Origin of the sequence: Psychrobacter sp. P11G5, assembly GCF_001593305.1 — a bacterium.
Lineage (GTDB): Bacteria > Pseudomonadota > Gammaproteobacteria > Pseudomonadales > Moraxellaceae > Psychrobacter.
The window spans coordinates 1,557,131-1,614,801 of record NZ_CP012533.1; the positions used below are offsets into that span (position 1 = coordinate 1,557,131).

The following is a 57,671-nucleotide window of genomic DNA, read 5'->3' on the forward strand; positions in this document are numbered from 1 at the left end:
TTGGGAAAGTCGAACGATCTCTTGCCAGACGTTTTTGCGCAGTTATTCACTTAATCAAACGTTGACGCGTCAGCAGATAGATGACCTTATTCAGGATTATACTTTAGATGATAACTATCAGCTTGGTGATGAAACAACAGTGATGAGAGGTCTGCGCAATCTGCGAAATCTATTAATGATGCGCTGGATTTGGCAAGATGCATTGGGAATGATTGAGCTTGAGCAGTTGACTGATGAGCTTTCTGAGCTTGCTGACGGCTGTATTTTATTTGCCAAGGATTATACTTATCAGCATCTAGTCGCCCAATATGGTCAACCGACTTTTATTGATGCAAAAGGTGTAAAGCACATGGACGATATGGCAATTATGGCCATGGGTAAGCTTGGTGCGCATGAGCTGAATTTATCGAGCGATATTGATTTAATATTCGTCCATCAAGCACGTGGCGAGACTGATGGAGATAAGGCACAGGGCACGCGAAGTATTGATAATAAGCGCTTTATGACCCGTCTTGGTCAAGGCATTATTAAGCTCTTGGATAATTGTACGGCAGATGGTTTTGTGTTCCGAGTAGATATGCGTTTGCGTCCATGGGGTGATGGTAGTGATTTGGCTATTCATCTGTCAGCATTACAAAAGTATTTCGCCAATCATGGTCGGGCATGGGAACGTTTTGCTTGGCTAAAAGCACGCGTAGTTGGTCAGATTACGCCACCGTTTTATGACGAGCTACAATCGCTCATCAAGCCATTCGTTTTTCGGTATTACGTTGATTATAGTGCCTTTTCAGCGCTGCGTGAGATGAAGTCGCTCATTCAAAACCAAGTCGCACAGCGAGAAGACTTAGATAATATTAAGCTTGGTGCCGGTGGTATTCGTGATATCGAGTTTATTGTACAAGCCTTTCAGCTTATTTATGGCGGTCGTCATCCACAACTGCAGGTTAAGTCCTGCCTGCAAGCAATGGAGGCACTATGTGAGCTTGAATATCTTGAGCCTCCTACCTATGAGCAGCTACAGGCGGCTTATCGGTTTTTACGTCGACTTGAGCATGGCATCCAAGCGATTAATGATCAGCAGACCCAGCGCCTGCCACATGATCTACAGTGGCAGCACAATTTGGCCATTACTTTAGGCTTTGAGAATTGGGAAGCATTATTAACAACGCTTAATCATCATCGAGACAATGTAAACGTACCATTTGAACGTATGGTAACTGAACGACAAGTACCAGCTCAAGAAGATAACGAGCTTGAGCCTGTTAATCTTGATGAACAAATTGCAAAGCTTGACACGGTATTGACAGAACAGAACCGCGCAAAACTAGAAACTTTCTGGCAATCGAAAATGGTAGCCAACCTAAGCGATGAAGCTAGAACGCGTCTAGATGATGCTTATCCAGTAATCATTCATGCTTTGCTTGCGCATCAAGAACAACAGCAGTTGGCCAATAGCGCACTACCGCGCCTGATCGCTTTGCTTGAGGCAATTTGTCGGCGCTCAATCTATCTAGTAATGATTGCAGAAAACCCTAATGCCACGGTTGAGTTGATTCCGATGTTGTCTGCCAGCCCTTGGATTGCCAATGAGCTGGCACGTTATCCTGTGTTACTTGATACCTTTTTACAGCAGCGCTATCGTCATCTGCCGGACAAGCTAGAGCTACACGACATCTTGCGTCAGCGTCTTTTGCGAGTAGAGCCTGATGACGAAGAAGAGTTGCTTAGTGTGTTGCGTTTGTTTAAAAAGAACCAAGTACTGGCCGTTGCGGCTAGTGACGTCTTGGCTGAACGGCCCATTATGAAAGTATCAGACTCCTTGACCTACATTGCAGCCGTCGTGCTAGAAGCCGCACTTGAACGTGCTTTTGCAGAATTGGTCAAGCGTTATGGTTATCCTATCGCTCAAAACGGTGATCCAGTAACCGAAGCGGATTGTGGTTTTGCTATTATTGGTTATGGTAAGCTTGGTGGCCTTGAGCTGTCTTATTCCTCTGATTTAGATTTGGTGTTTTTACACAAGATAAAAGAGCAGGGAATGACGACTGGTGAAAAGTCAGTAAGCGGGATGAAGTTCGCCGCACGCCTGGCTCAAAAGCTCATGACTTATCTCAATACGCAAACGCGTGATGGACGCGCTTATGAGATTGATATGCGTCTGCGACCATCGGGTAATGCAGGTATGATGGTGGTTTCTTGTCATGCCTTTGAGACTTATCAGCGTGAAAAAGCATGGGCTTGGGAGCATCAAGCATTGGTTCGAGCACGGGCAATATGTGGCGACAAACGTGTAACAGCGCTTTTTTGTGATATTCGCCGTACGATATTATCACTGCCACGTACGCTTGATGAAGTGCGTACAGAAGTAACAAGTATGCGCATCAAGATGCAAAAGCATCTGGGCACTAGCCAGTGGCAGCAACAAGCAGGCAAGTTCCATCTCAAGCAAGACGCTGGTGGCATCATTGATATTGAGTTTTTAGCGCAATTTGCGGTACTCGCGTATTCGCATGAGTATCCAAGCCTGACTAAGTGGAGCGACAACGTGCGTATCTTTGAAGAGGTCGCGCTGCTTGGCATTTGGGAGGAGCAAGTCTGTCAAGATTTGACAGATGCTTATTTGCGTATTCGCGCTGCCACCCATCAGTTAGCATTGGCTGAGCAATCATTGTTGGTGGATGAGTCATTGTGGACAGAGACGCGTGCGTTGGTGCAAGCTCAGTGGCAACATCTTATGGGTGTTCCCCCAAGAGAAGAGAAATAAGTTTTTCTACCAAAAGTGATATAAACAAAAGCCATGCAGTGACAAACCAAAATATTTCATTTGCTTGGCCTGCCGATGATATAATCATTTGCACACTAATACGGACTCAGTGTAAGCATGCAATTTTAATTAAAATACTTACTTAAAACTCAACAAAAAAGTTAGTCGTCAGTACTAACATAAGGATCTTTACATGAATATGGCAACACAGGAAGGCAAGCTTTGGATGAATGGCACAATGGTTGAACAGCCCGATGCCAAAGTTCATGTACTTACCCATAGTTTGCATTATGGTATGGCTGTGTTTGAAGGCGTACGTGCCTACCAGACCGCTAATAAGCGCACGGCGATTTTCCGTTTAAAAGACCATACCGACCGTCTGCTAGGTTCTGCAAAAATCTTCCAAATGGACGTACCTTTTGATGCCGCTACTTTAGAACAAGCGCATAAAGATGTAGTTAAACAAAATAACTTAGCAGAAGCTTATATTCGTCCACTTATTTGGGTTGGCGCAGAAAAGCTAGGTCTATCTTCGCATGGCAACAGTATCAATGCGATGGTTGCTGCTTGGCATTGGGGCGCTTATTTGGGCGACGAAGGTATCCAAAACGGTATCCGTGTCAAGACATCATCGTACACACATCACTTGCCTAATGTCACGATGTGCAAAGCAAAAGCCTCTAGTAACTATCCAGTATCTATTATGGCAAACCAAGAGGTTACTCGTAATGGTTACGACGAAGCTATCTTGATGGATCCGCAAGGCTATGTCTGTCAAGGTGCAGGTGAGAACTTGTTTTTGGTTAAGAATGGTGAGTTACATACTCCAGATCTAGCTGGTGGTGCACTTGACGGTATTACTCGTCGCACTATTATTCAGTTCGCTGCCGACCTAGGTATTAAAGTTACTGAACGTCGTATCACTCGTGATGAGTTTTATTTAGCAGATGAAATCTTTATGACGGGCACAGCTGCTGAAGTAACACCTATCCGTGAATATGATGATCGTACTATTGGTAACGGCGGCCGCGGTGAGATCACCGAAAAGCTACAATCCTTATATTTTGATGTGGTGCATGGTCGTAATGAAAAATATATGGATTGGTTAGACTTTATTGATTAATTATCAATTCATTTAAAGAAACTAAAAAGGCTGAACATAATTGTTCAGTCTTTTTTTTATGCTAATATACTCGTCATATTATTTATTCACAAGATTAAAGCGAGTAGTTTCAATGTCGATAGGTACTAAAACAGTAGATAACAAAAACATTAAGCAAATTATTTGTATTAAGTGGGGCACAAAATATGGTGCTGATTATGCCAATAAGCTATATGGTATGGTGTCACGCAACATTACCCCGCCGTTTCGTTTTGTCTGTTTTACCGATGACACAACAGACGTACGTTCAGAGATTGAGTGTCAAGAACTGCCACCTCTAGATGTTACAATGCCAACTAACACCTTAGGTAAATGGCCAAAGTCACGGCTTTGGGGCGAAAAGTTAGGTGATTTATCGGGTACGGTTTTATTTGTAGATTTGGATGTCATTATAGTAGATAGTCTTGATCCATTCTTTGAGTATGGCGAACCAGATGACGTTATTTTATCTTATAATCCAAGTAACCCTCTGGAGCGTCTAGGACAGACATCATGCTTTAGGTTTCAGGTAGGCTCATTGGTATCGCTACAAGAGAAGTTCAAGGCAGATCCACAAGGAATCGCTGACGAGTATCGTTTTGAACAGCGCTTCGTGACGCGTAATGCACCAGGCGGTGTAGAACTATTTCCAAAGGCATGGGTGGCACACTTTAGACGTAAATGCCGTCAGCCATTTCCGCTTAATTATATTAAGGAGCCAAAGATTCCTAAAGGTGCTCGTATCGTCATCTTCCCAGGTGATTTATATCCTACGCACGCTATTGAAGGTAGATACAATAAAAATGCTGCCAATAATGCTAAAGATCATTTAAAAAGACTCACTGAGCCCAAAAATTTGAAGCGACCATTGCGCCATTTGCGTCATTTCATCTTGCCAGTAGGGTGGATTGAAAAATATTGGAAGGAATAGGCTTAACTCTATATTTGAGTATTATCACATTAGCAGAAGTTAGTATTGATGTTTCCTATCTTCATGAATATGAGGATAAGAGCATTCCCCAGTGAACGGATAGAATTATGAAAACAAATGATACCATCAAAGTCTTTGTTGGCTGTGACCCAAATAACTGTGATTTAGAGCAGATGATGGTTCTAGATTATAGTATTCATAAACATACCAGTGTGCCAGTAGAGATAGTGTGGATGCAGTTATCTCGCGATCCTGATAGCTATTGGTACTCTAATCCTGAGTCTGGTAAGGGATGGGATACCACTAAATGGTCAACTCCTTTCTCTGGTTTTAGATGGGCGATTCCAGAGTATTGCAATTACTCTGGACGTGCGATCTATATGGATGCTGACGTTGTTGTTTTAGATGATTTAGTGAAGCTGTGGCAGCACTCTATCGAAGGAAAGTCCATAGTAGCAGCTAAAACGAATGCTGATATGACTCGGCTATGTACCTGTATATGGGACTGCGAGGCTGCAAAAAACGTTATTTTGCCTATCGAAAAACTTAAAAAAGATCCTAAAAGTCATAAAGAAATGATGGCTTTATTTAAGAAAAATACTCAGTTGATTGAATCTTATCAAAACAGTTATAACTGTATAGATGGTGAAAACCTAGCAATAGAAGAAATCAAAATCTTGCATTACTCAGATATGGGAACGCAATTCAGTCACAAGTATTCGTTACCTAGAGTGAGCGAAGAAGGGAGCGAGCATTGGTTTGACGGTGAAGTAATGCCACATCCAAGACAGGACTTAGTCGACCTTTTTGATGAATATTATAATGAAGCACTTGCTGCTGGATACCATCTAGAGAGCTATAGAGTTGACCCTTTTGGTGATTTTCCAAAAAAATCTCAACAAGGCTATATTGGCAATAAGGTGACTCGTCCAAAGGCTTCTAAATCTCTGTTTTCGAGATTATTCAAGCGTTGATTCATTTAACACAATAATAATATTTCACACATTAAATGAATAGTAATTCATTCATAGGTTATCGTTTATGAAGCAGCATAAAAAAATAGCGTTGCTTGCTATTAATTGTCTACAAGGTGGTGGTGCAGAGCGTGTCGTTCTTACTTTGGGACAAGGTTTTTATGAGTTAGGTTACGAAGTACATATCTTAAGGTTCAAGCCGCGGGTTGAATATGATCTTAATCCAAATCTTATTTATCATGTGCTAAAATTTAAGCCTTATAAGATGATACCAGGAGCACAGCGCCGTGATAAATTTTTTGCTCATGCTTTAGATCGTTATGTTAAAAAAAATATTGGACAGCCTGATATTATTTTGTCGAACCTTGATCGTTCAGACAGCATTTTCAGCTATAGTAATCTGCCGAACATCATCTATGTCATTCATAACACTTTGTCATTATTATATAAGTTTACACAGACGGATGTTGGTCATCAGAGAAAAGAAAACTTTACTAGAATTTACTCTAAAAACCCTTGTGCCTGCGTAAGTAACGGAGTAGAAAAGGATTTTGTAGAAAATTTCGGTCATGTTACCTCAACAACTGCAATACATAATCCTATTGATAGAGATGGTATTCAAAAGTTAGCTAATGCTTTTGTCCCCGAATATCAAAATTATATTATTCATATTGGCAGCTTTAAAGAAGCAAAACGTCATGATGTACTGTTGAGAGCTTACGCAAAGACAAATCAGTCTTTACCGTTGCTTCTCTTAGGCAAAGGTAAACTTAAAAGTAATATAGAGGAATTGGTAGTAGAACTCAATTTAGAAGATAAGGTGGTTTTTTTAGGTTTCCATGAGAACCCTTTTCCTTATATAAAGCATGCGCAATTTAAAGTACTAACTTCTGATTGGGAAGGTTTTGCTTTGGTGATTGCAGAGTCTTTAGTTTTAGGAACACCAGTTATCAGTACTGATTGCCAATCTGGGCCAAGTGAGTTGCTGCCTCAAAAGAACCTAATGCCTATGAGAGATATAGATGCTATCGCGGCCAAATTAAGCTTAGCAATGAAGAATCCAGAGCAATTTCATTCTGAATTTAGTGAAGCGCTGCTTCCTGTCACAATAGCAAAAAAATATATCGAATTTGCATCGAAGTTTGAGAATATAGATGAGAACTCTTAATCTAACCACCATTTGGACCAATCATCTTTATGTAGTTGCCGTAGAGTGGCAAAAGCACTCTGGTTGTTCTGTAGTTTCTCGAATACAGCCAGCAGTATAGCAGTAGCTAATTTATCAAATTTACGGAATTTGTTGTAGCGTTTACGCATATTCCTTAAGCTATCGTCGGTACCAATGCGAAAATACGTAAGACCATCATATAAGGGCAAATCGCCAGCATAAAGTACGTCAGTTTTCTCATCTAACAACGGCATAGGTTCGGCATTAGTGCTTAGTTGTAAAAAGTTTTTGGTCTCATGAACCCTTAAAGTATTCATTAGAGTAATGACATTCATTAGAATAGCAGCTCTAAGAGTATTGTTTGAGTGATCTATAAAAGTATCACAGGCTGAAACAATCCAGCGTAACGAAAGATGCTCCAATAGATAGTCGCTTTCTGCCTCCCAAAGCCTCTCAAATTCAGAAAATGTTTTATCTATTTTGTATTTACGGCGCATCAATATAATAAGTGTATTGTGATAAAAGCAGAGCTCAGACTCCCCTAATGATTGATACTTTAGATTATTTAAGTGGGTTTCTAAGTCTGTACTCTTACGCTCATCTGTTAGTGCCTCAATATGGCACAATGACTCAGTAATTGTTGTCGCTTTCATCTCATCAAATCTTTTGCCATCATAAATTTTAACAATCTTACCCGCATTCAATCTTTTTTCACTTCGAAATGTTAATAGCAGTTTTCTTTGCCAATTTGAAGGTGTGGTCATGTCACTAAAATCCTTTGAACAAGTATGATGCGATTAGAGCTTGAACGTCTGTCAAAAAAAACGATACTGAAATTGTTTGTGAAAAACTTTTACTTAAACTGAGTAATATTGTTTGTACCACGCGACAAATCTTGCAATTCCATCTTCAATATTGGTTTCAGGCTTAAAGCCAACGTCACTTATAAGCTCATTTATATCCGCATAGGTAATCGGTACATCACCTGGCTGCATTGGCAATAAGTTTTCTTTGGCTTTTTTACCACAGGCGTTTTCAATTGCTGTAATAAAACGGCGCAAAGTAATAGGCTGATTATTACCGATGTTATAAATTTTATATGGCGCATTTGCTGTGGTTATGGAAGAGGTCTGAGGAGAAGGAGTCTTATCTATTATACGGACGATACCTTCTACAATATCATCAATGTAGGTAAAGTCGCGTTGCATCTCGCCATTGTTAAATACATCAATTTCTTCACCAGCTAATATCTTTTTAGTGAAGGAAAAATAAGCCATATCAGGTCGACCATAAGGACCATAAACCGTAAAGAAGCGTAAACCAGTCGTAGGAAGGTTATATAAATGGCTGTAGGAATGTGCCATTAATTCGTTAGATTTTTTCGTGGCTGCATATAAGCTGATAGGAAAATCAACACAATCAGCAGTTGTAAATGGCTGCTTTATATTCATACCATAAATAGAACTAGAGCTGGCATATATCAAGTGCTTAACGTTAGTGTGTCTGCATCCTTCAAGAACATTCAAAAATCCCACCACGTTTGAGTCAATATAGGCATTTGGATTTTCAATAGAATATCGTACACCAGCTTGAGCCCCAAGATTGATGACAATATCAAATTTATAGTTAGAGAAGAGAGTAGACATTGCCTCACGATCGGCAAGATCTAGCTTAATAAATGTAAATATATCTGCTGATGAGTTTTCACCTAGCATTTTTATGCGATCATTTTTCAAATCTACATCATAGTAGTTATTGATGTTATCAATACCAACAATAAAGTGGTTCTTATCTAATAATTTTCTTATGAGATGAAAACCGATAAAACCTGCTGCACCAGTTACTAAGATTTTCATTAATCGCTCCCAAATAAATCTCGAGTAAATACTTTGTGCGAGACATCTTGTATATCGGATGACAACCGATTTGCGACAATGACATCACTCATCGCTTTAAATTCTGCCAAATCCTCTATCACGCGCGAATTAAAGAAATCCTTTTCTTTTAAGACAGGTTCATAGACAACAACCTCAATACCTTTTGCTTTAATACGTTTCATAATTCCTTGAATAGCAGAGGCTCTAAAGTTATCCGAACCGCTTTTCATTACCAGCCGATGCACTCCAACGATTTTCGGTTTTCTTTCGATAATTTTATCAGCGATAAAGTCTTTACGAGTTCCATTAGAGTCAACGATGGCTTTAATAAGATTGCTTGGCACTTCATCGTAATTCGCTAATAGTTGCTTGGTATCTTTTGGCAAGCAATAACCGCCATAACCAAATGATGGATTGTTGTAATGATCACCTATACGAGGATCTAAACCAACCCCTTCAATAATTTGTTTGGTTTCTAGTCCAAATATCTGTGCATAAGTATCCAATTCATTAAAATACGCAACACGCATTGCTAAATAGGTATTTGAGAATAGTTTGATAGCTTCGGCTTCAGTAGATTTAGTGAAGAGTTGTGGCACATCTTTTCTTATAGCTCCCTCAAGCAATAAATCTGCAAACAGTTGAGCACGTTTGGACTGTTCGCCAACGACGATTCTTGAAGGATAAAGATTGTCGTACAAGGCTTTCCCTTCTCTTAGAAATTCAGGAGAAAAAATAATGTTCTCTGTTGAATAACGTTTTCTTGCTTCACTAGTATATCCAACTGGTACGGTTGATTTAATAATGATTAAGGCTTTCTGATTTACTGAAATGACTTGCTCGATAACATCTTCTACACTACTAGTGTTGAAATAATTAGTTTTCGAATCGTAATCAGTAGGCGTAGCAATAATAATGAAGTCAGCGTCTTTATAGGCGTTTTTAGCATTTAAGGTCGCTGTAAAATCAATATTTTTGTTCAACAAAAAATCTTCGATATCTTTATCTTCGATAGGAGATTTTTTTGAATTGAGCAGTTCAATTCTTTCTGGGACAACGTCAACTGCAATCACTTTATTATGTTGAGCAAGCAACATAGCATTTGATAAGCCTACGTAGCCTGTACCTACTACTGTTATTTTCATAAAAAATCCAAATATACATTTAATTTATTATTCTAGGTTTGTTTCTATTCACTGGTATCTAATAATAAAGATGGCAAGTGCGCTGAAAATTTCTGCATCATAGCACTAGTAACTCTTTGATAGGAATCTGAATCAAGAAGATCTAGACTTTGTATACAGCCATATTTAACCTCATCTTTTTGTAAATTTGTTATAAAGTTCTCAACACCACTTTTATTTTTTAGATAATTTATAGTTGTAGGAGGTTTTAAACAAGCCTCCTTTTGTTGAATTTTTAAATGGTTTGTAAGGGTAATAGGATTAAATTGGGCGACATCTCTAAATCTATACTTGATTTGCTCGCTTAGTAATTGTACGTTGCTTAAAAGATAAGTTTTTAGTGTGGTTTTATCTACTATATGCGGATAATGATGAATTTCGAAAAACTGATTCATGTTAAGGATCTGAGCGCTTAGCATTTGAGCAGTAGTGTGCTTAGGTTGAACCTTTGTTCCTAATATTTTTTGTAAGGATTTTCTATATTTAAGCTTAGCCTTTATAGCTGAGCTTTTTCTCCAATGACCGTGGATAATAATACTATCATCATCTAGAAAGTCTCCAATTTTTGCAGGCTGATTAAAAAAGAAATCATCATTCATGTATATGAAGTAGTCGGATAGTTCAGGAATATTCCACAACATAGTTTCGATAGATCTGGTATTAAAAGTAGGTAAGAACTGCTCGTAACCTAAAAATATATCTTTGTGATCTACAATGCGAATCTTATCCTTTGGACAAAGACCTTCATTGAAAAATTCATTAATAAACTCTGGTTGTTGTTGGTCAGTAACAACATATATATGGCGGCAGAAAGGAACATATTTAATAATAGAGGCAATATTGTAATAGATCTCATTATTACTTGCGAAGCGTGTTGCACTTACGGCACCTGAGGCTACGTTTTCTGTTTTCTTATAATGTTCTCTTTTCTTTTTAAGTGTTGGACTATCGCCATCTACCCATGCAATTACAACATCTATTTTCCTTTCACCCTGCTGTTTCATATCTTATCCTATCGTTCTATTATTAATATTCTTACAACCAAAGGCTTAGACTGGTATAGTTATACCCTTTACCAGTGTTGTCATTGACGGCTCTTAACGGACAAATCTGACCATAAAAGATAATGATTTTTCTATAGGCAGGAAAACAGAATGCGCATAAAATTTAATTTATGAATAGCGTCATTATGAAAGTAGATGAGACTATCATATAAAGTAAGTTTGCTGCAATAATTAACGGATTGGTTGGTTATTAATAGATATTAAGAAAGCTATATCAAGGCAATTATGACTCAACCTATTATTCTCCTGATATTAAAAGCACTAGAGGGGCGCGGTGCTGAACGTATGGTCACCACATTGGCTCGTGCCTATGTGAAGATGGGCTATCGTGTTCATGTACTTTGCTTAGAGAATACGCAGGAGATGATACTAGACTCTCGCGTTCAGCATCATATGGTTTCGTACAATGAGCCTCTCTTTGAACAAGAAATTGAACAAGTAGCCGCATACAAGGCAGTTGCTGAGCGTATAGATTGTTATGTTGTTGAAAATATAGGAAAGCCAGATTTAATACTCGTCAATATCTATAAACTAAATTGGATTATGGCTTACAGCCAATTACCGAATATAGTAAATGTATTGCATACGGCATTATCTAGACAATTCAAAGATAAATTGTCAAGAGCGCCAGATCATACTATCGCACACTTGAAATTTGTATATGGTACTCATCCTTGTAGCTGCGTGAGCAAGGGTGCACGTAAAGATTTAATAGCGCTTATAGGCAATATTAGTAGGACGACAACGATTTATAATCCATGTGATGTTGATGAAATTAAAAAGGCAGCCTTACAGCTGCCAGATATTGAACAATTCGGCTTAACCCTTAAAGGATATATAATTCACGTAGGATCGTTAGATACGATGAAGGGTCATCGTGATTTGTTGCAAGCGTATGCTAGGACAGACCGTAAGCTGCCGTTGGTACTAGTCGGTAAGGGCAAGCTTGAAGATGAGATTGAACGGTTATCCATTCAACTTGGTATTAAAGATTGTGTGAAATTTTTGGGGTTTCAAGCCAATCCTTACTCTTTGATTTCGTCGTCAGCATTGCTGGTACTTTCATCAAAGTTTGAAGGGTTTGGTTATGTCATCGTAGAAGCGCAAGCGTTAGAGGTGCCGGTAATTAGTACTGATTGTCCATTTGGTCCAAGAGAGCTATTACCGGAACAAAACTTAGTACCTGTCGGAGATATTGATGCATTAACAACACTAATTAATGAAGCAATGAGTAATCTGAGCAAATACAAAGCGCCTTTAAATCAGCAAATGTTGCCCAACCACATTGCTTATCAATATCTAAAGTTCGGTCAAAATTATTGAAGTTAAAAATGAGGTAAATCGAGGTTATTGAATAAGCTTCTAGAAATAGGAGAGTGATTATAAACAGTAACTCCATGTTCTTTGTAGGCTCTGCCTAATAAATTAAACGATGGCACAATACGATCATTAATTGCCTTATCAAGTTTACTTGGAGCGCTATTGTCTGTATTTTCATAAAATCGTGGCTCATTGCTATTAAGTAGATCGATACCGTAAAGATGAATGACGCTAGCGTGACGAGAAAATGCTAACTGCGCTGCCACATAAGCCACTGTGCTTGCTTCTACAAATCCATAGGTAACATCAAGAGATACTCCGATAGCAGTAGGTTTATGACTATCCTCAATGATAAAATTAGGATTTTTAGCAAAGTAGGATAAAGGTTTTTTTCTATTAAACCATCTTTTTTTAAAAGCTAACTTACTAAACAAAAACTTATTTGATTTGACTCCCCAAGGTCTATCTACTGGGTATAGTATACGCATTGCATTATGATAAGTACGCATGATATCAGGATGTGTTACGGCCAGTGCTTCAAACACAGCTAAAGTCGCATATAAGGGCTGACCCGTATAATGCTGCTGTAAAATTTCAGGATGATGGTTGATAAAATAGGCATCGCTAATCACATAACCGACGACATCAGTAAAGCAATATTGCTTAGTTAGACTAATACTACCGTTGACAAAAATAGTGGGTATATCTAGTAAATCTGAGAGTTGTAAATGAGTAATAGAAGGGCCAGAGGCGATAATATTTATGGCTTGCTTATGCAGGCTTTGTTTTGATTCCTTGGCATTAAAAGCTTCGATAGTGATGGTCTGATTGTCAATATCAAAGTCAACGGTGGAAGGTAGTGCCAAATTTAGCGCCATATTATTTTCCAATTTTTACTTTCAACCGCTTCATGTCATTGTTTTTTGATAGCTATAATACTGATCAATTATATCGCGTTGAATAAGGAAGTAATAATAGGCGCCTAAATATTTTTACAGCCAATACTTTTTTAGCCAAGGACTTGGCTTCACATGGCGATACCATTTACCACCGCCTCCAGCTATCGCATCTGGTGGATTAATCTCCCCGTGGAAGATAACGATTTTTGCGCCGTCAGGAAGTGTTGGTGCTCGTATCAAATTAAAAGGAATGGGTGCAATACACTGATATTTAAAGCTGACGCACCATTCCTTATCCCAGTATTCTAAATGATGATGTTCACGTAAATAGTTTGATAGATAAGCCTGTTCATGGCGTACTTCCGAGCTGATTTTAGCAAAATTCTGCTCAAAATTATTTAGTAAGTTGGGGTAAGTGTTTTGACCGATTTTAAATCGATACACTGAGCTATTACCCACCATGCGCCATGGCTTCTTCCAGTCACGGATAATCACGACACTATCATCATGTTCGGCTTTATAAGTGAAGAAGCTATCAATATTGTCAACGATAACGATATCAATATCTAAAAATAGCGCGATACCTTTTAGACCATATAATTCAGGCTTAAAAGTAGTGAGCTTTTTCCAGCCGCGCTCAGGCAGCCCAGCTGGTAGATTAAGTTCAGGGATAGGATAGCATTTTACTGCAGGATCAATACCGCTACTATCATCAGTTAGGCAAACCATTTGAAAGTCTAAAGTCAGATGCCTACTGACCATATTGTACAAGCGGTTGACGTATTCAGGACCATACTTGTTACCCCATTTCATACAGATGATATAACGCTGTTCAGTCTTACTATCGCTGGTATGAACTTGAACGGTAGATAAGGATTCAGTTGTGTCAGTTGCCATAATAGACTCGTATGGATATCAAGGAAGGATTGAGAATGCTGCTAATCTTAGCATAGATGTGATTATCTGTACGTTAGCAAGCTTAAGCGTACGTACTAGGTATCTACACTATCGTTACGATGCTCAGCCTGATTGACACGAATAAAATCAGCTAGAGCAGTCTCACTAGCGCGATAAGGATTGCCCAAGACAGGTAAGTTTTTGAAACGTCGATAACCCCACATATAATGGTTAAAGTTATCGGTAATCATATTTTCCATAGCCCGATTTAGTGCATCTGCAGCAATAGAGGCATCACGATCGTATAGTGTTGGATCATCTAGCTTATAACAATAAATATCAAAACCGCGCCCATCATCGCGGCGGATACAAGATATTCCGACCAATGCACATTTGGTTTTGCTGGCAAGCTTTGAGGCAAGCGTGCTGGTCAAAGTCTTAACACCAAAGAAGGGTACAACGACACCACCTGAAGGATCAGGAACGTGATCAGGCAGTACAATACTAAAACCACCTTGTTTGAGGGTTTTAAATACTGCTTTGACACCACTACCATCGGTAGGTACTAGCGTTGCATTAAGACGTGCACGGCCTTGGAGGACAAAGTTATTTGTGATATTACCCTTGACAGGCTTGTACATGATAGTCGGCGCGCCAAATTGATTAAGCCAAGCGTTCATCATCTCCCATGTACCGAGATGCGGTACGATAGCGAGCATGCCATTAGGGTTGGCAAGTCCTTCTAATAAAATATCTTTATTATGGACATCACAAATTTGAGCAATGCTCCATTCGGGCAACATTGCCCAGCTTTTGATAGATTCGACGCTACTTAAGCACTGATGACGAACAATATCTTTAACTAAAGTTTGTTTCTGAGATTCAGATAATTTGGGGGTGATAAGTGCCATATTGATTTTAATAGTGCGCACCAAACTTGAATTTGGCAGCCACATTATGATCCAAGCAACAAAACGTGCCAACATCTGCAATACAGACAATGGCACGTATTTGAAAATATGATACGGATTCATGACCATTCACATAGTGATGAATCACATAATAAGCAATGTAAACAAAAGCTGTGCATCATTGAACCACTTATTGAGCAGGTTTATTGGTATCAGCTTGTGCTTTTTCGCGCACACGAATACCAAGATCACGTAGCTGCTTGCTATCGACTTCAGCAGGTGCTTGGGTCAATGGGCACTCAGCAGTTTTGGTTTTTGGGAAGGCAATGACATCACGAATAGAGTCCGCACCGACCATAAGCATAATCAAGCGATCTAAACCAAAGGCCAAGCCACCATGCGGCGGCGCACCAAATTTTAATGCGTCAAGTAAGAAACCAAACTTGTCTTCAGCCTCTTGCTCACCAATACCTAAAGCATCAAGTACGGCTTGCTGCATATCAAAGGTATTGATACGTAAGCTACCACCGCCAACTTCTGTACCATTCAGTACCATATCATAAGCAATAGATAGAGCGTTTTCTGGACTATCTTTTAGCTCCTGCACTGATCCTTTAGGCTTAGTAAACGGATGGTGCATTGATGTCCAGCGACCATCATCAGTTTGCTCAAACATTGGGAAGTCAGTCACCCAAAGTGGTGCCCACTTACACGTCGTCATTGCTAAATCTAGACCAATTTTTTGACGTAGTGCACCGATTGCATCATTGACGATACTGGCTTTATCCGCACCGAAGAAGATAATATCGTTGCTTTCAGCACCAGTACGCTCAATCAAGCTGACCAATACATCATCAGTCATGTTTTTGATGATAGGAGACTGTAGGCCAGATTCTTGCTCCACGCCGTTGTTGATGTTGCTGGCGTCATTGACTTTAATGTACGCCAAACCGCGCGCACCATAGATACCAACAAACTTGGTATAGGCGTCAATCTGCTTACGACTTAATGAGGCGCCACCAGGGATGCGTAGGGCAGCAACGCGACCTTTAAGATCGTTAGCAGGACCGGAAAATACTTTAAATTCAACGTCTTTCATCAAGTCTGCAACGTCGACCAGTTTTAATGGAATACGTAAGTCAGGCTTGTCTGACGCATAGTCACGCATTGCTTCAGCATAAGTCATACGTGGGAATTGCTCAAATTCAACATCCATCATAGTTTTAAATAGATGCTTGATAAGACCTTCGTTGATATTCATGATTTCTTCTTCATTTAAGAAAGAAGTCTCAATATCGACTTGGGTAAATTCAGGCTGACGGTCAGCACGTAAATCTTCATCACGGAAACACTTAGCGATTTGATAATAGCGATCAAATCCTGACACCATTAATAATTGCTTGAACAACTGCGGTGATTGCGGTAAGGCAAAGAAGTTACCTGGGCGCGTACGTGAAGGTACAAGATAGTCACGAGCACCTTCAGGCGTAGCACGAGTCAAAATAGGGGTTTCAACATCCAAAAAGCCATGATCGTCTAAATAACGACGAATTGCTGAAGTGGCTTTGGCGCGGAACACCATACGCTCTTGCATTTGCGGACGACGCATATCAAGATAGCGATACTTTAAACGCAAATCTTCTGAAACCGTTGTATTTTCATCATTCAAAGGAAAAGGCGGGGTTTCAGATTTGGCTAATACTTCAATCTCTTTGCCCAATAGCTCAATTTGACCGCTGGTCATATTAGCGTTTTCAGTACCTTCATAACGACGACGAACGCGGCCAGTGATTTTAAGTACATATTCAGGGCGTACCGCATCAGCAGTGGCAAATGCTTCTGGGGTATCGGGATCAACCACTACCTGCAGAAGGCCTGCACGGTCACGCATGTCTAAGAAGATCACCCCACCATGATCGCGACGACGATGTACCCAGCCTACGATACTAATAGTTTGTTCCAGCAAGCTTTCAGTGACAGCACCACAATATTCGTCTCGGTATTCGCTGTGCATCGCCATTTCGCTATCCGTTGTAATACTCTGCGTCATAATATTAGTTATCCAGTTGTCAGCCCAGTTCAAAGTACAATAATGCAGCCATCGCTATGTGATTTCAACCATCGCTATTTTTTGATTAACCCAGTACAAACTATTATGGCAACTATAGCCATTTAGTAAGCTTAGCGTAGTTTGTCGATTGAAATTATTGGTTCAAATGGCGCCGCTATCTTAATGCATGTTGTATTCATGTCATTAAAAAATAGCAAATAAAACGCGATCAAGACAAATCCTCGTCGCGTTGGCTGCATAAAAATAGATGTAAGCGCATATTATGCCTAAAGTGCTTTTGTTATACAACTCTCCTCGCGCAATCCTAGTACAATCAACCATTACTGATGAGGTGACATAAGATTATTACAGTACTCTTATACCGTTAGCTCATAAAGTGATTAAATATTGCCACCTTGCTTGAAAACTATCTATAACGTGCACATATCAAGCTAACGCTAACCCTATAATGTAAACAAGCTAGCATCTTATTTAAGGAAACCGCTTCATGCTATTTCATCCTTCTAAAAACCCTGTTGAGTTAAGAATTATTCATCTAAATAAAAGCCAAGAACAACGTCGCCAAGATTTAATGGAAGCGACGCAAGGCAAAGCTGCATTAAAACAGTTAAAAAAGCGCATGGCCAAAAAAGCCAAGCAAGCTCTAAAAGATAAAGCCAAAGGTAAAAATAAAGGTCAGCAAGTATTCGTACTCGACTTCGATGGTGATCTTAAAGCGACTGCTGTTAAGCATTTGCGTGAAGAGATTAGTACGCTAATAAGTACGGCTAATGAAGGTGATGAGGTCGTTGTGCGTCTCGAATCAGGTGGTGGCTTAGTGCATGGATATGGGCTTGCAGCAGCGCAGTTAGCTCGTCTAAAAGATGCGGGGCTTAAGTTGACCGTCTGTGTGGATAAAGTAGCTGCGAGCGGCGGTTACATGATGGCCTGTGTTGCTGATAAGATTATCGCAGCACCATTCGCTGTTATCGGTTCGATTGGCGTAGTCTCGCAGCTACCGAACTTCCATAAATGGCTCAAAAACCACGATGTTGATTACGAGATGTTCACGGCAGGTGACTACAAGCGTACGGTAACGGTCTTTGGTGAAAACGATGCAGAAGATCGAGCCAAATATCAAGAAGAGCTTGAGCAAACGCATGTGCTATTTAAACATTTTGTCAATCGCTATCGCTCAATGCTAGATTTAGATAAAGTGGCTACCGGCGAGCATTGGTATGGTGAAGATGCTTTGCATCTCAATTTGGTTGATAAACTCCAAACCTCGGATAGCTACCTTTTAGAGCTGATGGACAACAATGAAGTCTATGCACTGCATTCACGCCAAAAGCCAACCTTGGCAGAAAAATTAGGGCTGTCGCAAGCGGCAGAAGCAACTTTGAGTATGGCTGCTGATAAGCTACCTGATGCTTTGATGCGCTTTGATTTTAACAGCCGTTTAAATATTTTGAAATAGAATATTAGCGACTAGATGCAATCATAAGACACAAAATTATTGCTGAAAATTGTGTATTGATTTAACAAATTCGTTTAGTAAATATAAAGGTGTGGCCTAGTCGGTCGCGCCTTTTTTGCTGTTTATTCATAATGCCTATGTTATAAATGTAGCAGACAAGAAAGAGTAAACGTACGTACACCGTAAAAGCTAAACTAGAGTTTGATTTAAAATATAACAAGGAAGAGGGATATAATAATGTCTACCAACACATCTACTGCTATGTTCACCGCAACGCCACATGGCCAAGCTATGTATGAGCAAGTCAAAGACTTTATCGCTACTCAAATTGAGCCGATAGAAGCGCAGTTTTGGCAAGATTGTCACGAGCAAAATCCTGATGGCAATTGGAAAAACTGGCAATGGCCTGAAAAATACGAAAGCTTACGTAAGCAAGCTCGCGAAGCTGGATTATGGAATCTGTTTTTACCTGATGACACGTTAGGTGCTGGGTTATCAGTTACTGATTATGCACCGATTGCGGAGTTGACAGGACGTAGCTTATTAGCGCCTTATGTCTTTAACTGCAACGCTCCTGATAGCGGCAATATGGAGCTGCTATGGCGTTATGGTTCTGAGGAGCAGCAGGACAGATGGTTGACGCCATTATTAGAAGGTAAAACCCGCTCGGTATTTTGTATGACTGAGCCTGAAGTAGCGTCAAGTGATGCGACCAATATGCAGGCAACTGCTGTGGTTGAAGGTGATGAAATAGTCATTAATGGTAGCAAATGGTGGTCATCTGGCCTTGGTGACCCTGCCGTTGATGTATTGATTGTTATGGCTTATACCCCTGACGAGAGTAAAGATCGTCACCATCAGCATTCTATGGTATTGGTACCAGCGAAAAATGCAGGGGTCAATATCGAGCGCATGCTAAAAGTATTCGGTGATTATGATGCACCGCATGGTCATGGCGAAGTTAGCTTTGACAATGTTCGCGTACCTGTCGATAGCTTTATCGGCGGACCGGGTATGGGCTTTGAGATTGCTCAAGGTCGACTAGGGCCAGGTCGCATTCATCACTGCATGCGTTGTATTGGTGCAGCAGAGAAGTCGTTAGAATTGGCAGTGAAACGCGGCATGGAACGTACCGCATTTGGCCAGCCGCTATTACAACTAGGTGGCAACCTCGAGCGTATCGCTGAGGCACGTATCAAAATCGATCAAGCACGTCTGCTTACATTATATGCCGCGCAAAAAATGGATGCACAAGGCACTAAAGCCGCATTGACTGAGATATCAGCCATTAAAGTTGTAGCGCCAACGGTATTACAAGAAGTTGTCGATATGGCGATTCAAATTCATGGCGGTATGGGCGTGTGCCAAGATACGCTGTTGCCAAGCTTTTTTGCACAAGCGCGCGCGCTGCGCTTAGCCGATGGTCCTGACGAAGTGCACAAAACTATGATTGCCAAATTAGAACTAAAGCGTCAAGGGTTTCGCCTTAAACGCTAAATAATAATTTACGAGTAATTAAAATAGCCTAAGCAGGAATAAGTTTAATTTAAGAATAATAGATGACCGACTTTGAAATAGTTTCTTGAAACCATTTAAGTTTAAAATAAGTTTCAAAATATTATTATTAATAAGTAGCTACTAAGCGACCACATGATAAGGAATATCACATGGCAACAGATAACAATAATATGACGACCAATAATAAGGTGTTAGATAAAGGCGGACCAGTACGAGAAGGTGAGGCGCTTGATGCACAAGCAGTTAGTGATTGGTTGCGTGCTCAGAATGTGGATATCACAGGCGAGCCTACCGTTACGCAGTTCTCAGGCGGTGCTTCAAATTGGACATATCGTCTACAATATGGCGGTGATAAAGGCCAAGATCTCATCTTACGCCGTCCGCCAAAAGGTACCAAAGCCAAGTCTGCCCATGATATGGTACGTGAATATACCGTACAGAATGCGCTGATGGATGCTTATCCTTATGTACCAAAGATGGTAGCTTTGTGCACGGATGAAGATGTAATCGGAGCAGATTTCTACGTCATGGAACGTATGGAAGGTATTATTCCGCGTGCCAATTTACCAAAAGAGATTGAACTTAATCCTACGCAGACGCGTGAGCTATGTACCAATGTGATTGATGCCTTGATTGAGTTGCATCAAGTTGATTATCAACAACATCCTGACTTAGTAGCGCTGGGTCGCGGTGACGGCTACTGCGAGCGGCAAGTCAGTGGCTGGGATAAGCGTTATGTGAAAGCCAAAACCCTTAACGTGCCAAGTTTTGCGCTAGTGCGACAATGGCTTGGAAAACATACGCCTGCCGACAGCACTACTTGTGTCATTCATAATGATTGGCGTTTTGACAATGTTATCTTAGATGCCGCTGATCCTACCAAAGTTATTGGGGTATTAGATTGGGAGATGGCTACTTTAGGCGATCCATTGATGGACTTGGGTAGCGCATTGGCTTATTGGATTGAAGAAGATGATAATATCATTATGCAACAGTCACGCCGTCAGCCGACGCATTTAGAAGGCATGATGACACGTGATGAAGTGGTTGAATATTATCTTGAGCGTACTGGTCTACAGATAGAAAACTGGACGTTTTATGAGGTATTTGGGTTATTTCGCTTAGCGGGTATCGTGCAGCAAATCTATTATCGCTATTATCATAAGCAGACACAAAACTCTGCTTTCAAAAACTTTTGGATTATCGTCCATGTCCTGCATGCTAAGTGTCTGAAGCTGATTGCAAAGCATGAAGGCGATGCATTATTTATGACTCATGTACAACCACACTTGCAAGATATGGGTGTGGATGCTGCTACTATTGAGCAGTTGCCAAGCCCTGTACAAAACGTCATTAAAGGTATATTACCAAAAGGCTATTTTGATCAAAAAGCTAACTCATCTGAAGAATAAAACTTTAAAATATAATAAAAGGTAATAGTGTTATGACAACTATTCTCTTGGCGCGCCATGGCCAAGCATCGTTCGGACAAGAAAACTACGATCAGCTCTCAGAGTTGGGTAGTACGCAGGCGCGCTTGCTTGGTCAGCATTATGCGACCACACAGCGCCGTATCGATGCGATATTTACAGGCAGCCTATCACGGCAACAGGATTCTGCACGCTACTTTTGGGAGACCTATCATCTTTCTGTAGCTGCTAGCGATGCTAAACCTGCATTGGATCTGTCGGCTCCTGATAGCTATGTCATTGATACATTCAATGAGTTTAACCATAAAGACGTTTTTATCAAGTCCGACTCGGCTTTTACTACTCAAGAAGCTATTGCCCAAGAGCTTGCCAAGTCTGATACACCAAAGGCTCGTTTAGCTGAATTGTTTAATCTTGCAATGCAGCGCTGGCATGCTGGCGATAATGATTCAGACTATCTAGAAAGTTGGCCACAGTTTAACGTACGTGCGCAACAGGCGCTTGAGCATGTACGCACGCAAGCTATGCAACTGAGTCATTTAGGGCGTGATAGCACTATACTAGTCTTTACTTCAGGTGGAGTAATTGCTGCTATTACTGCTCATTTATTGCAGCAAGGCAGTCAGACAGCCTATCAATTGAATAGAAGTCTTGTCAATACAGGCGTTACCTCTATTACCGTAAAAGAGCAAGCCCCGCGTTTACTATCTTTAAATGAATATAGTCATTTATTTGCTGATGGTAAGCGCTACGTCACTTGGCGCTAACAGGGTTTATAATTGGTTTTAATAAAGACTTCTAGTCACTTCAGTGTATGTAATACGCATATAATAAAGATATAAGAAAGTTAAATGGTTTATCCAGTTGAGAATAGGTAAGCTATAGGCGCATCATTATTGCTTTTGATACACAACCGCCACTCATCGGCTCAGACATATCTACTATAATATGTGGCTTTTCAAAACATTCTTTTAGATTTTATATTAATGCACTGATATATAAGGGACTGCTTATGCAAAATAAATTAATGAGCCTAGTAACGCAGACGGCTAAGCAAGGCAAGGATCAGGCATTAAGTGCCATTCAACCGGCACGCTACTTAAAAGGTTTAACCAAAGCACAAGTTGGGCGCGACAAAACCGTTTTGATAACAGGTGCTAGTTCAGGTCTGGGCGAAGGCATGGCACGGTTATTTGCAAAATTAGGCTACAATTTAGCCATTTGTGCTCGTCGTACCGATCGTTTGGATCAACTTAGAGCTGAGTTGACAGAGCTATATCCTGAGATAAGAGTGGCTTATCGTGTCCTAGACGTCACTGACTATGACGCAATATTTAAAGTGTTTGATGCTTTCGCTGAAGATTTTGGTCACATAGATCGGGTAGTGGTCAATGCTGGAGTAGGTGAGAGTCGCCGTATTGGTAAAGGTCGTTTTGAGACCAATCGCCGTACCGCTGAGATCAACTTTGTCTCTGCATTGGCACAGTGTGAAGCTGCGATGAAAATCTTTCGCGCGCAGAATAATGGTCACTTAGTAGTGATATCTAGTATGTCGGCGATGCGCGGTTTACCTAAGCATATGACTACTTATGGGGCGAGTAAAGCAGGTTTGGCATATTTAGCTGAAGGTATTCGTGCTGACATGCTACTGACTAAATTGCCTATTAAAGTCTCTACTATTTATCCAGGCTATATTCGTACTGAGATTAATACCAATGCCAAACCGCTACCTTTTGAAGTCGATGCAGATACTGGTACTAAAGCTATCGTGGCTGCCATTGAATCTGGTGTTGCACAAGCATGTGTACCAAGCCTACCATGGTCAATCGTAGGGCAGGCGATGAAGCATTTGCCACTTAATGTAGTCAATAAAATAAGCTAGTCGGTTAGTTAACACTTAATTAGAGAGTAAAAGCCCTCTATACGATAATGTAGAGGGCTTTTTTGTGGACGTTGTTCTTTGTATCTGTAAATCTAGAATAAACTTGGTCTCTGAGGAAAAATACAATCGAGTTTTATTATCATTACTAAAATTAGTATTGAAATAATGTAGTTTTATAATTTAACAGTAGACTAACATAGCTGTAATTGATGTTTATATTGCGGTAGGAATACTGAACAGTATATAAAAAAAGTAGACAATTATATTTATATATGACGCAAAATAAAGAAGACCAATGGTCACTGGGGTAGAATAAATTGCTTTCTGCGGTTAAAGAAACGTCTATAAATAAGAAGTGCGCTTAGCGTGCAGCCAAGAGTGCTGCTTACACAGATTAAAAACATGGTCACTATCTGATAGCGTACGGCCTGGGTAGGATCTGCGCCAGCGAGTATCTGACCAGTCATCATACCTGGTAGACTGACGATACCGACGACTAGCATAGAATTAAGAGTGGGAGTCATGCCATTGACGATTGCAGCACGTATCTGCTCGTGCACAGCTTCAAACGGATAGGCAGATAAGCTCAACATCATCTCAATACGTCCCTGCTGCTCGTGAAAGGATTCGACAAGTTGATTGCTGGTCAAGGAGATAGCAGTCAGAGAATTACCTAGTATCAGACCCAATATTGGAATAACAAATTGCGGTGTATACCATGGCTCTACCCTCAAAATAAGGCCAATGGCGATAATGGTAACCAGTACAGCTGATGTGCCGACTGCAATAAGAGTGTCAGTAAATAATCCTTTATAAGTGCGTTTGACTCGGTTTTTGGCAGCTACTCCTGCAATGAGAGTCATAATGGTTAAAATTAATAATACTTCATACCATTGTTCACGCGCAAAAATCCAAGCGAGTATCAGTCCAATAAAGCTGAGCTGGACTACTGTACGAATAGCAGCTGTTAATAGAGTTTTAGTCAGCTTTAGGCGTAGTCGCCATGACACGATTAGCACAATGACAATCAAGCTGCTGGCAAGTGCAATGTCACCGTAAGTCAGTAAGATTTGGATATCATCTGTACGAATCATATGTGCTCGTCATAAAATCAATTAATGGTGAACAGGAGAGAGCGAATAAAGGTTGGAGCAGTCAAACTTATAGAGAGTAAGTTAGTTATGCTATTAAAATACCTCAGTTAATACGCCTGCTTGCATATGCCAATGCTTATCTGCTAATGGCATAATGTCTTGCGTATCATGAGTTATCCATAATAGAGCGCGTTGAGGTTTTGATTGTAACCAGCTGATTAGTAAATGCACAAGCTTCGCTGACGTATCAGCATCTAAAGCCGCCGTAGGCTCATCTAATAGCAGTACTTGTGGATTTAGCTGTAATAAGCGTAGCGTATTGACTAATTGTCGCTCACCACCTGATAAATGACTGGCCTCTTGCTGTAAAAAGTCTGTTGTACGCTCTAGATATGCAAGCTGCGCTATATGCCAGTCAATATCAAACTTGCTATGCTGATGCGCTTGTAGCCGATAAGGCATTTGTAGATTTTCAAGGACGCTACCTTCTAGTAGCTGTGGATGCTGGGCAAGTAAAGCAACTTGCGCGCGCCACTGGGTAGGTGAGGTGTCATGAATGCTAAGATAGTCATTACTATTACCCCTACTAGCATCTTTATTTTCGCTACCGTCTTGACGTAGCCAAACATCGCCTGTGGTGATGGGTGATAGTCCGGCTAGAGCTCTTAATAATACAGATTTACCACTCCCAGAATGGCCGGTTAATACTGTCACTTGTCCTTCTAGTAAGGTGTCACTAACACCAGTTATCAACGCCCGTTTATGAGTAGATAAAAGGTTGTCCGAGCCTGATTTAAGTTTGCTTTTTATCGCCGTCAGCCATTTTTTAGGCGTTGGAGGCTCACTAGCTACAGCAGCACTTTTTTCACCGCTCGGACTTACCATTGTAGAACGTTTGCTATATACCCAGATATTTTCAAAGGTGAGCAAAGGCTTGTTATTGACAGTCATTGGTAGATATCATTGCTTATTAGCGTGGTGGGTAATAGCTTGCTGAATGCTACTTTGAAGATTCTTTGGTACTCTTATTGGCCGTATGGGCGCAGCACTAGCTGGGGTAGTAGAGTTAGTAGTTGGATCTGTTGGTTCTGGTTTTGTCTGATTTTGCACGCAAGCAATGACGATTTTAGCGCTGCTTAATAGAGTTTCTGCAGAGGTACGGTTTTTTTGATCCGCCTCCTCTGCCACACGACGATGAATACTTTGATAGAATACAATACTGGCAGGTTTTAGCTCAACTTTATCAATGCGTACATCAATGATTTCATCTAAGAATATAGCTTTTTTATACTGTAATTGTGCCTGACTCACTACAAAATGCTGAATTTGGCCATCATCAGAATGCATAAAATAGCCATTTAATCCAAGCTTGCTGAACCAGTCGCGGCGGCAGTTTTCAAAAAATACTAAGTGATTGGCATGATAGACTATACCGCCAGCGTCAGTATGGTTGATATATACATGGTAATCAGTAGAAAATAGCGGTGTAGCTGTAGAATTTGATGTTTCTGTAGTCATAATTTGGCTCATATAGTTTGGCTGATAGAATTGTTCAATAAAAGTGCTTCAATACTTACTAATGCATACAATATAAAAATTATTAGGATCAAAGTATTAAATTGGTGTTTATGTCATAACGACCAATAAAGTAAGATTTTCCACTGTAGCCTAAGATTTGAGATCACGCAACAGATGAGACAGCTTAGGTCTGTTATCATAGCTATTTATTACCGCATTATATGCAGAAATTTATCAAAAGTAATTAAACTCGAATCAATATAGGATATCGCATGACCCGTTTTGTTAGTTTTAATATCAATGGTATTCGCGCCCGTCAACATCAGCTTGAGGCGGTGCGAGAAGTAATCGACCCTGATGTGATGGGGTTGCAAGAAACTAAGGTTCATGATGACCAGTTTCCCCTTGAAAATGTAGAGAGCCTTGGTTATCACATTGAGTATTTTGGGCAAAAAGGACATTACGGGGTGGCACTATTATCCAAGGTTGCGCCTATATTTGTACAAAAAGGTTTTCCTGGAGAAGATGAGGAAGCGCAAAAACGCTTTATCCACGCACGCTACGAATTGCAAGGACGCGAGATTGATGTGCTTAATGGTTATTTTCCGCAAGGTGAGAGCCAAGATCATCCGACTAAATTTCCAATGAAGCGCGCCTACTATGCTGATTTGATAGCTTATATTGATACGCTAAAGGCAGAAGGGCGCTCGCTTATTATCATGGGCGATATGAACATTGCGCCAGAAGATATAGACATTGGCATCGGTGAGGCTAATGCTAAACGCTGGCTCAAAAATAGAAAAACTTCGTTTTTGCCAGAAGAGCGCGAGTGGTATGCGGACTTAATGTCACGCGACTTAATCGATACCTATCGTCTGCACTATCCAGAAAGCACTGAGTTATATAGCTGGTTTGACTATCGCAGTCGCGGCTTCAACGATGACCCAAAGCGTGGCTTACGTATTGATCATATTCTATGTACCCCTGACTTAACTAGCCAGTGTGTTGATGCAGGTATCAGCTATGAGTTACGTGCAATGGAAAAACCTTCAGACCATGCACCCATCTGGTCAGCGTTTGATTTAGGTCAAGACTAGTGCGTGCGCAAAAGTAATATTGATAAATGCATCTCTAATAAATAACTCTAAAAATTAACTAATAAGGATTGAGCTATGGCTGTCGGAAACGTTGCAGTACCCAATACTATTTATCCCATTGACGGTATCAAATTAAGTGCTACCGCAGCGGGCGTGCGTTATAAAGATCGCGATGATTTAGTGGTAATCGAAATTATTGAGACTGCAACCAGCGCAGTTGTGACTACTAAAAACACATTTTGCGCTGCACCCGTACGTGTATTGCGCGAGCACTTTGCCAAGACCAGTCCGCGCTATTTAGTGACCAATACAGGTAATGCTAATGCGGGTACAGGTGCTGATGGCAAACGTCGCGCAGAAGAGATTTGTGCTGCCTTAGCTAGTAAAGCTGGCGTAGATACCAATACGGTATTGCCGTTTTCTACTGGCGTGATAGGCGAGCCGTTAAATAGTGAAGCAGTCATAGCAGGGCTAGATAAGGCTCTAGCCAATTTAGGTGCTGATAACTGGTTGGCAGCAGCTAACGGAATTCGGACGACTGATACTATCCCCAAGCTGGCGAGCCAAAAGGTAGATATTGCAGGTACTAGCTATCATATTACTGGTATCTCAAAGGGCTCAGGCATGATTCGCCCTAATATGGCGACGATGCTAGGTTATGTCGCAACGGATGCTAATATCGCTGCTGATCTATTGCAAGAGATGTTGATTGCTATTAATGAGCAGTCTTTTAACCGCATTACCGTCGATGGTGACACCTCAACCAATGATTGCTGCGTATTGATAGCAACAGGCGCTGCCAGCTCACAGGTAATCGACAGCCCTGAACATCCACATTATCAGTCTTTATTTAGCGCTCTAACTGAAGTGTTTGTACGTTTGGCACAATTAATTGTGCGTGATGGTGAGGGTGCAACGAAATTTATGACTGTAAAAGTTACTGGTGGAAAAACGACTCAGGAATGCTGCGATGTGGCTTATGCAGTCGCGCATTCACCATTGGTAAAAACAGCATTCTTTGCGAGCGACGCTAACTGGGGGCGTATCTTAGCGGCAGTTGGTTATGCAGGTATTGAGGATTTAGATACAGAGCAAGTCGATGTATATCTAGATGAAGTTATGATTTGTCAAAACGGTGGTGTAGCGCCTAGCTATACGGAAGAAGCGGGCAAGACAGTCATGAGTCGCCCTGAAATTACCATTCATATTGACTTAGCACGTGGCGATGCTAGCGATACTGTCTATACTTGTGATTTATCCTACGATTACGTCAAAATTAATGCTGACTATCGTAGCTAGTTTGAGTCTTTCACTAAAGTATGTTTCGTTATCAAATATCAGTCATAAGAAAATACCACAATCAGCAGTTAGTACGATTAGTTAACATCAGTTGCAAATACTGACGTTACGTTACAAAGCAGTTATAGAGGCAGAGCTTACTCACGACCTATACTAATTGCAGTACAACAATAAGCAGTACTGCCTATGTTTGGCTATTTAATTTAGCTTTTACTTAGCAGTACTCATTATTAACGCATTTATCTGAAGATGATATATCGTACCTCCTTATTTATATTAATAACAAATAAGAGGATGATATTGAATTGATAAGATAGTAACGATTTAACTATAATTAATTGAGGGTATAAGAATGAAAAAGTTAGCAATTGCAGCATTTGCAGCCACTTTTGCATTGGCAGGTTGTTCTACGATGGGTTTAGACGACGAGCGTACCATGGTTGTGGAAGGCCAAGCGGTAAATGTCAAAGTAGTTAATATTCCAAGCTTCAAAGTAGAAATCGCACCACGTAAAGCGCTTTGTGAGCGTATGGATACTACTGGTAATACAGTCGAAACTCAGTGCCTACAATATCGTCAGAGCTATCAGAAGAACTACAATACGTTAAACGGTAACATCCAAGGTTTTACGTATGAGCCAAACTATCGTTATATGCTAGACGTACGTCAAGAAGCGCTTGCTGATACCGCGTCTGGTGTGGTTAAGCCTGTTTGGATCTTGAATGAAGTAATTTCAAAAACTGCTGAATAATCATTTCTGATTGCAGTTATTGAATGATTAGTAAGATTTCATAGAAAAAGCCTCTAATTCGTTAGAGGCTTTTTTTTTGGCGTTTATCGAGCTTCGATTATAAGCTTCGATGCTAAAATTTTATTTTAACACTGGCTATAGTTAACACTGACGCCGTGAGTCGCAGTAGGTATACGATTGTCGGCATAAACAGCTAGACCGCCACGCGCTGTTTCTTTGTATTTATCCGACATATCAGCACCAGTTTGTTTCATCGTTTCGATAGCTTTATCTAGTGAGACAAAGTGCTGACCGTTACCACGGCAGGCAAGACGAGCAGCATTAATAGCTTTTACTGCGCCCATCGCATTGCGCTCGATGCAAGGTACTTGCACTAGACCGCCGACAGGGTCGCAAGTAAGACCTAAATTATGCTCAATCCCAATCTCAGCGGCATTAAGACATTTGGCAGGGTCACCGCCCATAATCTCTGCCAATGCAGAAGCGGCCATTGCACAAGCAGAGCCAACTTCGCCTTGACAGCCAACTTCAGCACCAGATATTGAAGCGTTTTGTTTGATTAAACTACCAATTGCGGTAGAGTTTAATAGAAATTTGCGAGCACCTTCTTGACTGTAGCTCGCCAAAAAGTCGCGATAATAGCACATGACGGCAGGAATGATGCCAGCAGCGCCGTTGGTTGGAGCCGTTACGACATTACCGCCATTGGCGTTTTCTTCATTAACTGCTAGGGCATATAAATCAACCCAATCCATTGCTGCAAGCTTATCGTTTTTTGTACTCGGCTGATCTTTTTCTGCACACAGCTGTAAGTGCAGCGCTTGAGCACGGCGTTTAACATCTAAGCCGCCTGGTAATATACCGCTGTTTTGACAACCTTGCTTAACGCATTCTTGCATCACTTCCCAGATAGAATCTAGATAGGCAAAAATTTCTTCTTTATCACGATAATGGCATTCGTTTGCTAATACTAGCTCACTAACACTTAAGTCATGTTGACGACATTGCTCAAGAAGCTCTGCTGCCGTATTAAAAGGGTAAGGGACTATATCAATCGTTGGTGTACCATGATCCTCATCTGGATTATGAGCATCATCGTCATTAATAACGAAGCCACCGCCGACTGAGTAATAAGTTTGCTGGTAATGAGTATCGTCTGCCAATATGGCACGAATTGTTAGCGCATTAGGATGGTAGGGTAGGACAGTATCATCGTACCAGTAGATATCACGCTCTGTGTCAAAGGCAATGACGTGCGAACCTGCAACATTCAGCTCTTTATCTGAAAAAATCGGCGTAAGATATTGGCTGGTCAATCGCGTATCAATAGTACTTGGGGTGTGTCCAAGTAAGCCTAAGAGAATAGCTGTATCGGTAGCATGACCTTTACCTGTCGCAGCGAGTGAACCATATAGTTCAATCTCTAATCTCTTGATATCAGTCAACTCAGATTGCTTACTCAAAGAAGCCAAAAACAAGTTAGCTGCTATCATAGGACCTACGGTATGTGAGCTTGAAGGGCCAATACCAATTTTAAATAAATCAAATACACTAATCATAATAAGTTACCAAAACAGTAAAAGTGAGTGAGCATGGTTTTTCATTTTAAAAACCTAACCTTTTAAAAACATTGCATTCTAAACAGCTTTATAACATAAACGCATTTGCAGCCTAATTCATAGTGCTAGCATAATAGATATGACAGGCAACAATAGATGTAGGGTACTGCTTAATAAGTTTGGAGCATCGTCTATGAAAATTTTTAAACGCAGTAGTACGGATGACGGGAGAATAATAGCTTTTGTTTATTATTAAATTCCGTTATGATGCTCGGCATCGACGCTTATGTAACATCCTGTAAATGGTTGCAGCTATCATAAATATCAAGAGGCGAGCAACCGATGCGGTAGATTTAGTAGAACATATCTGGACTCAGACATCTAGCAAAATATGACAAATTTGTATAAACAAATTCCCTTTATCAATTATTTTGATGATGAGAGTTGAGCTGAATAATTATCGCTAGATGAATTGGGTAGTATGGTGCGATATACTGGATAGGATGGTGCTTGCGTCATTAATTCTTTATTCATCCTTTTTAGCTATTATTCTCGGCCACATAGGACACGCGCGCATGGCAACCCCCTCAGAAGACCCCTCTAAATCAAAGCACTCCTCTCAATCAAAGCATTCTGAAACAGACCGTAGCTCTCAAGAACAGAATCCTTTAACGGCGCTAGAAGCAGCTGGTATAACTCCCCCTACTATGAAACTAACAGATAATCCAGACTTTGATAATGGGCGTTGGTTCCCTACATGGCAACCTTACCGTGGCGATCTTGACCACAATCCTGTCGGTATTAACGAGTATCTACCACCTTCTAAGAGTATCTTGCTTGGTATTCAACATACCTTTGCTATGTTTGGCGCGACCGTCCTTGCGCCGCTATTAATGGGTTTTGATCCCAACCTAGCTATTTTGATGTCAGGTATCTGTACGGTGATGTTCTTTATGATTACCGGTGGGCGCATGCCTAGTTACCTAGGCTCAAGCTTTGCTTTTATTGGTCCAGTAATTGCTGTCACTGCTTATGCAGGCGTAGGCTTCAATAGCAATTTAGATGTCGCTTTGGGCGGCATTATGGCCTGTGGTATTATCTATGCGCTAATAGGTTTATTGGTGATGAAGACTGGTACGGGCTGGATTGAGCGCCTGATGCCACCTATCGTCACTGGCGCGATTGTAATGATTATCGGTCTTAATCTAGCACCAGTTACTATCCAAGGCGTATCGGCTAATCAGTTCGATGCATGGATGGCGGCACTGACTGTGCTACTAATCAGTAGCGTGGCAGTATTCACACGCGGGATGCTGAGACGTTTGTTATTATTGGTTGGTTTGGTATTATCGTATATCGCCTATTTTGTGATGACGAACGTGCTAGGTTTTGGCACGGCGATTGATTTTACTAGTGTGGCTGCTGCTTCATGGTTTGGTTTGCCAAGTATTCATGCACCGCGCTTTGAGATGAGCGCTATTATCTTGATTGCACCTGTAGCATTTATTCTTGTCGCTGAAAACCTTGGACACTTTAAAGCAGTAGAGGGAATGACCAAATCACGCGTTACTCCTTATATGGGTCGCGCGTTTTTTGCTGATGGCGTGGCAACGACATTCTCAGCAGGCTTTGGCGGTACTGGTGTAACGACTTATGCTGAAAACATCGGCGTAATGGCAGTAACCAAGGTTTATAGTACGACTATTTTTGTCATAGCGGGTCTAGTCGCTATTTTACTAGGACTATCACCAAAGTTTGGCGCTATTATTCAGACTATTCCTCCAGCATTATTGGGCGGCGCTTCTATCGTAGTGTTTGGCTTGATTGCTATTGCTGGCGTGAAAATTTGGATAGACAGTCATATTGATTTTAGCAAAAACAGCAATCTAATTATTGCTGCGGTCACTGTGATTATGGGTACAGGTAACTTTAGCCTGCACCTAGGTGGTTTTGATTTGGGTGGTATTGGTACGGCAACTTTGACGGCTATCGTGCTTAATGCATTGTTTAACAGCCAAAAAGATTAAGACGTAGCTCATTATTACTTAGCTATTCTTACACTTAGGTGTCTTTACATTACCTAGCAGCCTTTACTTATATTTACGTTTATAAAATCTTGAGAAAAAACGATAACGACGCAGCGCGCGTGGCTTAGGTTTGACTGAACCTAAGTAAATGGCGAACATAGTCAGTAGCGCGCCGCTCCATTGTAAAGTGTTAATAGGTTTGTCCAGCCAGCTATAATCAATAATCAAAGCGGCAACCGGTTCAGTTAATAGCAGCAACCCGGTCAGTGCTAATGACAGTTTAGGAATAGAGTAGGCAATCAGTCCCCATGCCACGCATTGCATCACCGCGCCGTAGACCAATACCCAACCAAGCTCTGACCACGTGTTAGGCATTATATTGCCCATATCAAAAACAAACATTGGCACTATCATAGCGAACACTCCACCAATGCTAATCAATTGCATTAATACAAATATGGGCGTTGGTTCTGTGTCGTGAGTCTTACGAATAAAGGTCATGGACGCCGCTAGCATGGCACCTGATACAATCCCAGCAATAAAGCCCCAAGTAGCGTCACTATTGTGGGCAAACTCAGGGCTACCAATCATTGCCACTCCCAGCATCGCTAGGCACAGACTCAGCAATTGCAAGATTGACTGGCGCTCGCTAAAGTATAAAAAACCAATTGCAGCTAAAAAGAAAATCTGCAAACTATTAAGTAAGGTTGAAATACCGGGGCCAACAGCATAAATACTCTCATGCCAAAGCGCTAAGTCTAATCCTAAAAATACTCCCGATAATAAGCCGTAAAAGATTGCACGCCTTGAACGTGGCATCCGCTGACCAGTCAATTTAGCCAATACCGCAAATATGACACCTGAAATAGCAAGACGCCAAAACGCCATTGCCCAACCGCCAATATCGACATGGGCTACGATTAGGCTTCCTAAGCCAAAAATAATACAACCAATCGTTAAGCCGATGGATGCAGAACGTGAAGAGGCAACAGCCATAAGTTGTCCTTATACCGCGATTATGGGTTCAGATAGGCAAATAAAAGTAACGCTCAGGCTATCGTGACTGTAGCGAAGAATTCTAAATTTACAGATTAAAAGAACAAGATTAAAACATTGAGCTTATAGTGGTGTTATGAACTAGGTATATATTTAACAGCGGACTAAAAAGCGGTTTTAGGATGTACAATTGTAAACGGTTTAGGCAGTGAGATAAATACCATAAGCACTGATTAAAAATAACGACAATGCTTAGCTGTGAATGTTCAGCACGCCTTAATACATGACAGAATTTTGACAGTGTATCTATATCGCAGTTACATCCTTACAGGACTAGTGTTGGTTAAAACTGTCCCATTTGCTAATGTAATAGCTTGTAATCACAACTATTAATCGCTTATTATCCTATTGTCTTTCGCACTTCTATTTTTTGCACGTTTTATTGTCATTACTCGCCTTTGATATTAATTGTCATCGGCATTAATACTTTCAGCTTAGGTTTGAATATGTCTCAAAGATCTATACAGAAATGGCCAATAGCAGGGCAAATATTATCAAAACGCCAGTCTCTGCCGCTATTAGTATCTACTTTATCACTATTACAAGCGCCACGACTATACTTGATGGCTGGTGTATTGTTAAGTACGATATTTGTTATGCCGACAGCCGAAGCAGCCAGTTGTAAAACACCCAAAAGCTACTATAAAAACGTTGCTTGTACAGCTGCTAGTGGTTATTTCTTGGCGGTAACAGATTTTGGAGCACCGGTTGCATTAATCGATAATAAAGGCAAAAGGGTCGTTGATCTATCACGCTATCAAAAGGTCGATGCTGATAAGTTGTCAAGCGGTCTATTGCCTGTACTACGCCACGGCCGTGTCGGTTACATTAATATGCAAGGTCGTGAGGTTATTCCTACTATTTATGATATGTTCAAGGGTAATGGCGGCTGGGCGCGTCCAGTATCTGAAGGACGTATCGTTGTAAAAAGGAATGGCGACTATGGCGTGATCGGTACAGGCAATCAGACGATTGTACCATTTACATCTACGATCACTGACATTGATGATTATCGAGGCGGGGTAGCACGCATACGTAGAAACCAGTCAACGAGCTGGCTGGACAAAAACGGCAAAACTACTAGTGACCCTAATGCGAAAAATGAAAATAATGAGGCTATGTCTGCTTCAAATAACGCATCACCAAATAATGCAGCGTCGAATAATGATCCAATGTCTGCTGCTCAAATAAAGTCACCAAGATCTACGCCTTTTACAACCTTGCAACCGGATCAGCAAGATGGACGCTGGGGGTTTGTTGATGATAAGAATGTCACTATGATTACTTATTCATTTGACGAAGTACGCCCGTTTTCTGAAGGTTTAGCTGGCGTGCGTGTAAATGATAAATGGGGCTTTGTGAATTTAGGCGGTGAGTTGGTTATCCCATTTAGATTTGATAATGATGGTTTAATTACGGATAGCGTTGATAGTAATAAAAATGAAAGTAGTATTAAGACCGAAACTAATAATGAAAATCTAAATCTTAGTGAAAGCGAAAGTAATGTTAAAGGTACAAGTAATATTGAAATCGAGTCTGCATTTATATTTGAAGACAATAAAGCTTGGGTAGGTAATCTTAAAGATGGCAGTAAGATTTGTATTGATAAAGAAGGCACTAACGTTAGCTGTGGATAAATCTGTATCAATCAAATATTAGCTGATGTTAGAGAGTATTTAATACTCTCTAATCTTACAAAGCAAGAAAGAGGTTAAGATGCATAATTAGTTTATGCATCTTAACCTCTTTTTTTATTTATCTGTTCTGCTAAAAACAGGCCTATGAAGGCTGTTTATCCTAGTAGATGGTTACGAATCAAGTCAACGAGATAGGGCTGATAGTACGCTGGAATATCATGTGCCATGCCTTCGATTAAATGAAACTTAGCATTTGGAATAGTCTTGGCCACTACGCGACCTTGCGAAGCGGGCAGTAAGCCATCGGCGCTACCATGAATAACAATAGTCGGAGCTTTAACTTGCTTACTAAAGCGGCTAATAGAGCCTGATGCCAAGATAGCATTCAGTTGTTGCACAGTGCCCAACGGATGGAAATTACGCTGATAGCGAATCTTGGCAATTTCACGTACCGTGCGCACATTAACATGTCCTGGCGTTCCTACCGTCTTCATAAACCAAACGCTATGACGCACGATATCACGTTCTGAGTGACTCTCAGGACGATTAATCAAGGTATATAACTGCTTAGGCTTAGGAGGTTTTAAGAAGGCGCGGTTGGTTGTCGTAAACATCAGTGCCAAACCCTGCACCAAACTTGGATAACGCGCTGCAACAATCTGTGCAATCATGCCACCCATTGAGGCGCCAAGTAAATGCGTGCTACCGAGATTCAAGGCTTTAATCAGACGTGCGGTATCCTCGGCCATATCGGTCAAATTATAGGCAACCTGTTGGCTCTTATTGGACAGGCCAGTTTGCAGACGCAGCATCATTTTAAGTTGGCTAACACGCGGTAGACCTTCAATCTGAACTTTAGAAGACAGACCAATATCACGATTATCAAAACGAATCACAAAAAACCCAGCATCGATCAGACGTTTAATAAAATCGTCCGGCCAAAACACCATCTGTGAGCCAAGGCCCATAATCATAAGTAGCGGCGGATTCTCAGGATTACCGCCAGCTTCGACGCATAGGTTGATGCCATCACCGATATCTAGCATTGCTTGATAAAGATGATCACTTAGATCTGATACTCGCCAATTATGCTTGCCAAGTTTTTCCCAAACAGGTGTAGGATAGCTAGATGTTGCATTACTAGTTACGTTACTAGATGCTATATCAACAGGTGCTAAAAGGTTGCCAGAAATCTCGGGCAAACCTGTCACCTCAAATTCGCCTATAGCTTGTGTGCCTGTAGGCTCATGCTGGCTGGGATGTTTTGGGTCATTAGAGTAATTTGAATTCGTCATGAGATATCCTAGTTAGAGTTCCGTGAACCTAGACTTCCATCATCTCAAAATCCAACTTACCAACGCCGCATTCAGGGCATGTCCAGTCATCAGGAATATCGTCCCATTTGGTACCAGGCGCAATACCTTCTTCAGGGCAGCCAAGTTCCTCATCATAGATCCAGCCACACACAATACATTCATAACGTTTCATACATAATCCTATCAATTGTTACTAATTTTATAGCTTGTTAGCAGCCCGCAAAAACGCACGTAGTTTATCATATAACGACACTTTACGTAGTTAAGTTTACACTTGTATATTGAGATAAGTAAGCATTTATCAAGTTATAGATTGCTCTTTATTGCATTTAATTGACTGTCCTCTATCGAGTTTAACCGTCAGAATAAGCCTGACTATGCTATTATAGCCGCCGCTAACTGCTGAATTTCACGCATTATTTATTGCCGTTATATCATTTTAAATGAAGGGTTATTATGAGCGCTATCGCCGCCACTACACCAGCTAACATCCAATCTGAGCAGTTTAATGTGCTTAATACTGACCATCCATTTTGGCAAATTATACGTACTGTACCTGACTTCCCAAAAGTTGGCATTGATTTTTATGATATTACACCGTTACTGCGCAGTCATATCAATGAGGTCATTGATGCGTTGCTAGCAGCGTTGCCTGAAGGACTGATGGACGAGGTGGATTGTTTAGGTGCTGTCGAGGCACGCGGTTTTGTATTTGCAAGCTTGCTTGCTGGTTGCTTGGGTAAAGGCATGATATTGCTACGCAAGCCAGGTAAACTACCACCACCAGTTGCAAATAAAGCATATGCGCTAGAGTATGGTAAAGATACCCTAGAGATGCAAAATAACTTGCCACCTGAGCGCGTACTATTAGTTGATGATATCTTGGCAACTGGTGGTACGTTAACGACCGCTTATGAATTGTGTAAGTCAGCTGAGCATACGGTAGTAGGGGCTTTAGTATTACTCGATTTAGTTGATTTGCATGGCGAGTTTCCAGTGCCTGTTTATACAGTTTTAAGGGCTTAAATATAGCTCTTAAAATACGCAAAAAGCGCTCCAACTTAATTGTCAGGGCGCTTTTTTTAAATGATACAACAAGCTAGATTTTTAATTCAAACAGTATTAAATTATGGTGCTATTTTTTACTTAATAACTAACTTTAGCGCATTGCCGTTAGGGTTTGAGCTAACTCATCACGTGCACCGATAAAACCATCAATGCCTTTTGGCAGTAAGTTCTGTGTGACTTTATCTTGTTGATAAGCATTACTAAACTCTTCATGGGTTAGGCTTACCTTTTTCATCGCATCCAAATCCATTGACATGCTAGGCGATAGCTGGCGAGTAACAGTGACGTCCATTGCGGCGAGCTCATCAATAAGGTTTGGTGCAATAGTTAATAAATCACAACCTGCTAGCGCGATTATCTGCTCAACCGAGCGAAAGCTTGCACCCATGACTTGAGTATCATAGCCGTGCTGTTTAAAATATTGATAAATGAGCTTCACTGACTGTACGCCCATGTCATCAGAGACAGGTACATTTTGGCGACTTTGCTGGCGTTTTTGCCAATCTAAAATGCGGCCAACAAAAGGTGAAATTAGCGTCACGCCTGCATCAGCACAAGCGACGGCTTGGTGTTGGCCAAATAACAAAGTCAGGTTGCAATGAATACCTTGCGTTTCAAGGTAGCGCGCTGCCTCAATCCCTTGCCATGTGGCAGCCATTTTAATCAATACACGTTCAGAATCGACGCCTGCTTTTTGGTAAGCTTCTATAAACTCTAGCGCTTTATCAATGGTCGCTTGCGTGTCATAAGATAAACGCGCATCGACTTCTGTAGATACGCGACCTTCAATCAATTCTAAAATATCACAACCAATTTTAATGGTAAGTGCGTCAATGACTGCATCTACGTTACCATCATGCCGACTCATTGTTTCTGAGAGCATCGCTTGGTTGTCAGGATTAATAAGTGCTTTAGTTATGAGGCTTGGATTGGTGGTCGCATCGATCGGTTTTAGTCGCGCAATGGCGGTAAGGTCGCCTGTATCTGCGACAATAGTGGTCATGGTACTAAGTTGTTGTAATGCGCTCATCATACATCCTTATGGAAACGGTTAACGGTGGCTATTCTCGTAATAGCGATACGGCCAATATCTAGTATGAAACTGTAGCATAGTTTGCTGCGTAATTTCGAATGATAGTGAGTTTTAGGCTATTGTATTGAACAGATGTGCTCAAAAATTACAGGCGGGGTTACTCATTATAAGAATTTTGCGCCATTTAGCTCATTTACGCATGGGCACTTTGCATGGTTTTTGCTATAGTAGAGGCGGTCATCTGATTACCTATCAAATATACTCATAGTTAACTTGTAAAAGGTAAGCTATAAAAGCTAAATTATACAAACCGAATTATAAAAACTGAGCTATAAATAAGTTATCGTTAATCATATATAGCGACAAGGTTAGATGAAAGGTAGAGAAAAAGATAGGGAAGAGATACCTCAAATATATTAGTGAAATGCTAAATTCGTTAGCATTTAAGATCTTAGTGATACATAACAGTTATAAAAAGGATGGGCGGTAATGAGTGAGCAGTCATCAGATCAAAACATGGACAATCTAAACCCAACTGCCACAGGCGTCAGCGATACCTCGACCGACCAAGAGTTTTTAAACCATCTACGCCAAAGTATCGACGCGGTAGACTCTGAAATTCATACGCTGATTAACGATCGTGCCAAGCTGGCTCAGCAAGTGGCAACCGTTAAAAAGGAGCATGTGGCAAAGAGTGGTGTTGCCGCTGATCGCAACCCTATCTTTTATCGTCCTGAACGTGAAGCACAAGTATTAAAAGCCGTCATGGAGCGTAATACTGGTCCAATCGCTGACGAAAAGATGGCGCGTTTGTTCCGCGAGATTATGTCAGTTTGCTTAGATTTAGAAGCGCCGCAGCGCATTGCTTTCTTAGGTCCAGTTGGTACTTTCACTCATGCTGCTGCTCTAAAGCACTTTGGTAAAGCTGCTGATACGGTACCAATGACGACTATTACTGATGTGTTCCGTGAAGTTGAAGCAGGTACCGCTATGTATGGCGTGGTACCCGTTGAAAACTCCTCAGAAGGTGTGGTCAACCATACCTTAGATGGTTTTTTGTCTTCAACGTTAAAGATAATTGGTGAAGTTGAGCTGCCCATTCATCAAAACTTCTTAGTCGCTGAACACACCAAAGTTGAGAGCCTAAGTCGTATTTACTCGCATCAGCAGTCGCTAGCGCAATGCCGACATTGGCTCGATGTAAATTTCCCTAATGTTGAACGCGTTGCAGTATCGAGCAATGGCGAAGCTGCTCGTCGTCTCAAAAACGAATGGCATTCAGCTGCCATCGCGGGTGATGTAGCCGCTGCCGAGTATGATTTACATAAGCTTTACTCAAATATTGAAGACAACCCTAGCAATACCACACGCTTCTTAATTATTGGTCATGAGGCAATTGCCCCATCAGGACAAGATAAAACCTCTATTGTGGTCTCAGCTTATGATAAAGCTGGTGCATTGATCGAAATACTTAAGCCGTTGTCTTATCATGGTGTATCAATGACCAGTATCGAGACCCGACCTGAACGTCCTAACAAATGGGCCTATGTCTTCTTTATTGATATGGATGGTCATATCCAAGATCCAAATGTTAGCGCTGCTATTGCTGATATCCGTCCGTTGGTGAAGGATGTGCGTGTACTAGGCTCATATCCGAAAGCAGTGCTATAGTTTATCCACTATAAAAGAGTTACAGCGTTAAACTCGCTTGAAATATTACATGTACATTTGCAATTGGTCGCCTTGTAACTCTTTTAAATTGAAGAAACTATATAAGCTAGGTTAGGTAAACCACTTTTTGTTATTAGTTCATCATTGGTATTAATACGTAATAGATGGGTCACAACATCTAAGGACAGATCATGCAGTCTACTAAATCGACAGTGTTAGAATTATCACCCTTGACTCCGGCCTATGACAGTATCTTAGAGCTGGCACCGTATCAAACTGGTAAGCCAGTTGAAGAGTTGACTCGCGAATATGGCGTTTCTGATGTGGTAAAGCTGGCGAGCAATGAAAACCCAATAGGATGCTCGCCACAAGTTACGCTAGCTATTACCGAACAGCTAGGAAAGCTGGCACGTTATCCAGACGGAAATGGTCATTATTTAAAGCAAGCGCTTTCTGACTTCACTGATGTAAATATAGAGTGTATTACTTTAGGCAACGGCTCTAATGACTTGCTTGATATTTTGGCACGCAGCTTTGTCAGTGCTGATGATGCGGTAGTGTATAGTCAGTATGGATTTATCATCTATCCGATGGTGACAAAAATGCAAGGGGCGACAGGTATAGAAGTACCTGCGCATCGCTTTGGCCATGATTTGGATGCCATGCGTCAAGCAGTAGAAGATAATCCTAATACCAAGATGGTTTTTATCGCCAATCCCAATAACCCAACAGGCACTCTGCTTCAGCATAGAGAACTGCATAAGTTTGTTGCAAGCGTCCCAAGTTCGGTGTTGGTAGTATTGGATGAGGCCTATATCGAATATAGCCCTGAAAGCAATAACCGTGCGCTGTTAGATGAGTTTGACAATGTGGTTATTGTGCGTACTTTTTCTAAAGCTTATGGGTTAGCAGGTTTGCGCGTTGGTTACGCACTCAGCTCAGCCGCCGTGGCTAATTTGCTCAATCGTATCCGTCAACCGTTTAATGTCAGCCGCGTTGGCTTAGCGGCTGCTGTAACGGCTCTTTGCGATCAAGGTTTTATTGAAGAGACGATTAAAACCAATCAAGAGCAAATGCTTTGGTTAGAAAAGCAATTTGACGCGTTGGGACTGGCATTTATTAAATCGCATGCCAACTTTATTATGATTGAGATTGAGGATGCCGCTGATATCTATCAAGCATTACTTGAACAAGGTGTCATCGTACGCCCACTTGCTGGTTATGGTCTCAATGACTGGTTACGTATTACTGTAGGCATCGCAGAAGACAATCTACGCCTCATTGATACTTTACGCTCCATCTTAACCAATGACTAGGTAAATACAGTTTACGTAGTGCGTTTTGAAATTTAATAAATAGTCTTTATAGTTTCATAATTAAATGTTCAATTCACTCTAATTATTAATTAAAAATATTATTTCTGTCATTCAATTTTTATAACGCTAATCTAAGCCTATGATTAAACTTGCGTAGGTGCATGGATTGGTTTGTTCAACGAGAAAAGCCGTGAGTAGCCAGAAAAATAATCAGAATAATAACAAACAACAGCATTTAAATGCTCAGTCGCCCTTATTTAAACAAGTTTGCGTGATTGGTCTAGGGCTAATCGGTGCCAGCCTTGCTCAAGCTATAAAAGACAATCATTTAAGTGAGCGCTTGGTTGCTGTCGATAGGCACTTGCCAAGTATTGACGAAGCCATTCAGCATGGTTTGTTAGATGCGGGTGGCACTGTATTAAGTGAAGTGGTGTCAGGCAGTGATTTGATAGTCATTGCCGTACCGGTACAGGCGGTACAAGCGGTATTTGTTGATATTAAAAACGCAATGGATAGGGGTCAGCTCGCCACAGATTGCATCATCACCGATGTTTGCAGTACCAAAGTCAATATCATTGAGGCGGCTAAAACTGTATTTACAATACTGCCTACAGGTCTTGTGCCTGCGCATCCGATTGCTGGTGCCGAAAATTCAGGGTATCATGCTCGCCGCGCCACACTATTCATTAACCATAGCGTCATTATTTGCGAGCTACCAACGACGAGTCCTGTCGCAGTTATTAAACTACGTCAGTTATGGGAAGCAGTAGGCGCCACGGTCATGGCAATGGCAGCTGACCATCATGATGCGATATTGGCTCATACCAGTCATTTGCCGCATTTGCTAGCGTTTAACCTTGTTGAGCAGTTGGCAAGTCATGATGATAATTTAGATATGTTTCGCTATGCAGCAGGTGGCTTTCGCGACTTTACCCGTATTGCCGCCAGCGATCCTAAAATGTGGCACGATATATTTTTTGCCAATCAAAGCGCGATTGTTAGCGCCCTTGATGAGTACAGCGTCTATCTACAGGACATACGCCAACTTATCATTGATAAAGATTCAACCGCCCTGATGGGACTTTTGGGCCGCGCGCAAGCCGCACGGCGACATTTTGGCCATATGTTAGCCAGCACCCCTTATACGGATACCTCTGCTATGTCAGCTTCTTACCTTATCTCTCCTAGTAACACCGTCACAGGCACTATTGCTATTCCTGGTGACAAGTCTATCTCCCATCGCAGTATTATGCTTGGTAGCCTTGCAACAGGGGTGACCAACGTTACTGGGTTCTTGGAAGGGGAAGATGCGCTCGCGACCTTGCAGGCATTCCGTGATATGGGCGTAAGCATTGAAGGACCTGATAAAGGTAAATTGACTATTCATGGCGTTGGTATGAATGGCTTGAAACCAAGCAAGACCCCACTCTATATGGGCAACTCAGGCACCAGTATGCGCCTGTTGTCTGGTATTTTAGCCGCGCAAGCGTTTGATAGTGTGTTAATCGGCGATACTAGTTTAAATAAGCGCCCAATGGAGCGTGTCGCAGCACCACTTAGAGAGATGGGTGCAGTTATTCAAAGTACCGGCCATAGTGGCACAGCGCCGTTAAGTATCACTGGGCGTGATAATGTCGGTAAGCCGCTTCAAGGTATTGAATATGATATGCCAGTCGCGTCTGCACAGGTAAAGTCTTGCTTATTATTAGCAGGATTGTGGAGCGAGGGTACAACGACCGTCACTCAACCTGAAGTTAGCCGCGACCATACCGAGCGTATGCTGTCAGCCTTTGGTTATCCTGTGACCGTCGATGGCAATCGCATTAGCGTTGAAGGCGGTGGCACGCTTACAGGCGGTGATATCGCTGTCCCTGCTGACATCTCATCTGCGGCCTTCTTTATGGTAGCCGCTGCTATCAGTCAAGATAGCGAATTGACCTTAACGCAAGTTGGTATTAATCCTACGCGTACGGGTATTATCGATATCTTAAAGCTTATGAAAGCTGATATTAGCTTGAGTAATGAAACTCACGTTGGTGGCGAACCGGTGGCCGATATCACTATTCGTAGTTCAAACCTAGTGGGTATTGAAATTCCAGAGTATCTCGTGCCACTAGCGATTGACGAATTCCCAGTATTGTTTATTGCTGCCAGCTGTGCGCAAGGTCGTACGGTGTTAACTGGTGCGAAAGAATTACGCGTTAAAGAGTCTGATCGTATTGCAGTAATGGCAGAAGGGCTACAAACCCTTGGTGTTGATTGTACTGTCACTGAGGATGGGCTAATCATCGAAGGGCAAGGTATTCAAAGTCAAAATGGTGAAGTGAATAACAACCAACCTGTATTTGGTGGCGGGCATATCACCTCGCATCATGATCATCGTATTGCGATGAGCTTTGCCGTTGCTAGTCTACGTGCATCTCAGCAAATTACCATCGAAGGGGTCGAGACGGTCAATACCAGTTTCCCAGGATTTGCAGAACTTGCCAATCAAATTGGTATGTCTATTCAAGTCGATCACGGCGATGCGTAACCATATCCAAAGTTAAGGTTTTATTTTGCTATTATCAAAAGTACTTAGACATTAATTAGATGTAGCAAAATATTAAACCTACTAAGAACAAACCTAAATGAGGGTTAATTTAAGATATTTTTAACCCTTGTAAGTTATTTTAATAATGCTGTTGTCGTTAGCAATGTGTTGATACCTAGATGGGTATTAACGCATTGCTTTTTACTTTCTATCCTATATGTAGTAACCCTGCGTTCTTACCAATAAGTTTTTATTGTCTATAAAAGCTAGGTGAGGTCGCGCTTTGCTCTAATAAGTTGTCTTGCCTTATGACTACCCAAAATGAAGTCAAAAAACCAGTAGTCCCTATTAAAACTACGAGAAGTGGTATCGTTACTGCGCTAATCGCTTTTTGTATATGGGGTGCATTTCCTTTATATTTCAAACAATTAGTGGCTTATGATGCGACAGAAATTATCGGTCACCGCATTGTTTGGACGTTTGCTTGTTTGTTAATCGTCGTGGTCGTGACCAAGCGCTGGCAGTGGATAGGTATCTTAAAGCAAAACCCAAAGTGGATAGCATTAACCTTTTTGTCAGGTATTATTATTGCGACCAACTGGCTTACTTACGTATGGGCAGTCAATCATGACCAGATACTTGAGGCAAGTTTAGGATATTTTATTGGCCCGCTAGTTGGCGTTGCGTTGTCGATGATTCTGTTCAAAGAGCGCCTGCGTACTTTACAATGGGTAGCAATTGGTTTTGCTCTGTTGTCTGTGGTTATTCAAGTGGTCATGCTCGGTAACTTGCCATGGCTATCACTCATTCTTGCATTTAGTTTCAGTACTTATGGCACTATTCAGCGCCAAACACCGCTAACTCCTGTTGATGCAATGTTCGTTGAGACCACGATGCTCGTACCCATCTTTGTTTGGTGGTTTTGGCAATCTGATGTGGTCAGTAGCCAGCTGAGTTTTTGGTTTACCCCAAGTATTTGGTTGCTCATGATCGCAGGTCCAATTACTTTGATACCGCTATTGCTATTTAATAGATCAACTAAGCTAGTTGCTTATAGTATTTTAAGTTTTATGACTTATTTAACGCCAACTTTTATTTTCCTCCTAGCTGTGTTCTATTATAAAGAGCCCTTTGATTTACAGCGTTTAGCAGTATTTGGCTTGATTTGGCTGGGTCTGTTATTATTCAGCATTGACTTATGGCGCCATCGCCCTAGTAAAGCGCTAAAAGCAGCACGTTTGCGTGAAGAGGCTTTGCAGCAAGTTAAATAAAAACTTGAGTGCAAAATTAGAATTAGAAATCTGAACTAAAAAACTAGCAAGCAAGGATGAGAGCATGTTTCATACCGAATCTGATGTGGTATTCGTAAAGGGTTTAAAAGTAGAAGCAGTAATCGGTGTCTACGCGTGGGAGCGCGCTATTACGCAACCGCTACTAATTGATATAGCGCTTGAGACCGATATCAGTAGTGCTGCTGCTTCAGACGATGTCAATGATGCGCTGAATTACAAAGCGGTCTGCGATGACGTTAGCGAATGGTGTCAAGCTATTAAGGCGCAGTTGCTTGAGCATCTAGCTGGGAAAATCGCTGATAAGCTGCTTACAAAATACGCTTGTCGTAAAATAACGTTAAGTATTGCTAAGCCAACTGCTATTAAGCAGGCTGATGCGGTTGGGGTGCAAATTACTCGTTATGCAAATACCATTGAAGACCAGCCGATTAAAGAAAAGGCTAATGATGCATAAAGCACTCACTGGTTTGAATCTTGAAACACTAAAAAAGCGCCCGCCTGAACAGTTGCAAGCACAGTCTGTGACGGCGGTGCTATTAGCTTTGGGTAGTAATTATCAAGCTGAGTACTATCTACCGCATGTACGGCAAAGTCTAGCGGCGCTAGGCGACATACAGTTGTCTACTGCGTTTCAAAACCCTGACTTTACATCGACCAAAGAGCAACCCAAACCCGACTATACCAATCAATGTGTTTATCTTGCGCTCAAATCTGAAATGACTTTACAACAGCTGCAGCAGGTTTTTAAGCAGTTTGAATGTGACTGTAATAGACAGCGTTTGACTGAGCCAACAGCACCCAATCAGATAAAACAAGTCAGCATGGATATCGATATTCTGTTGATAAAAACGGTTCTTAATGAAAATAGCCTAAGTAATAAAATAACATCTGAATGGCCAGAGCAATGGATAGTAATGGCAGATCGATATCCATTTAAGGCACATGAAAGAGCAGGGGTTGAAGAGTTGATTTTGAATGGATTTTTAAAAGGTTGAAAGCTGCTGAGATGCTGTTTAAAGCAAGGAAGGATTTATCGAAGGATGACGTTTTTCTTAAAACATCTCAAAATAAAAGCTGGGTAAAATGCCCAGCCTACAAAATTAAAGTGGTTTAGCTCTCAAAACCTACTGCGCCGTCAAACCACCATCAACGATAAATTCTGAGCCGGTTGAATAACTAGAGTCGTCAGACGCTAAGAACAGTACCATGCCGCTGACTTCTTCTGGCTGAGCAACACGTCTCATCGGAATGGTTTTGGCAAAAGCGTCTACGGCGTCTTTGGTATCGCCTTGCATAATCATCGGTGTGGCAATAACGCCTGGGTGAATGGAGTTAACGCGAATGCCGTGAGGTGCGCACTCTAATGCTGCCGCTTTGGTCATACCACGTACCGCAAATTTAGAATCAGTATAACCAATAGCGCCACCAACCAAACCGTTAATCGATGAGATATTAATAATAGAGCCTTGCTTGGCATCTTTCATCGTTGGAATGACTGCTTTCATGCCTAAAAAGACCGATACTTGGTTGATTTCTAGAATCTTATGATAGTCGTCCAAAGAAGTATCCAAGATAGATTTGTGAGTGGTGATACCCGCATTATTTACTAAGACATCAATCTTGCCGAACTTATCTTGAGTCGCATTAACGACCTGTGCCCAATCCTCTTCATTAGTGACATCATGTTTGATGAATAGCACATTATCCCCAAGCTCTTTTTCCAATGCTTCACCTTTTTCGACATTAATGTCCGTTAATACAACCTTAGCACCTTCTTCCATACACAAACGCGCATGAGTCTCGCCCATACCTTGAGCAGCACCAGTGATGATGATAACTTTATCTTGTAAACGAGCCATTATGTCTCCTAATTGGTTAAATAAAAGTCAGTGAAGTAGTCAGCAAGTATAAAACATAGTGATTTAATCTTCGTTAGTAAACCTTAAAGAGTTGTCTCAAATAAGTAAAATTATTAAATTTTTTTGAAAGGTTTGAAAGGTTTGAAAGGTTTGAAAGGTTTGAAAGGTTTGAAATTGAGGGTTGGCAGTAACAGTATAAATAATAGATGTAAAGATCGTTAGCACTACATCTGCGTTAAGCGGATTTTTCTGCAGCTATAGCTTGATAGGGAAGCGTGAATACCTTGTCAAAAAGTAAAGTGAAAACAAAGGTATATACTAAGAAAGACATAGTAAGAGAGATCTCCATGGTAAGAGCGGTCCATATGCCAACACCATACCAAAACATATAAAGCGGTAAACAGACTAAAGTAAGCCCTCCTTCAAAGAATATTGCATGGACACTGCGTATCTTAAAAGTACGAGCTTTGATTTGATTGCGTCGTTCCCAATATTCAAATAGAGTGTTGTAAATGAAATTCCAAACAACAGCGGTAATGGCTATGATAACAGCGAGTATTAATGACTGCTTTGTATCACTACCGCTTAATACGACTAAGATAAATGTTGTCAACATGACAGCAAATATCTCAAAAAGTGTGACATACAGCACACGGCGTTTGATAGGACCTAATGTAATCAATTCAAACTCCAGTGTGCTTTTTTAAGCTTTGAGGTTTGATAGAAGGCTATCAACTACTGCTGCTTATCTCCTGCCTCATCCACGTCTTCTCTATCAATGACATCTAGATCTTCTAGACATAGTTTGTCATATTCTTTTTGACAGAAATCAGGATCAATTTTGCACATCGCTTCTTGCAGCTGATCTAAACGTCTTTCCGACTGCTGGATATGATCGAGCATTTTAGCGAAAGCTTCAGCGACTGGATCTTGTGAGGAAGGGTCGATACCATAAGCTTGGAAGGCAGTTGCGCGCGCTGTACTTTGCGTAGTGGTTTTAGGTTGAGCTGCTTGTGCCGCTTTTTCCTGCTGTTTTGCATCGTCTACTTTGGTGGTGATTGGATTGCCTTTTTCATCATGATGTTCTGAAATCATGCGAGCTGCGCTACCAACCATTGTTGCGCCTGCTGGAACTGCCTTGACTACCACTGCATTAGAGCCAATTTTGGCATTCTTGCCAACCGTGAATGGCCCCAAAACTTTTGCTCCAGCACCAACAATGACACCATCTTCTAAAGTTGGATGGCGCTTACCATTATTCCATGATACGCCGCCAAGGGTGACGCCATGATATAAAGTGACATCATTGCCAATCTCAGCAGTCTCACCGATGACGACACCGACACCATGGTCAATAAAGAAACGTTTACCAATTTTGGCAGCAGGATGAATCTCAATACCGGTAATAATACGAGAGCCATAAGATATCACTCGAGCAGCAAGTTTCTGCTCGTTTTGCCATAGACAATGCGCACCGCGATGCAAAATAAGCGCATGAATGCCAGGGTAGGTTAAGATAACTTCCAGACTGTTGCGAGCAGCAGGGTCACGATTGAACACCGCATCAATATCTTCTTTTAGGTCTTGTTTGATGCTGGCGAGCGATTTGAATAAGGCGGTTGGCAATGACATAAATCATCCTATCGTATTTTTTTTGATTACAATCTCTTTAGTTATAGCATTTTCGCAGCACAAAACATAGCGATGAGTCGTAAGTAAAAACAGATTGCGCTTAAACAAAATATAAACCAGTGGCGCTTTGTTTACAGGCAATCTTTTATCATTTAGCTGTCACTGATGACGTATTTTAACAGCTCGACAACTTGCTCAGGCGTCTGCGCCCATGCCATGGCCGCTGCATCAACCTCTTTTAATGGATGAATAATATCTTCAGCGTGCAATGTAATATAAGGCTTACCCAGTGCGGCACAGTAGCCAGCATCAAATGCTGCGTTCCACTGCTTATATTTATCGCCAAAGCGAATGATAGCGATGTCGCATTTTTGGATCATGTTTTTGGTGCGAATCGCATTAACCTTTGATGACTTATGATCGCGCCAGAATCCATTTTCCTCTTTACCCAGCACATCACCGGCGGCATCGCTGGCTTCATGCTCAGTCACTGCTGATGTAAAGGTAATAGCAAGACCATGGTCTTTCACGCCTTGCATGATTTTCTGTCGCCAGTCGGTGTGTATTTCTCCGGACAAATAAACATTCCAATTCATTATTAATTCCTCTTTATTATTAATCCATATGACTTGCAAAAAAGTACTACTGGTGCTAATTCCGAAAAACTCAATGCCCCAAACTTTGCGCCTTAGAAGATTTAGTCTTTTGCAAGTTTGGCAATTAACGCGCTTAGTAGTTGATATTCTTTTTGATCGAGCTGGATACGTGAGCCAAGTCGAGACAAGCGCGAGGGTAATGATTTTAAGTTTTCACTGTCAGCCAATTTGCGTTGAACCATTAATGCGGTGGTACGCTCAGTAAGCTGTTGCAATTGCTGCTGAGTAATCGCTGGCTCATCCCATTGCTGGCGCGTATAAGTATTGAGCATAGGTTGTCCTATCGTCTCTAGACTATCAGTCACATCTAATTTATCATAATCGGCTTCGCTATCAGTTTTAATATGTGTTTGTGCGTAAGCAAAGATAAAACTGGCAATCACTTGGACAGCTGATGCCACATTAAGCACTGGATAAGCAGGATTGGCGTCAATCTGAACATGGTAATCTGCATAAGCCAATTCTTCGTTGGTTAGACCGCGATCTTCACGACCAAACAAAACGGCGATATTAGGTTTATCAGTAGAAAAAGTGGACTGCTTATCGATAAAATCGAACATAATTTTGGCGGCTTGCGTGGGCGTTACTACAGGGCGCGGCAAATGACGACTGCGACTACTGGCGGCAAAGACCAGCTGACAATCTGCTATCGCAGACTCTAGCGTTGGCGCTATCAAAGCTGATGATAGCAGCTCACTACCGCCTGCTGCATGAGAGACGCTGGTTTCATCAATCGGTAGCTTAGGATCAACGACTGTCAAACGAGATAATCCCATGGTATGCATCGCGCGTGCGGCTGAACCAATATTAGCAGGCAAGGTCGTATTGACCATGACGACTTGTAAGCAAGACAGGTAATCAGTAACAGTAGATATTGATGGGGTAGGCGATGCTGGTAAGGAAGAAGTGCTCATTAGTAACTCATTCTTTTATTAATCTCTTGTTCAGCGTGCTGCAATGCCAATGATATGTTTTCTATAAGAGCTGCTTGCTGGTTAATCTTTCGCTCGCGGCAGTATTCTTGCAACTGATCACTGAGCGCTACCAATTGAGTCGCACCTATATTCGCACTAGCACCTTTAAGAGCATGAGCGGCTTCAAAACCGTTAGCATTATCATCGGCTGCTTGTGTCGCACGTAGGGTTACAATACGCTGCTGACTGTCAGTAATATAAGTCTGTATCAACTCTGCAAAATCTTCTTCAAACAGATCACGCATATCTTCAAATTGCTCATGATTAATAATGTCATTGTCTAAACTATTATCTAAGTCATTGTTCATAATATTGTTTTTAACATCAGCTCCGGTCATAATTCCATATCCAGTAAGGTCAGAGTGGGGGTTTTAATTTGTTATATTTATAGTACTAACTATAATGAAAATATATATTTTCTTCGTTAATCATGCTTTTTAGCTGCTGTAAATTATCATCGTTAGGATAGACACGCCAATGCTCCGATAGCCCCACATTAGCAATGCCATACTCTTCGTAAATGCTCAGACCAAGCGGTAGACAGTTATCATTGATTGAGGCATCAGTATTACTCAGAGCGTTATTGACATAGCTGCTGCCATTATTAAGCACATCCTGATTCATATCATTCTCTAGCACCAATAAGTCATTGCCGTCTTCATCGTACAAACTGCCACCCATTGCAGGGTCGTAAACGGCACTGTTACTATTGCCGTCTTGTTCGTCCTGATCATTGTTATAAGCTAAGCGTGGCGCAGGTATGATACCCGCTTGCGCCGATTTAAGAAGTGGTTGCAAGCGTGTCAGCAGATTAATATCACTGCCGTGGACTTTGATACTGATTTTTTTCAGCCAACGCAAGCGCGCATCAACCATACTCATTGCATTATCAAGGCGGGCAAATAGACGACCATCGCGCTCACGAATGCTGCCTTTGATGATGACCACTTCATCCACCTTTAACTGTTCTTTAACGCGGTTAAAACGTTCAGCATAGCAGCTAACTTCCAGTCTTGAGGTTCCGTCATCTAAGATAATCACATTACGATTACCAAAATTGGCGATATCAATAATTAATCCGGCAAAATAGCAACTGCCGTTATAGCCAGTGTCCGTTAGCTTATCGAGACGTGCGCCTGAGGTATAGCGTTTGATCTCATCTAAGTATTCATTGATTGGATGGCCAGTTAAATACAGTCCTAAGGTGTTTTTCTCCGCTTTTAAACGGTGCTTATCACCCCAAATTAATTCTGGGGTCATGACCAATGGCGGTGCAGCAACCACACCATCCATTTCACCAAATAAGTCCATCATACCAATTTCGCGGTTCTGACGGTCTTGTTCAGCGGCTTGTACGGCGCTTGGTAATTGACTCATTAACGCACCGCGAATCTCGTAAGCTTCATCGGCTGGCAAGTCAGGACGTAGGGTAGCCGCAAAATCATCAAAGCAGCCGGCACTGACTAATGCTTCAAGGGTACGTTTATTAACTTTTTTGATATCGACGCGACGGCAGAAGTCATATAAATCTTTAAACGGACCTTCACGGCGACGCGCATCAACGATAGACTCAACTGCACCTTCACCAACGCCTTTAATCGCACCCAAGCCATAAATGATATTGGTCGGGGTATCGGCGACGAAATGCCACTCACTGCGGTTCACCGATGGATTGACCACGGTTAACTCAAAGTTTTCACGGCAATCATTAATAAAGAACACGACGTTGTCGGTGTTGTTCATATCGGAAGTTAGTACTGCTGCCATAAACTCAGCAGGGTAATACTGTTTTAGATAAGCGGTTTGATAAGCTAGTACTCCATAAGCGGCAGAATGCGAGCGGTTAAAACCGTAGCCCGCGAATTTCTCCATCAAATCAAAGACGCCACCTGAGGTAACTTCATCGATACCTTGCGAGGTTGCACCAGTGACGAAAATGTCGCGCTGTTTGGCCATCTCTTCAGGTTTCTTTTTACCCATGGCTCGGCGTAACATATCCGCACCGCCTAAGCTATAGCCTGCCATCACCTGCGAGATTTGCATCACCTGTTCTTGATAGACAATAACGCCGTTGGTGTTTTCTAAAATCGGCTCAAGATTAGGATGGTCATAAATGACTTCCTCACGACCATGCTTACGGTCGATATACATCTCTACCATGCCAGCATCGAGCGGACCCGGACGATAGAGCGCACACATGGCGATCACATCTTCGATATTAGTCGGTTGTAATTTCGCCAAATACTTTTTCATACCCATACTTTCAAGCTGAAAGACGGCAGTGGTCTTGGCATCTTGCAAGAGCTTGTAGGCTTTTTTGTCATCTAATGGCAAGTCTTCTAACACCAACGCTTCTTTGCCTTCTTTAGCACGGCGCAAGTTGATGTTTTCTACCGCAGCATTAATGACGGTTAAGTTACGTAGACCCAAAAAGTCAAACTTCACCAGACCAACCGCTTCGACATCATCTTTATCAAACTGACTGACACGGTGACCATCGTCATCACAATAAATGGCGCTAAAATCGGTAATTTTATGCGGGGCAATTAGGACGCCACCGGCATGTTTACCGACGTTTCGGCAGACACCTTCAAGCTTAATTGCCATCTCCCAAATCTCAATGGCATCTTCATAATCCATATTGTCAGGGTTGGAGATTAAGTCTTTAAGCTGCGGCTCTTGCTCGAGCGCTTGGCTGAGCGTGATACCGGGGGTTTTTGGAATCAATTTAGATAGTTTGCTGGCAAGAAAGTAAGACTTACTTTGTACCCGCGCCACATCTCGTACCACCGCTTTTGCCGCCATGGTACCAAAGGTGATAATCTGCGAGACCGCTTCACGACCATAAGTTTGCGCAACATAATCAATAACGCGGTCACGACCTTCAATACAAAAGTCAATATCGAAATCGGGCATTGAGACACGTTCAGGGTTTAAGAAACGCTCGAATAATAGATCGTAATGGATAGGATCGAGGTCGGTAATGTTTAACGCATAGGCGACTAGTGAGCCAGCACCAGAACCACGGCCTGGTCCAACAGGTACGCCATTGGCTTTTGCCCAGCGGATAAAGTCCATAACGATTAAGAAGTAACCGGGAAAGCCCATTGATAAGATAACTTCGAGCTCATATTCTAAGCGTTCATCATATTTTTGGCGAATATCCTGCCAATTGTCACCGCGTTCCTCAATCGGAAATAGTTTATCCAATCGATTATTAAGGCCTCGTATTGACTCCGCGCGGAAAAACGATTCAATCGTCTCGCCTTCAGGGACAGGGAAATCGGGCAGGACGTTAATACCAAGGGTCAAGGTCACATTACAGCGAGTTGCTAAACGTAAGGTATTATTAATAACCTGCGGAAGATCAGAAAATAAATGCTCCATCTGCGCTTGGGTCTTAAGATATTGCTCATCTGAATAAGTTTGCGGACGATTGAGGTCAGCGAGCACGTAGGAGCCTGCGATACAAACGCGCGCTTCATGAGCATCAAAATCGTCTTGCTCTAAGAAGCGCACATCGTTATGAGCAATAATAGGAATATTGTGTTTGGCACCTGAGTGGATAGCAGCCTGAATGAAGGTATCTTCCCCTGATCGATTGGTACGCTTGATGGCAAAGTATAAGCGATCATCAAACTGTGCTTGCCATTCTGCCAGCAGCTCATCGGCTTTTTCTGGCATAGAGCCGACCAGCGCCTGACCGACATCTGACTTTTCGGTGAAGAGAACGATAACACCTGCTGCATGCTCTAAAATATGGCTGCGTTTGATGACAGGCACACCATGATTGGCAGCGTCAGCGCGTCCTTCAGTGAACCCAAGGGATACTATACGGGTAATGTTTTGATAGCCCTCGTTATCCATCGCTAGCAGGGTTAGCCGCGTGTCTTCATTCTCCATGATGACTTCGCTACCGATAATCGGCTTGATACCAGCACCTAGGCAGGCACGATAGAACTTCACCGTGGCATAAAGGTTGGATAAATCAGTTAACGCCAGCGCGCGTTGATTATCCGCCGCCGCAGCTTTGATAAGCGGCTTGATGCGCACGATAGAATCGGTGATCGAATATTCGCTGTGAATGCCAAGGTGTACAAATGCCATAGAGGACTCTTACTGATACGATCAAAAGGAAATAGATTATTAAGAATATAAATTTATTATTATCAATGCTTTAATTGGTATTTTAGAATTAATTGGAAGTAAGTAAGACGTCGATAGCCATATTTATTCCTTTTAAATTTAGCTGCTAATAATAGCATTATTTGGTACGTACAGCCACCGATTCAGGGGTATGAAATCGAATGGATGATTTTTGGTAATGGGTTTGATTATAGAAAAAAGCCTTCTATATCATAATGATGTAGAAGGCTCTGATAGGCGAAAGATTTACGATTATTTAGCTAATATTTAACGCTTATCATGTTTATCACTATACTCTATCCAGAAGTCTGCATTTTCAACGCCTGCTTTTCTAGGGTCAAAGACAGGATCAAGTCCCAGCTTCATTTGTTCATCGTAGTCTTTTAATACTTTTAGCGCCGTTTTGCTGAGTAAGACGATGGCGATGAAGTTAAGGTAACACATACTGCCGAAACCAATATCGCCTAGCGCCCACATCATACCTACTGACTGTATACTACCGCTAAAGCAAACGATTAAAAATACAATTTTTAGTAACGGTTTTAAGATAGGATAGCGCATCTTGCTGTCTAGATATACCATCGTTGTTTCAGCGATATAGTAATAAGCAATCAAGCAGGTAAAGGCAAATAAGAAGATGGCAATAGCGACGAAGCCACTACCATATTGGCTAAATACCGTTGAGACTGCTGCTTGGGTAAACGCCGTTCCAGCTGCAATGCCTGGCATGTTTTCAACCAGCACCAAGCCTTCTGCGGGAATGACGTTGTACATGCCTGTCGATAAAATCATTAGGGCTGTTGCGGTACAGACGAGCACAGTGTCAATGTAGATAGAGAAACTTTGCACTAAACCTTGCTTGGCAGGATGTGAGACTTCTGCTGCCGCTGAACTGAAAGTGGCTTCGCCTGCACCAGCAACGTTTGAGAATACAGCACGGCGCACACCCCAAGATATTGCTAAACCAACAATACCGCCAAAGACAGCATCCATACCAAACGCACTTTTGAAGATAAGCGCGAACATGGCTGGTAGGTTTGAGGCGTTAAACACTAAGACGATGATCATCATCAAAACATAGCCGATCGCCATAATAGGCACGACCTTGCCAGCGAAGCTTGCAATACGTTTTATGCCACCAAATATGATAAATGCTAACAGCGCAACGATAATGAAACCAGTTGCAACAGGTGGGATGTTAAAAGCAGTATTAAAAGAATCAGCGATGGTGTTGGCCTGTACGCCAGGCACCAAAACACCATATGATAGGCAGGTAACAGCCGCAACGACAATGGCAAAAGGCTTCATTTTGAGCCCACGCTCGATATAAAAGGGTGAGCCGCCACGATACTGGTCATCAACGGTATGCTTATATACCTGTGCAAGTGTTGACTCGATAAAGGCACTGGCACCGCCAAGCAGACCCATGACTATCATCCAAAATACTGCGCCAGGTCCACCAGCTGCGATTGCGGTGGCAACCCCTGCAATGTTACCGACGCCGATTCGGCCTGATAAGGCCATACTAAAGGCTTGGAATGAGCTAATACCTTGGGTTGATGTTTGCTTGTCAAACAACAGCCTAACCATCTCTTTGAGATAGCGAAACTGGACACCGCGAGTCATCACGGTAAAATAAATGCCGACACCGAGTGCTAAATAAACTAACGCATCGCTCCATATATAGCCGACGATGGTATTAATAATCGCTTCCATGGCCTTACTTCCCTGTAAGTATGTGACTAAAGGCTTAAATCATTTAAGCTGTTTTTTTTATTGATGACTGTACTGACTGAACACGCTTGTTAATTAACCAGCCAAATAGTCTTGGTCTGTGCGTATTGTGATAAGGCTTCTAAACCATTGTCACGACCGCCAAACCCTGATTGTTTATAGCCACCAAATGGCGTGGTGATATCACCTTCGGAAAAACCATTGATGGAGACTGTGCCTGCTTTAATGGACGATGCCACACGATAAGCGCGCTTGATGTTCTGAGTATAAAAAGAAGCGGCGAGCCCATAGTTGGTTTCATTGGCTAATTTGATGGCTTCTTCTTCAGTCTCAAAGCTTGTCACCGCCAGCAAAGGACCAAATACTTCTTCTTTAAATAAGGTCATGTCAGCACTGACATCATCAAAAATAGTCGGCTCGATATACCAGCCACTGCCTAAATCTTCACGAATGTTGCCACCTGCAACGATCGTTGCACCTTCCTCTTTTGCGGTCTGTAAATAATGCGAAACCTTGTCGAAGTGGGCTTTTTCTATCATAGGACCAATGGCGGTATCAGAGTCATAAGGTGATCCGACCTTCCAATCTTTCAGGCCATTTTTTAGCTGCTCAAGTAGCGCCTGCTTTTGGCTGCTGTGGACTAATAAGCGTGAGCCGCAGCTACAGTTTTCGCTCATATTCCAAAACGCGGCCGATAAGATATCGTTAATAGCGGCGTCATCAAGTACGGCATCATCAAAGACTATTTGTGGGCTTTTACCACCGCATTCTAAGACGATCTCTTTTAGATTGCTTTGGGCCGAGTATTGTAAGAACAGACGTCCGACCTCTGTTGAGCCGGTGAACGACACCATATCGACATCCATATGTTGACCAAGTGCTGCACCGACATTTTCACCAAGACCGCAGACCATTT

General features: G+C 41.7%; 48 protein-coding genes (2 of these 48 running past the window's edge). 23 read left to right on the forward strand and 25 right to left on the reverse strand.

Features of this window, described 5'->3' with window-relative positions; translation table 11 throughout:
• The 5 genes from glnE to AK825_RS06550 all read left to right on the forward strand — a co-directional run.
• Positions 1-2,764, forward strand: the 3' portion of a protein-coding gene (gene glnE / locus AK825_RS06530) for a bifunctional [glutamate--ammonia ligase]-adenylyl-L-tyrosine phosphorylase/[glutamate--ammonia-ligase] adenylyltransferase (RefSeq protein ID WP_068035599.1). It extends 104 nt beyond the left edge of the window; 2,764 of the gene's 2,868 nt are visible here — the last part of the coding sequence; its start codon lies off the left edge, out of view; it ends in the stop codon at positions 2,762-2,764.
• A gap of 193 nt (positions 2,765-2,957) precedes the next feature.
• A complete protein-coding gene (locus AK825_RS06535) occupies positions 2,958-3,887 on the forward strand; it encodes a branched-chain amino acid transaminase (RefSeq protein ID WP_068035601.1) in 930 nt (309 codons plus the stop codon).
• A 112-nt stretch (positions 3,888-3,999) separates the two neighbouring features.
• Positions 4,000-4,836, forward strand: coding sequence for a glycosyl transferase (locus AK825_RS06540; RefSeq protein WP_068035603.1), 837 nt, complete (start codon positions 4,000-4,002; stop codon positions 4,834-4,836).
• Between the two features lie 107 nt (positions 4,837-4,943).
• Positions 4,944-5,810: a glycosyltransferase gene (locus tag AK825_RS06545; RefSeq protein WP_068035606.1), complete on the forward strand. Its 867-nt coding sequence runs from the start codon at positions 4,944-4,946 to the stop codon at positions 5,808-5,810.
• 67 nt (positions 5,811-5,877) lie between these two features.
• On the forward strand, positions 5,878-6,978 hold the full coding sequence (locus tag AK825_RS06550) for a glycosyltransferase (protein WP_068035607.1): 1,101 nt from the start codon (positions 5,878-5,880) through the stop codon (positions 6,976-6,978).
• Here AK825_RS06550 and AK825_RS06555 read toward each other — a convergent pair.
• From AK825_RS06555 to AK825_RS06570, 4 genes are all read right to left on the reverse strand, one after another.
• On the reverse strand, positions 6,975-7,742 hold the full coding sequence (locus AK825_RS06555) for a hypothetical protein (protein ID WP_068035609.1): 768 nt from the start codon (positions 7,740-7,742) through the stop codon (positions 6,975-6,977). The genes AK825_RS06550 and AK825_RS06555 overlap by 4 nt on opposite strands.
• Positions 7,743-7,835: 93 nt before the next feature.
• On the reverse strand, positions 7,836-8,834 hold the full coding sequence (locus AK825_RS06560; RefSeq protein WP_068035611.1) for an NAD-dependent epimerase: 999 nt from the start codon (positions 8,832-8,834) through the stop codon (positions 7,836-7,838).
• Complete coding sequence (locus tag AK825_RS06565; RefSeq protein ID WP_068035614.1) at positions 8,834-10,000, reverse strand: nucleotide sugar dehydrogenase; 1,167 nt, start codon at positions 9,998-10,000, stop codon at positions 8,834-8,836. Before AK825_RS06565 ends, AK825_RS06560 begins: the two co-directional genes overlap by 1 nt.
• Before the next feature lie 44 nt (positions 10,001-10,044).
• Entirely contained in the window at positions 10,045-11,043 is a 999-nt protein-coding gene (locus AK825_RS06570; protein WP_068035616.1) for a Stealth CR1 domain-containing protein, read from the reverse strand.
• A 285-nt stretch (positions 11,044-11,328) separates the two neighbouring features.
• Here AK825_RS06570 and AK825_RS06575 point away from each other — a divergent pair, with 285 nt between their 5' ends.
• Positions 11,329-12,426 (forward strand): glycosyltransferase, encoded by a 1,098-nt coding sequence (locus AK825_RS06575; protein WP_068035618.1) that lies wholly within the window; start codon positions 11,329-11,331, stop codon positions 12,424-12,426.
• A gap of 2 nt (positions 12,427-12,428) precedes the next feature.
• On the opposite strand, the gene AK825_RS06580 is transcribed toward AK825_RS06575, so the two are convergent.
• From AK825_RS06580 to aspS, 4 genes are all read right to left on the reverse strand, one after another.
• The gene (locus AK825_RS06580; RefSeq protein ID WP_227514128.1) at positions 12,429-13,313 is read right to left on the reverse strand and encodes a hypothetical protein; all 885 of its coding nucleotides are present in this window, start codon (positions 13,311-13,313) and stop codon (positions 12,429-12,431) included.
• A 102-nt stretch (positions 13,314-13,415) separates the two neighbouring features.
• Complete coding sequence (locus AK825_RS06585) at positions 13,416-14,219, reverse strand: glycosyltransferase (protein ID WP_068035622.1); 804 nt, start codon at positions 14,217-14,219, stop codon at positions 13,416-13,418.
• Between the two features lie 95 nt (positions 14,220-14,314).
• Complete coding sequence (locus tag AK825_RS06590; RefSeq protein WP_068035624.1) at positions 14,315-15,253, reverse strand: lysophospholipid acyltransferase family protein; 939 nt, start codon at positions 15,251-15,253, stop codon at positions 14,315-14,317.
• Positions 15,254-15,320: 67 nt separating this feature from the next.
• On the reverse strand, positions 15,321-17,180 hold the full coding sequence (gene aspS, locus AK825_RS06595; protein WP_227514129.1) for an aspartate--tRNA ligase: 1,860 nt from the start codon (positions 17,178-17,180) through the stop codon (positions 15,321-15,323).
• 508 nt (positions 17,181-17,688) lie between these two features.
• On the opposite strand from aspS, the gene sohB reads away from it, so the two are divergent.
• The 5 genes from sohB to AK825_RS06620 all read left to right on the forward strand — a co-directional run bounded on the left by sohB (position 17,689) and on the right by AK825_RS06620 (position 23,487).
• On the forward strand, positions 17,689-18,657 hold the full coding sequence (gene sohB / locus AK825_RS06600; protein WP_068035626.1) for a protease SohB: 969 nt from the start codon (positions 17,689-17,691) through the stop codon (positions 18,655-18,657).
• Positions 18,658-18,918: 261 nt separating this feature from the next.
• On the forward strand, positions 18,919-20,154 hold the full coding sequence (locus tag AK825_RS06605) for an acyl-CoA dehydrogenase family protein (protein ID WP_068039123.1): 1,236 nt from the start codon (positions 18,919-18,921) through the stop codon (positions 20,152-20,154).
• A 170-nt stretch (positions 20,155-20,324) separates the two neighbouring features.
• Positions 20,325-21,587, forward strand: coding sequence for a phosphotransferase family protein (locus tag AK825_RS06610; RefSeq protein WP_068035628.1), 1,263 nt, complete (start codon positions 20,325-20,327; stop codon positions 21,585-21,587).
• Positions 21,588-21,619: 32 nt separating this feature from the next.
• A complete protein-coding gene (locus tag AK825_RS06615; RefSeq protein ID WP_068035630.1) occupies positions 21,620-22,372 on the forward strand; it encodes a histidine phosphatase family protein in 753 nt (250 codons plus the stop codon).
• A gap of 245 nt (positions 22,373-22,617) precedes the next feature.
• Positions 22,618-23,487, forward strand: a complete 870-nt coding sequence (locus AK825_RS06620) for an SDR family oxidoreductase (RefSeq protein WP_082787189.1) — start codon at positions 22,618-22,620, stop codon at positions 23,485-23,487.
• Positions 23,488-23,786: 299 nt separating this feature from the next.
• Here the strand turns inward: AK825_RS06620 and fetB are convergent, their stop codons facing one another.
• The 3 genes from fetB to AK825_RS06635 form a co-directional block, all read right to left on the reverse strand.
• Complete coding sequence (gene fetB / locus AK825_RS06625) at positions 23,787-24,581, reverse strand: iron export ABC transporter permease subunit FetB (protein WP_068035632.1); 795 nt, start codon at positions 24,579-24,581, stop codon at positions 23,787-23,789.
• Between the two features lie 93 nt (positions 24,582-24,674).
• On the reverse strand, positions 24,675-25,532 hold the full coding sequence (locus tag AK825_RS06630) for an ATP-binding cassette domain-containing protein (protein ID WP_068035634.1): 858 nt from the start codon (positions 25,530-25,532) through the stop codon (positions 24,675-24,677).
• A gap of 9 nt (positions 25,533-25,541) precedes the next feature.
• The gene (locus tag AK825_RS06635) at positions 25,542-26,099 is read right to left on the reverse strand and encodes a thioesterase family protein (protein WP_203226496.1); all 558 of its coding nucleotides are present in this window, start codon (positions 26,097-26,099) and stop codon (positions 25,542-25,544) included.
• 272 nt (positions 26,100-26,371) lie between these two features.
• On the opposite strand from AK825_RS06635, the gene xthA reads away from it, so the two are divergent.
• From xthA to AK825_RS06650, 3 genes are all read left to right on the forward strand, one after another.
• Entirely contained in the window at positions 26,372-27,196 is an 825-nt protein-coding gene (gene xthA, locus AK825_RS06640; RefSeq protein WP_068035638.1) for an exodeoxyribonuclease III, read from the forward strand.
• Positions 27,197-27,271: 75 nt separating this feature from the next.
• Positions 27,272-28,495, forward strand: coding sequence for a bifunctional glutamate N-acetyltransferase/amino-acid acetyltransferase ArgJ (gene argJ, locus AK825_RS06645; protein ID WP_068035640.1), 1,224 nt, complete (start codon positions 27,272-27,274; stop codon positions 28,493-28,495).
• Positions 28,496-28,847: 352 nt separating this feature from the next.
• On the forward strand, positions 28,848-29,246 hold the full coding sequence (locus tag AK825_RS06650; protein WP_068035642.1) for a DUF4377 domain-containing protein: 399 nt from the start codon (positions 28,848-28,850) through the stop codon (positions 29,244-29,246).
• A gap of 125 nt (positions 29,247-29,371) precedes the next feature.
• Here the strand turns inward: AK825_RS06650 and AK825_RS06655 are convergent, their stop codons facing one another.
• The gene (locus tag AK825_RS06655) at positions 29,372-30,808 is read right to left on the reverse strand and encodes an L-serine ammonia-lyase (protein ID WP_275477976.1); all 1,437 of its coding nucleotides are present in this window, start codon (positions 30,806-30,808) and stop codon (positions 29,372-29,374) included.
• A gap of 704 nt (positions 30,809-31,512) precedes the next feature.
• Here AK825_RS06655 and AK825_RS06660 point away from each other — a divergent pair.
• Entirely contained in the window at positions 31,513-32,832 is a 1,320-nt protein-coding gene (locus AK825_RS06660) for a solute carrier family 23 protein (RefSeq protein ID WP_203226530.1), read from the forward strand.
• Positions 32,833-32,895: 63 nt separating this feature from the next.
• Here AK825_RS06660 and AK825_RS06665 read toward each other — a convergent pair whose 3' ends face one another.
• On the reverse strand, positions 32,896-33,828 hold the full coding sequence (locus AK825_RS06665; RefSeq protein ID WP_068035649.1) for a DMT family transporter: 933 nt from the start codon (positions 33,826-33,828) through the stop codon (positions 32,896-32,898).
• 506 nt (positions 33,829-34,334) lie between these two features.
• Here AK825_RS06665 and AK825_RS06670 point away from each other — a divergent pair.
• Positions 34,335-35,525, forward strand: a complete 1,191-nt coding sequence (locus tag AK825_RS06670; protein ID WP_068035651.1) for a WG repeat-containing protein — start codon at positions 34,335-34,337, stop codon at positions 35,523-35,525.
• A 155-nt stretch (positions 35,526-35,680) separates the two neighbouring features.
• On the opposite strand, the gene AK825_RS06675 is transcribed toward AK825_RS06670, so the two are convergent.
• Entirely contained in the window at positions 35,681-36,571 is an 891-nt protein-coding gene (locus AK825_RS06675; protein WP_227514147.1) for an alpha/beta hydrolase, read from the reverse strand.
• 277 nt (positions 36,572-36,848) lie between these two features.
• Positions 36,849-37,013, reverse strand: coding sequence for a rubredoxin (locus AK825_RS06680; protein WP_058368698.1), 165 nt, complete (start codon positions 37,011-37,013; stop codon positions 36,849-36,851).
• A 284-nt stretch (positions 37,014-37,297) separates the two neighbouring features.
• Here AK825_RS06680 and AK825_RS06685 point away from each other — a divergent pair, with 284 nt between their 5' ends.
• On the forward strand, positions 37,298-37,867 hold the full coding sequence (locus AK825_RS06685) for an adenine phosphoribosyltransferase (protein WP_068035653.1): 570 nt from the start codon (positions 37,298-37,300) through the stop codon (positions 37,865-37,867).
• Between the two features lie 133 nt (positions 37,868-38,000).
• On the opposite strand, the gene AK825_RS06690 is transcribed toward AK825_RS06685, so the two are convergent.
• Positions 38,001-38,939 carry a transaldolase gene (locus AK825_RS06690; RefSeq protein WP_068035654.1) on the reverse strand — a complete coding sequence of 313 codons (939 nt, stop codon included), beginning with the start codon at positions 38,937-38,939 and terminating at the stop codon, positions 38,001-38,003.
• Positions 38,940-39,431: 492 nt separating this feature from the next.
• On the opposite strand from AK825_RS06690, the gene pheA reads away from it, so the two are divergent.
• The 6 genes from pheA to AK825_RS06720 all read left to right on the forward strand — a co-directional run bounded on the left by pheA (position 39,432) and on the right by AK825_RS06720 (position 46,749).
• Positions 39,432-40,613 (forward strand): prephenate dehydratase, encoded by a 1,182-nt coding sequence (gene pheA, locus AK825_RS06695; protein WP_068035656.1) that lies wholly within the window; start codon positions 39,432-39,434, stop codon positions 40,611-40,613.
• A gap of 191 nt (positions 40,614-40,804) precedes the next feature.
• Positions 40,805-41,929 carry a histidinol-phosphate transaminase gene (hisC, locus tag AK825_RS06700; RefSeq protein WP_068035659.1) on the forward strand — a complete coding sequence of 375 codons (1,125 nt, stop codon included), beginning with the start codon at positions 40,805-40,807 and terminating at the stop codon, positions 41,927-41,929.
• A 190-nt stretch (positions 41,930-42,119) separates the two neighbouring features.
• Positions 42,120-44,462 (forward strand): bifunctional prephenate dehydrogenase/3-phosphoshikimate 1-carboxyvinyltransferase, encoded by a 2,343-nt coding sequence (locus tag AK825_RS06705; protein ID WP_068035661.1) that lies wholly within the window; start codon positions 42,120-42,122, stop codon positions 44,460-44,462.
• Positions 44,463-44,770: 308 nt separating this feature from the next.
• The gene (rarD, locus tag AK825_RS06710; RefSeq protein WP_068035664.1) at positions 44,771-45,733 is read left to right on the forward strand and encodes an EamA family transporter RarD; all 963 of its coding nucleotides are present in this window, start codon (positions 44,771-44,773) and stop codon (positions 45,731-45,733) included.
• Between the two features lie 64 nt (positions 45,734-45,797).
• Positions 45,798-46,208, forward strand: a complete 411-nt coding sequence (folB, locus tag AK825_RS06715) for a dihydroneopterin aldolase (RefSeq protein WP_068035666.1) — start codon at positions 45,798-45,800, stop codon at positions 46,206-46,208.
• Positions 46,198-46,749 carry a 2-amino-4-hydroxy-6-hydroxymethyldihydropteridine diphosphokinase gene (locus tag AK825_RS06720; protein WP_068035668.1) on the forward strand — a complete coding sequence of 184 codons (552 nt, stop codon included), beginning with the start codon at positions 46,198-46,200 and terminating at the stop codon, positions 46,747-46,749. Before folB ends, AK825_RS06720 begins: the two co-directional genes overlap by 11 nt.
• 129 nt (positions 46,750-46,878) lie before the next feature.
• On the opposite strand, the gene AK825_RS06725 is transcribed toward AK825_RS06720, so the two are convergent.
• From AK825_RS06725 to AK825_RS06765, 9 genes are all read right to left on the reverse strand, one after another.
• Entirely contained in the window at positions 46,879-47,613 is a 735-nt protein-coding gene (locus tag AK825_RS06725; RefSeq protein WP_068035670.1) for a glucose 1-dehydrogenase, read from the reverse strand.
• A gap of 235 nt (positions 47,614-47,848) precedes the next feature.
• Entirely contained in the window at positions 47,849-48,295 is a 447-nt protein-coding gene (locus AK825_RS06730) for a PACE efflux transporter (protein ID WP_068035672.1), read from the reverse strand.
• Between the two features lie 53 nt (positions 48,296-48,348).
• Positions 48,349-49,245 carry a serine O-acetyltransferase gene (gene cysE, locus AK825_RS06735; RefSeq protein ID WP_068035674.1) on the reverse strand — a complete coding sequence of 299 codons (897 nt, stop codon included), beginning with the start codon at positions 49,243-49,245 and terminating at the stop codon, positions 48,349-48,351.
• Positions 49,246-49,397: 152 nt separating this feature from the next.
• Positions 49,398-49,841, reverse strand: coding sequence for a YtoQ family protein (locus tag AK825_RS06740; RefSeq protein ID WP_068035676.1), 444 nt, complete (start codon positions 49,839-49,841; stop codon positions 49,398-49,400).
• 101 nt (positions 49,842-49,942) lie between these two features.
• Positions 49,943-50,815 carry an RNA methyltransferase gene (locus tag AK825_RS06745; protein WP_068035678.1) on the reverse strand — a complete coding sequence of 291 codons (873 nt, stop codon included), beginning with the start codon at positions 50,813-50,815 and terminating at the stop codon, positions 49,943-49,945.
• Positions 50,815-51,213, reverse strand: coding sequence for an Hpt domain-containing protein (locus AK825_RS06750; RefSeq protein WP_082787190.1), 399 nt, complete (start codon positions 51,211-51,213; stop codon positions 50,815-50,817). Before AK825_RS06750 ends, AK825_RS06745 begins: the two co-directional genes overlap by 1 nt.
• A 55-nt stretch (positions 51,214-51,268) precedes the next feature.
• Positions 51,269-54,982, reverse strand: a complete 3,714-nt coding sequence (gene dnaE / locus AK825_RS06755; RefSeq protein WP_068035680.1) for a DNA polymerase III subunit alpha — start codon at positions 54,980-54,982, stop codon at positions 51,269-51,271.
• Positions 54,983-55,288: 306 nt separating this feature from the next.
• On the reverse strand, positions 55,289-56,737 hold the full coding sequence (locus AK825_RS06760) for an alanine/glycine:cation symporter family protein (RefSeq protein WP_068035682.1): 1,449 nt from the start codon (positions 56,735-56,737) through the stop codon (positions 55,289-55,291).
• Between the two features lie 89 nt (positions 56,738-56,826).
• Positions 56,827-57,671, reverse strand: the 3' portion of a protein-coding gene (locus tag AK825_RS06765; RefSeq protein WP_068035684.1) for an aldehyde dehydrogenase. The gene runs 667 nt beyond the window's last position; 845 of the gene's 1,512 nt are visible here — the last part of the coding sequence; its start codon lies off the right edge, out of view — the gene reads right to left on this strand; its stop codon occupies positions 56,827-56,829.

Bases quoted from the DNA above. Each gene is read 5' to 3' on its own strand.
- AK825_RS06535 (WP_068035601.1), top strand. From the start codon at position 2,958: ATGAATATGGCAACACAGGAAGGCAAGCTTTGGATGAATGGCACAATG.
- AK825_RS06540 (WP_068035603.1), top strand. From the start codon at position 4,000: ATGTCGATAGGTACTAAAACAGTAGATAACAAAAACATTAAGCAAATT.
- AK825_RS06545 (WP_068035606.1), top strand. From the start codon at position 4,944: ATGAAAACAAATGATACCATCAAAGTCTTTGTTGGCTGTGACCCAAAT.
- AK825_RS06550 (WP_068035607.1), top strand. From the start codon at position 5,878: ATGAAGCAGCATAAAAAAATAGCGTTGCTTGCTATTAATTGTCTACAA.
- AK825_RS06555 (WP_068035609.1), bottom strand. From the start codon at position 7,742: ATGACCACACCTTCAAATTGGCAAAGAAAACTGCTATTAACATTTCGA.
- AK825_RS06560 (WP_068035611.1), bottom strand. From the start codon at position 8,834: ATGAAAATCTTAGTAACTGGTGCAGCAGGTTTTATCGGTTTTCATCTC.
- AK825_RS06565 (WP_068035614.1), bottom strand. From the start codon at position 10,000: ATGAAAATAACAGTAGTAGGTACAGGCTACGTAGGCTTATCAAATGCT.
- AK825_RS06570 (WP_068035616.1), bottom strand. From the start codon at position 11,043: ATGAAACAGCAGGGTGAAAGGAAAATAGATGTTGTAATTGCATGGGTA.
- AK825_RS06575 (WP_068035618.1), top strand. From the start codon at position 11,329: ATGACTCAACCTATTATTCTCCTGATATTAAAAGCACTAGAGGGGCGC.
- AK825_RS06585 (WP_068035622.1), bottom strand. From the start codon at position 14,219: ATGGCAACTGACACAACTGAATCCTTATCTACCGTTCAAGTTCATACC.
- AK825_RS06590 (WP_068035624.1), bottom strand. From the start codon at position 15,253: ATGAATCCGTATCATATTTTCAAATACGTGCCATTGTCTGTATTGCAG.
- aspS (WP_227514129.1), bottom strand. From the start codon at position 17,180: ATGACGCAGAGTATTACAACGGATAGCGAAATGGCGATGCACAGCGAA.
- sohB (WP_068035626.1), top strand. From the start codon at position 17,689: ATGCTATTTCATCCTTCTAAAAACCCTGTTGAGTTAAGAATTATTCAT.
- AK825_RS06605 (WP_068039123.1), top strand. From the start codon at position 18,919: ATGTTCACCGCAACGCCACATGGCCAAGCTATGTATGAGCAAGTCAAA.
- AK825_RS06610 (WP_068035628.1), top strand. From the start codon at position 20,325: ATGGCAACAGATAACAATAATATGACGACCAATAATAAGGTGTTAGAT.
- AK825_RS06615 (WP_068035630.1), top strand. From the start codon at position 21,620: ATGACAACTATTCTCTTGGCGCGCCATGGCCAAGCATCGTTCGGACAA.
- AK825_RS06620 (WP_082787189.1), top strand. From the start codon at position 22,618: ATGCAAAATAAATTAATGAGCCTAGTAACGCAGACGGCTAAGCAAGGC.
- fetB (WP_068035632.1), bottom strand. From the start codon at position 24,581: ATGATTCGTACAGATGATATCCAAATCTTACTGACTTACGGTGACATT.
- AK825_RS06630 (WP_068035634.1), bottom strand. From the start codon at position 25,532: ATGACTGTCAATAACAAGCCTTTGCTCACCTTTGAAAATATCTGGGTA.
- AK825_RS06635 (WP_203226496.1), bottom strand. From the start codon at position 26,099: ATGACTACAGAAACATCAAATTCTACAGCTACACCGCTATTTTCTACT.
- xthA (WP_068035638.1), top strand. From the start codon at position 26,372: ATGACCCGTTTTGTTAGTTTTAATATCAATGGTATTCGCGCCCGTCAA.
- argJ (WP_068035640.1), top strand. From the start codon at position 27,272: ATGGCTGTCGGAAACGTTGCAGTACCCAATACTATTTATCCCATTGAC.
- AK825_RS06650 (WP_068035642.1), top strand. From the start codon at position 28,848: ATGAAAAAGTTAGCAATTGCAGCATTTGCAGCCACTTTTGCATTGGCA.
- AK825_RS06660 (WP_203226530.1), top strand. From the start codon at position 31,513: ATGAAACTAACAGATAATCCAGACTTTGATAATGGGCGTTGGTTCCCT.
- AK825_RS06665 (WP_068035649.1), bottom strand. From the start codon at position 33,828: ATGGCTGTTGCCTCTTCACGTTCTGCATCCATCGGCTTAACGATTGGT.
- AK825_RS06670 (WP_068035651.1), top strand. From the start codon at position 34,335: ATGTCTCAAAGATCTATACAGAAATGGCCAATAGCAGGGCAAATATTA.
- AK825_RS06675 (WP_227514147.1), bottom strand. From the start codon at position 36,571: ATGCTAGATATCGGTGATGGCATCAACCTATGCGTCGAAGCTGGCGGT.
- AK825_RS06680 (WP_058368698.1), bottom strand. From the start codon at position 37,013: ATGAAACGTTATGAATGTATTGTGTGTGGCTGGATCTATGATGAGGAA.
- AK825_RS06685 (WP_068035653.1), top strand. From the start codon at position 37,298: ATGAGCGCTATCGCCGCCACTACACCAGCTAACATCCAATCTGAGCAG.
- AK825_RS06690 (WP_068035654.1), bottom strand. From the start codon at position 38,939: ATGAGCGCATTACAACAACTTAGTACCATGACCACTATTGTCGCAGAT.
- pheA (WP_068035656.1), top strand. From the start codon at position 39,432: ATGAGTGAGCAGTCATCAGATCAAAACATGGACAATCTAAACCCAACT.
- hisC (WP_068035659.1), top strand. From the start codon at position 40,805: ATGCAGTCTACTAAATCGACAGTGTTAGAATTATCACCCTTGACTCCG.
- rarD (WP_068035664.1), top strand. From the start codon at position 44,771: ATGACTACCCAAAATGAAGTCAAAAAACCAGTAGTCCCTATTAAAACT.
- folB (WP_068035666.1), top strand. From the start codon at position 45,798: ATGTTTCATACCGAATCTGATGTGGTATTCGTAAAGGGTTTAAAAGTA.
- AK825_RS06720 (WP_068035668.1), top strand. From the start codon at position 46,198: ATGATGCATAAAGCACTCACTGGTTTGAATCTTGAAACACTAAAAAAG.
- AK825_RS06725 (WP_068035670.1), bottom strand. From the start codon at position 47,613: ATGGCTCGTTTACAAGATAAAGTTATCATCATCACTGGTGCTGCTCAA.
- cysE (WP_068035674.1), bottom strand. From the start codon at position 49,245: ATGTCATTGCCAACCGCCTTATTCAAATCGCTCGCCAGCATCAAACAA.
- AK825_RS06740 (WP_068035676.1), bottom strand. From the start codon at position 49,841: ATGAATTGGAATGTTTATTTGTCCGGAGAAATACACACCGACTGGCGA.
- AK825_RS06745 (WP_068035678.1), bottom strand. From the start codon at position 50,815: ATGAGCACTTCTTCCTTACCAGCATCGCCTACCCCATCAATATCTACT.
- AK825_RS06750 (WP_082787190.1), bottom strand. From the start codon at position 51,213: ATGACCGGAGCTGATGTTAAAAACAATATTATGAACAATGACTTAGAT.
- dnaE (WP_068035680.1), bottom strand. From the start codon at position 54,982: ATGGCATTTGTACACCTTGGCATTCACAGCGAATATTCGATCACCGAT.
- AK825_RS06760 (WP_068035682.1), bottom strand. From the start codon at position 56,737: ATGGAAGCGATTATTAATACCATCGTCGGCTATATATGGAGCGATGCG.